General features: G+C 63.4%; 48 protein-coding genes and 2 pseudogenes (1 of these 50 cut by a window edge). 31 read left to right on the top strand and 19 right to left on the bottom strand.

The genetic code is table 11. The annotated features are described in order from the left end of the window. Nucleotides 1-429: pseudogene (locus X743_RS148605) on the top strand (MFS transporter); the annotation flags it as partial. A 127-nt stretch (nt 430-556) separates the two neighbouring features. Here the strand turns inward: X743_RS148605 and X743_RS148610 are convergent. Further along, nucleotides 557-1,033, bottom strand: a complete 477-nt coding sequence (locus X743_RS148610; protein ID WP_023767134.1) for a MarR family winged helix-turn-helix transcriptional regulator — start codon at nt 1,031-1,033, stop codon at nt 557-559. A gap of 215 nt (nt 1,034-1,248) precedes the next feature. Between X743_RS148610 and X743_RS148615 the strand changes: the two genes are divergently transcribed. Further along, nucleotides 1,249-2,043 (top strand): SDR family oxidoreductase, encoded by a 795-nt coding sequence (locus tag X743_RS148615; RefSeq protein WP_023767133.1) that lies wholly within the window; start codon nt 1,249-1,251, stop codon nt 2,041-2,043. Nucleotides 2,044-2,265: 222 nt separating this feature from the next. On the opposite strand, the gene X743_RS148620 is transcribed toward X743_RS148615, so the two are convergent. After that, entirely contained in the window at nt 2,266-2,865 is a 600-nt protein-coding gene (locus X743_RS148620; protein WP_023767132.1) for a LysE family translocator, read from the bottom strand. A 95-nt stretch (nt 2,866-2,960) separates the two neighbouring features. On the opposite strand from X743_RS148620, the gene X743_RS148625 reads away from it, so the two are divergent. Then, entirely contained in the window at nt 2,961-3,830 is an 870-nt protein-coding gene (locus X743_RS148625; protein WP_023767131.1) for a LysR substrate-binding domain-containing protein, read from the top strand. A 54-nt stretch (nt 3,831-3,884) separates the two neighbouring features. Here the strand turns inward: X743_RS148625 and X743_RS148630 are convergent, their stop codons facing one another. From X743_RS148630 to X743_RS148640, 3 genes are all read right to left on the bottom strand, one after another. Beyond that, nucleotides 3,885-4,535, bottom strand: a complete 651-nt coding sequence (locus X743_RS148630; RefSeq protein WP_023767130.1) for a dihydrofolate reductase family protein — start codon at nt 4,533-4,535, stop codon at nt 3,885-3,887. A gap of 111 nt (nt 4,536-4,646) precedes the next feature. Continuing rightward, the gene (locus X743_RS148635; RefSeq protein WP_023767129.1) at nt 4,647-5,504 is read right to left on the bottom strand and encodes a protein-L-isoaspartate O-methyltransferase; all 858 of its coding nucleotides are present in this window, start codon (nt 5,502-5,504) and stop codon (nt 4,647-4,649) included. A gap of 31 nt (nt 5,505-5,535) precedes the next feature. After that, nucleotides 5,536-6,900 carry an Nramp family divalent metal transporter gene (locus X743_RS148640; protein ID WP_023767128.1) on the bottom strand — a complete coding sequence of 455 codons (1,365 nt, stop codon included), beginning with the start codon at nt 6,898-6,900 and terminating at the stop codon, nt 5,536-5,538. A 230-nt stretch (nt 6,901-7,130) separates the two neighbouring features. Between X743_RS148640 and mntR the strand changes: the two genes are divergently transcribed. Both mntR and X743_RS148650 read left to right on the top strand, forming a co-directional pair. Next, nucleotides 7,131-7,580 carry a manganese-binding transcriptional regulator MntR gene (gene mntR / locus X743_RS148645; RefSeq protein WP_013893617.1) on the top strand — a complete coding sequence of 150 codons (450 nt, stop codon included), beginning with the start codon at nt 7,131-7,133 and terminating at the stop codon, nt 7,578-7,580. Nucleotides 7,581-7,674: 94 nt separating this feature from the next. Next, entirely contained in the window at nt 7,675-7,863 is a 189-nt protein-coding gene (locus tag X743_RS148650; protein ID WP_013893618.1) for a hypothetical protein, read from the top strand. Nucleotides 7,864-7,888: 25 nt separating this feature from the next. Here the strand turns inward: X743_RS148650 and X743_RS148655 are convergent, their stop codons facing one another. Next, entirely contained in the window at nt 7,889-9,979 is a 2,091-nt protein-coding gene (locus X743_RS148655) for a hypothetical protein (protein ID WP_031257961.1), read from the bottom strand. Nucleotides 9,980-10,154: 175 nt separating this feature from the next. On the opposite strand from X743_RS148655, the gene X743_RS148660 reads away from it, so the two are divergent. From X743_RS148660 to X743_RS148670, 3 genes are all read left to right on the top strand, one after another. Continuing rightward, the gene (locus X743_RS148660; protein WP_023767126.1) at nt 10,155-11,075 is read left to right on the top strand and encodes a neutral zinc metallopeptidase; all 921 of its coding nucleotides are present in this window, start codon (nt 10,155-10,157) and stop codon (nt 11,073-11,075) included. 156 nt (nt 11,076-11,231) lie between these two features. Further along, a complete protein-coding gene (locus X743_RS148665) occupies nt 11,232-12,497 on the top strand; it encodes a tetracycline resistance MFS efflux pump (protein ID WP_023767125.1) in 1,266 nt (421 codons plus the stop codon). Next, complete coding sequence (locus X743_RS148670; RefSeq protein WP_023767124.1) at nt 12,494-13,411, top strand: aldo/keto reductase; 918 nt, start codon at nt 12,494-12,496, stop codon at nt 13,409-13,411. Before X743_RS148665 ends, X743_RS148670 begins: the two co-directional genes overlap by 4 nt. Nucleotides 13,412-13,637: 226 nt before the next feature. Here the strand turns inward: X743_RS148670 and carA are convergent, their stop codons facing one another. Then, a complete protein-coding gene (gene carA, locus X743_RS148675) occupies nt 13,638-14,867 on the bottom strand; it encodes a glutamine-hydrolyzing carbamoyl-phosphate synthase small subunit (protein ID WP_023767123.1) in 1,230 nt (409 codons plus the stop codon). Nucleotides 14,868-15,145: 278 nt separating this feature from the next. Here carA and X743_RS148680 point away from each other — a divergent pair, with 278 nt between their 5' ends. Together X743_RS148680 and X743_RS148685 are read left to right on the top strand one after the other, a co-directional pair. Further along, nucleotides 15,146-15,595, top strand: coding sequence for a GatB/YqeY domain-containing protein (locus X743_RS148680; protein WP_023767122.1), 450 nt, complete (start codon nt 15,146-15,148; stop codon nt 15,593-15,595). 121 nt (nt 15,596-15,716) lie between these two features. After that, a complete protein-coding gene (locus X743_RS148685; protein WP_023767121.1) occupies nt 15,717-16,031 on the top strand; it encodes a hypothetical protein in 315 nt (104 codons plus the stop codon). A gap of 183 nt (nt 16,032-16,214) precedes the next feature. On the opposite strand, the gene X743_RS148690 is transcribed toward X743_RS148685, so the two are convergent. After that, nucleotides 16,215-17,210 (bottom strand): hypothetical protein, encoded by a 996-nt coding sequence (locus X743_RS148690; protein ID WP_023767120.1) that lies wholly within the window; start codon nt 17,208-17,210, stop codon nt 16,215-16,217. A 225-nt stretch (nt 17,211-17,435) separates the two neighbouring features. Here X743_RS148690 and X743_RS148695 point away from each other — a divergent pair, with 225 nt between their 5' ends. Continuing rightward, the gene (locus X743_RS148695; RefSeq protein ID WP_023767119.1) at nt 17,436-17,993 is read left to right on the top strand and encodes a GNAT family N-acetyltransferase; all 558 of its coding nucleotides are present in this window, start codon (nt 17,436-17,438) and stop codon (nt 17,991-17,993) included. A 73-nt stretch (nt 17,994-18,066) separates the two neighbouring features. Here the strand turns inward: X743_RS148695 and X743_RS148700 are convergent, their stop codons facing one another. Together X743_RS148700 and X743_RS148705 are read right to left on the bottom strand one after the other, a co-directional pair. Then, the gene (locus X743_RS148700; protein WP_023767118.1) at nt 18,067-19,251 is read right to left on the bottom strand and encodes an MFS transporter; all 1,185 of its coding nucleotides are present in this window, start codon (nt 19,249-19,251) and stop codon (nt 18,067-18,069) included. Between the two features lie 316 nt (nt 19,252-19,567). After that, nucleotides 19,568-21,232, bottom strand: a complete 1,665-nt coding sequence (locus X743_RS148705) for a Na/Pi cotransporter family protein (protein WP_023767117.1) — start codon at nt 21,230-21,232, stop codon at nt 19,568-19,570. 403 nt (nt 21,233-21,635) lie between these two features. On the opposite strand from X743_RS148705, the gene X743_RS148715 reads away from it, so the two are divergent. The 8 genes from X743_RS148715 to X743_RS148750 all read left to right on the top strand — a co-directional run bounded on the left by X743_RS148715 (nt 21,636) and on the right by X743_RS148750 (nt 29,814). Beyond that, complete coding sequence (locus X743_RS148715; protein ID WP_023767115.1) at nt 21,636-22,016, top strand: RcnB family protein; 381 nt, start codon at nt 21,636-21,638, stop codon at nt 22,014-22,016. 140 nt (nt 22,017-22,156) lie between these two features. Then, entirely contained in the window at nt 22,157-24,103 is a 1,947-nt protein-coding gene (gene dnaG / locus X743_RS148720; RefSeq protein WP_023767114.1) for a DNA primase, read from the top strand. A 439-nt stretch (nt 24,104-24,542) separates the two neighbouring features. After that, on the top strand, nt 24,543-26,567 hold the full coding sequence (gene rpoD, locus X743_RS148725) for an RNA polymerase sigma factor RpoD (protein WP_023767113.1): 2,025 nt from the start codon (nt 24,543-24,545) through the stop codon (nt 26,565-26,567). Between the two features lie 281 nt (nt 26,568-26,848). Beyond that, nucleotides 26,849-27,142 carry a GYD domain-containing protein gene (locus X743_RS148730; RefSeq protein ID WP_023767112.1) on the top strand — a complete coding sequence of 98 codons (294 nt, stop codon included), beginning with the start codon at nt 26,849-26,851 and terminating at the stop codon, nt 27,140-27,142. Between the two features lie 103 nt (nt 27,143-27,245). Continuing rightward, nucleotides 27,246-27,515, top strand: coding sequence for a DUF333 domain-containing protein (locus X743_RS148735; protein ID WP_023767111.1), 270 nt, complete (start codon nt 27,246-27,248; stop codon nt 27,513-27,515). A gap of 27 nt (nt 27,516-27,542) precedes the next feature. After that, on the top strand, nt 27,543-28,598 hold the full coding sequence (locus tag X743_RS148740; RefSeq protein ID WP_023767110.1) for a DMT family transporter: 1,056 nt from the start codon (nt 27,543-27,545) through the stop codon (nt 28,596-28,598). Then, entirely contained in the window at nt 28,599-28,967 is a 369-nt protein-coding gene (locus X743_RS148745; protein ID WP_023767109.1) for a DCC1-like thiol-disulfide oxidoreductase family protein, read from the top strand. It begins immediately after the preceding gene. 157 nt (nt 28,968-29,124) lie between these two features. After that, nucleotides 29,125-29,814 (top strand): PadR family transcriptional regulator, encoded by a 690-nt coding sequence (locus X743_RS148750; protein WP_023767108.1) that lies wholly within the window; start codon nt 29,125-29,127, stop codon nt 29,812-29,814. Nucleotides 29,815-29,930: 116 nt separating this feature from the next. On the opposite strand, the gene X743_RS148755 is transcribed toward X743_RS148750, so the two are convergent. Continuing rightward, nucleotides 29,931-30,191, bottom strand: coding sequence for a YiaA/YiaB family inner membrane protein (locus X743_RS148755; protein WP_023767107.1), 261 nt, complete (start codon nt 30,189-30,191; stop codon nt 29,931-29,933). Between the two features lie 56 nt (nt 30,192-30,247). Continuing rightward, nucleotides 30,248-30,925, bottom strand: coding sequence for a PspA/IM30 family protein (locus X743_RS148760; protein ID WP_023767106.1), 678 nt, complete (start codon nt 30,923-30,925; stop codon nt 30,248-30,250). A 183-nt stretch (nt 30,926-31,108) separates the two neighbouring features. Here X743_RS148760 and X743_RS148765 point away from each other — a divergent pair, with 183 nt between their 5' ends. The 3 genes from X743_RS148765 to X743_RS148775 all read left to right on the top strand — a co-directional run bounded on the left by X743_RS148765 (nt 31,109) and on the right by X743_RS148775 (nt 32,474). Beyond that, the gene (locus X743_RS148765; protein WP_023767105.1) at nt 31,109-31,750 is read left to right on the top strand and encodes a TetR/AcrR family transcriptional regulator; all 642 of its coding nucleotides are present in this window, start codon (nt 31,109-31,111) and stop codon (nt 31,748-31,750) included. Between the two features lie 47 nt (nt 31,751-31,797). Next, nucleotides 31,798-32,088: an HlyU family transcriptional regulator gene (locus tag X743_RS148770; RefSeq protein WP_023767104.1), complete on the top strand. Its 291-nt coding sequence runs from the start codon at nt 31,798-31,800 to the stop codon at nt 32,086-32,088. Nucleotides 32,089-32,243: 155 nt separating this feature from the next. Continuing rightward, nucleotides 32,244-32,474, top strand: coding sequence for a hypothetical protein (locus X743_RS148775; RefSeq protein ID WP_013893650.1), 231 nt, complete (start codon nt 32,244-32,246; stop codon nt 32,472-32,474). A gap of 138 nt (nt 32,475-32,612) precedes the next feature. Here X743_RS148775 and X743_RS148780 read toward each other — a convergent pair whose 3' ends face one another. Beyond that, complete coding sequence (locus X743_RS148780; protein ID WP_023767103.1) at nt 32,613-33,647, bottom strand: class I SAM-dependent methyltransferase; 1,035 nt, start codon at nt 33,645-33,647, stop codon at nt 32,613-32,615. 228 nt (nt 33,648-33,875) lie between these two features. On the opposite strand from X743_RS148780, the gene X743_RS148785 reads away from it, so the two are divergent. Beyond that, nucleotides 33,876-35,942, top strand: coding sequence for a GGDEF domain-containing protein (locus X743_RS148785; RefSeq protein ID WP_023767102.1), 2,067 nt, complete (start codon nt 33,876-33,878; stop codon nt 35,940-35,942). Nucleotides 35,943-36,000: 58 nt separating this feature from the next. Here X743_RS148785 and X743_RS148790 read toward each other — a convergent pair whose 3' ends face one another. Then, entirely contained in the window at nt 36,001-37,203 is a 1,203-nt protein-coding gene (locus tag X743_RS148790; protein ID WP_023767101.1) for an MFS transporter, read from the bottom strand. 147 nt (nt 37,204-37,350) lie between these two features. Further along, entirely contained in the window at nt 37,351-37,809 is a 459-nt protein-coding gene (locus X743_RS148795) for an Lrp/AsnC family transcriptional regulator (protein ID WP_023767100.1), read from the bottom strand. A 187-nt stretch (nt 37,810-37,996) separates the two neighbouring features. On the opposite strand from X743_RS148795, the pseudogene X743_RS01000000169245 reads away from it, so the two are divergent. Further along, nucleotides 37,997-38,739 (top strand): annotated as a pseudogene (locus X743_RS01000000169245) (AzlC family ABC transporter permease). Beyond that, nucleotides 38,736-39,035: an AzlD family protein gene (locus X743_RS148800; RefSeq protein WP_023767099.1), complete on the top strand. Its 300-nt coding sequence runs from the start codon at nt 38,736-38,738 to the stop codon at nt 39,033-39,035. Before X743_RS01000000169245 ends, X743_RS148800 begins: the two are co-directional and overlap by 4 nt. A gap of 14 nt (nt 39,036-39,049) precedes the next feature. On the opposite strand, the gene X743_RS148805 is transcribed toward X743_RS148800, so the two are convergent. The 3 genes from X743_RS148805 to X743_RS148815 all read right to left on the bottom strand — a co-directional run bounded on the left by X743_RS148805 (nt 39,050) and on the right by X743_RS148815 (nt 40,401). Continuing rightward, nucleotides 39,050-39,343 (bottom strand): type II toxin-antitoxin system RelE/ParE family toxin, encoded by a 294-nt coding sequence (locus X743_RS148805; RefSeq protein ID WP_023767098.1) that lies wholly within the window; start codon nt 39,341-39,343, stop codon nt 39,050-39,052. Nucleotides 39,344-39,345: 2 nt separating this feature from the next. Further along, nucleotides 39,346-39,585 carry a CopG family ribbon-helix-helix protein gene (locus tag X743_RS148810; protein ID WP_023767097.1) on the bottom strand — a complete coding sequence of 80 codons (240 nt, stop codon included), beginning with the start codon at nt 39,583-39,585 and terminating at the stop codon, nt 39,346-39,348. Nucleotides 39,586-39,765: 180 nt separating this feature from the next. Then, nucleotides 39,766-40,401 (bottom strand): FMN-dependent NADH-azoreductase, encoded by a 636-nt coding sequence (locus X743_RS148815; protein ID WP_023767096.1) that lies wholly within the window; start codon nt 40,399-40,401, stop codon nt 39,766-39,768. Nucleotides 40,402-40,509: 108 nt separating this feature from the next. Between X743_RS148815 and X743_RS148820 the strand changes: the two genes are divergently transcribed. The 4 genes from X743_RS148820 to X743_RS148835 all read left to right on the top strand — a co-directional run bounded on the left by X743_RS148820 (nt 40,510) and on the right by X743_RS148835 (nt 44,529). Beyond that, complete coding sequence (locus tag X743_RS148820; protein ID WP_023767095.1) at nt 40,510-41,463, top strand: LysR family transcriptional regulator; 954 nt, start codon at nt 40,510-40,512, stop codon at nt 41,461-41,463. A gap of 152 nt (nt 41,464-41,615) precedes the next feature. Beyond that, the gene (locus X743_RS148825; RefSeq protein WP_023767094.1) at nt 41,616-42,197 is read left to right on the top strand and encodes a TetR/AcrR family transcriptional regulator; all 582 of its coding nucleotides are present in this window, start codon (nt 41,616-41,618) and stop codon (nt 42,195-42,197) included. A 138-nt stretch (nt 42,198-42,335) separates the two neighbouring features. Then, nucleotides 42,336-43,640 (top strand): beta-ketoacyl-ACP synthase II, encoded by a 1,305-nt coding sequence (gene fabF, locus X743_RS148830; RefSeq protein ID WP_023767093.1) that lies wholly within the window; start codon nt 42,336-42,338, stop codon nt 43,638-43,640. A gap of 73 nt (nt 43,641-43,713) precedes the next feature. Continuing rightward, complete coding sequence (locus tag X743_RS148835; RefSeq protein ID WP_023767092.1) at nt 43,714-44,529, top strand: oxidoreductase; 816 nt, start codon at nt 43,714-43,716, stop codon at nt 44,527-44,529. Between the two features lie 45 nt (nt 44,530-44,574). Here the strand turns inward: X743_RS148835 and X743_RS148840 are convergent, their stop codons facing one another. Further along, nucleotides 44,575-45,168, bottom strand: a complete 594-nt coding sequence (locus X743_RS148840; RefSeq protein ID WP_023767091.1) for a TetR/AcrR family transcriptional regulator — start codon at nt 45,166-45,168, stop codon at nt 44,575-44,577. Between the two features lie 66 nt (nt 45,169-45,234). Here X743_RS148840 and X743_RS148845 point away from each other — a divergent pair, with 66 nt between their 5' ends. Next, nucleotides 45,235-45,660 carry a VOC family protein gene (locus X743_RS148845; protein ID WP_023767090.1) on the top strand — a complete coding sequence of 142 codons (426 nt, stop codon included), beginning with the start codon at nt 45,235-45,237 and terminating at the stop codon, nt 45,658-45,660. Between the two features lie 206 nt (nt 45,661-45,866). Further along, nucleotides 45,867-47,390 carry the 5' portion of a patatin-like phospholipase family protein gene (locus tag X743_RS1000000169915; RefSeq protein WP_084555571.1) on the top strand. Its footprint extends 1,317 nt past the window's final position, so the window shows 1,524 of its 2,841 coding nt (coding positions 1-1,524); the start codon lies at nt 45,867-45,869; its stop codon lies off the right edge, out of view.

The raw sequence follows: 47,390 nt of genomic DNA, 5'->3' as shown, positions 1-47,390 counted from the left end.
GTCGTCGCAATGGTCAAGGAATTCGCCGACCGCTTCGGCGCGACGCGCACCGTTGCCTGGTCGTTGGCACTGAGCGCGGCGATGCTGGTCACCTTCTCGCTGATCCCGACCTTCCTGCCGCACAACATAGCCGGACCGGCGCTGATGGGCATGATGGTGCCGTGGGGCATCGTCGGCTGGGCGTTCCCGCCAGCGCAAGCCAGCCGCATCATCAAGCTGGCGCCAGATGCCGCCCCGATCGTGCTGTCGCTCAATGCCTCGGCGCTCTATCTCGGCGTGGCGCTGGGCGCCGTGGTCGGCGGTGGCGTGTTGCGCTATGGCGCGCCGGCCGACCTCGGCCTGGTGGCGGCTGCCTTCCCGATCGTGGGGCTCGGCATCGTGCTGGCCGGCCGGATGTTGGCCAAGCCAGTGGCGATGCCGGCGGAATAAGGTCTGCGAAAAGCCGTCGGCTGCTGGATCGGTCCCACGTTTCCAGGAAACGTGGGACCGATCTATTTTCTTTGTTTTGACGCAATTCCCGAGGGAAAGCGCTACGGGCTTTCCCCGGAAAACCGTTTCACACTTTTCCTGGAATTGCTCGACTGGCCGACGGCAGATCGAAATCCAGCGCGGCGATTCCATCGAGCACCTCGCGCAGCTTCGCCGCCTGTTCCTTGCCGACCAGATCTTCGAATCGCCGCTGGGCGACTTCCCAAAGCTTCACGGCCTCATCGAGCTTGACACGGCCCAACGGCGTCAGCCGGACGCGCTTGATGCGGCGGTCATCCTTGTCGGCGAAGGTTTCGAGGTAGCCGTCGCGGATCAGCGGCTTCAGCGTATGGCCGAGCGCCGACAGATCCATGACAAGGGCAGCGGCAAGGGCGCCCATTGCCGGCTCGTTGCCGACATGGATCTGGTAGAGCAGACCCTGCTGTGTTGCCTTGAGCCCCGAAGGGGCCAGTACATCATCATAGAATTGGCCGAGCTTGCGTGTTGCACGCCGCAGCATGGCGTTGTTGCAAAGGTTAAGGCCGGGCAGGGCGTCTTTCGGCATGATAGGTCCTCGCGGCAGAGACATGATGTCCGTCGCAGCCTGACAAATAATCCCCGTTGAGATCATTGACAAGATAGTGGCATATGCCTACTTCGTTGATAGTGGCATATGCCACTATTGAGGTGAGCGACTTTGGTGAAGGCGAGGGCGATTGCCCACGGAGCCCGGCAACACGGGTCGAAACGAACCAATTGGTCGAAACAAGGAGCAGGATAATGAGTGCAGAAAACAACAAGGGCACGGCGGTCGTCACCGGCGCCTCGTCAGGCATCGGCGCCGTCTATGCCGCCCGGCTCGCCGGCCAGGGCTACGATCTTGTGCTGGTGGCGCGACGCGCCGACCGGCTGGAAGAATTGGCTGAAAAGTTGCGCCATGCCTACGATCGCAAGGTCAGCGTGATCAGCGCCGATCTTGCAAACGACGATGATGTGCGCCGCGTCGAGCAAGCTGTAACAGCCGACGAAAGCATCACACTGCTGGTCAACAATGCCGGCATCGGCGGTCAGGCCGTCGTGGCCACCGCCGACGTCGACGCGGCCGAACGCATGATCAAGGTCAACACCATCGCCTTGACGCGCCTAACCCGCGCCGTGCTGCCGGGGCTTTTGGCACGCAACCGCGGCGGCATCGTCAACATCGCCTCGGTGCTCGCCTTCGACACCTCCTTCGGCGGCATCTACAGTGGCACCAAGGCCTATGTCGTCAACTTCACCGAGGCGCTTCACCGCGAGGTCGCGGGCACCAACGTGAACGTGCAGGTGGTGCTGCCGGGCGCGACCCGGACCGATTTCTGGGAACTTGCCGGCACCGATATCGACAACGTTCCGAAGGAGATCATCATGACCGCCGACGACATGGTCGATGCCGCCCTTGTCGGCCTGGCCAGGGGCGAAGCCGTCACCGTGCCCGCACTTGCCGATACCGCCAAGCTCGACACGTTCCTCGGCGCCCGGCAAGCCTTCTACGGCAGCCTGCACGCCGACAAGCCGGCAGCGCGCTACGGGGTTTGAAGTTTGAGGGGCTGGTTCGCTTTGCGAACCAGGACCCCCACCCCGCTGCTTCGCAGCGACCCTCCCCACAAGGGGGAGGGTGAGGACCGCGCCTTGTTTGCCCAACCAACAACGGTCTTGTGGGGTGCGGAAGAGCTGGACTTCCCACCTCCCCCTTGTGGGGAGGTCGGACCGCAGGTCCGGGTGGGTACTGGCGCTGACCTCCCAGAACGAATCCCTACCTCAAGCCGTCCGCCACATCGGAATTATCGAGGCGGCCAGCACCAGGGCCAGCGCGATGTTGAGCGCGCGCCATTGCCATTCGGTCTTGAGCAGCCGGGCCAATACCATGCCGGCGACGCACCAAACGGACAGCGAGATGGCGGCGGCGAGGCCGAAGGTCGAGCCGAGCAGCAAGGCGAGCTGTCCCGGCCCGTCGGCAAGGGCTGCAAAGGAGGCCGCCGCGCCCAGTCCCATCGCCCAGCCCTTTGGGTTCATCCACTGGATGCCGGCACCGCCAAGAAAGCTGTTCGGCCTGGCCATCGTCACATCGAGATTGGGTGGCCCGGCGCGGCCTATCTTGAGCGCCAGCCACAGGAGATAGAGCGAGCCGATCACCTTCATCGCCAATTGCAGCGAGGGCACCGCAAGCAGCAGGCCGGCAAGGCCGGCGGCCGCGGCTGCTGTCACGGTGGCGAGGCCGGCGGCGCTGCCGATCATCAGGGGAAGCGACCGGCGAAAGCCGAACTGCGCGCCCGAGGCGGTCGACAAGGTCGTGGCGATGCCCGGCGTGGCGGTCGCCACGAAGGCAAACAGGATGAGCGGCAGGATCGGCTGGAGCATGGGGCGTCCTTTGTCGGAGGCTCCATGGTAGGCTTGAACTTATATCAGTAAATGCAATGTTTGCGATGCATGACATTAGCGTTTATAATGCTGGGATGATCCGCAATCTCGATACCGCGCTGGTGCGCACCTTCGTCACCGTGGCCGACAAGGCGAGCATGACGGCGGCCGCCAACGCGCTGCATCTGACGCAGGGCGCCGTCAGCCAGCAGGTCAAGCGGCTGGAGGACACGCTCGGCTGCAGCCTTTTCGAGCGCGACCGGCGCGGCCTGCGCCTGACGCGCTCCGGCGAGCGGCTGTTCGACAAGGCCAAGCGCCTGCTCAACCTCAACGACGAGATCTGGGCCGAGATGGCGGGAAGTGCTGTCGCCGGCCAGGTGCGGCTCGGCGTGCCCTACGATCTCGTCGGCACCTTGCTGGCGCCGGTGCTGAAGGCCTATGCCGAGACCTATCCGCAGGTCGAGATCTCGCTGGTCTGCGCCTCGTCGCCGGAACTGGCCACGGCCCTTGCCGGAGGAACCATCGACCTTGCGGTGATCGAGGAGCGGGTCGGACCGACGGCGGGCGAATGCCTTGCCGTCGACCGGCTGGTCTGGGTCGGCGCTAAGGGTGGCGTTGCCCGCGCCAAGCGGCCGCTGCCGGTTTCGATCGTCGCCGACACCTGCGCCTTCCGCCCGGCGGTGCTTTCGGCGCTCAACGAGCATGGGCTGGAATGGCGCACCGTGTTCGAGAACGGCAATATCGACGCGACGACGGCGACGGTGCGATCCGACCTTGCCGTCACCGCCTGGCTCGCCTCGACCGTGCCTCCGGACCTCGACATCCTGCCGTTCGAGTCGGGCCTGCCGCCGCTACCAAATTTTGCCATCAACCTGCATCTGCCAAGGCATGGCGTCGGCCCGGCGGCGCAGGAGTTTGCACGGTACATCCGCGATGGGTTGGCGCGGCGGCAGGTTGCGGCTTGAGACAAGCAGACCTTGGTCTCCTCAGTGGAGAGGAAAGGTGCCAGGGCCGTCCCGCTACTTCCAGTTCTTCCGCCGCTCGAGCTCCGCTTCGGATGGCTCTCCCGTGACAAACGAGCCGACCTTGATCTCGCCCGCGCGCTCGTAGGTGGCGATGATGACGCCGGTGCTGGTGGCCTGCGACTTGGCAAGCTTGAAGGCGGCCGGCATCGCGTAATCGCCGAACAGGCGCTTGCCCTTGCCCAGCAACAGCGGGAAGGTCATCAGCCGGATCTCGTCGATCAGCCCGTTGGCGAGTAGCGTCTGGATCAGATTGCCAGATCCCTGGATGAGCAGGTCAGGTCCATCCTCCTGGCTGAGGCGGCGCACCGTGGCGACGATATCTTCCCCAAGCCATTGCGTGTTCTGCCAGGTCAAAGTGTCCGGCCGGTGGGTCGCCACATATTTGGTTGCGGGGTTGAAGGCGTCCGCGATCGGATCCTTCTGATACGGCCAGTACGCGGCGAAGATGTCGTAGGTTCTGCGGCCGAGCAGCAGGGCGAAGGGCTTGGAGAAGAGTTCATCCATCGCCGCGCCCCCCACCTCGTCAAAGTAGTGGAAGGTCCAGCCGCCGAACTTGAAGCCGCCGACCGGATCTTCTTGCGGACCGCCGGGCGCCTGCATGACACCGTCGAGGCTGACGAAGGTGGCTGCGATGATCTTTCTCATTCGAATGCTCCCGTTTCTCCAATCCATGCCGTCGTGGCCGGACTCCAGCCCCAAGGACGGGCGATCGGCGGCCAATCCGACAGGGCACGCGAGATTTCTGGCGGCTCTCCGTCATTTCCGGGGTCTGGCGTGCGGTGCCGCATCGAGACCTTTCGACGAGAACCAGACGTCGCTGAAGATCGCGGTGGCGGTGCGGTCCGGTGTCCTGTCGCTGGTCAGCCAGATCGAGCGGCTGCGCGTCGCCTCGTCGCGGGTCGGAATTTTTGCGGCAAGCTCCGCAACCGAGGCACCGAAGCATGGGATGAACCAGGAGCGCATGAATGGATCGCAGGCGAAGCCCCTGTCGGTACGGGTCACCATCACCGCCAGCGGCACGCGCTCGGCCGGGCGCCAGGGAAAGATCATGCGGCCGCCTGGGCGCAACGCCTCCAGCCATCCGGCCGGAGGGGCGACGACGCCGGCGTTGACATAGATGATATCGGATGGCGGCAAGGGCGCGGTCACGGCATCGCCATGGACGACCGTCGCGTTGCCACAGGCTTCGAGATTTTTGCGTGCCAGGTCGGCCAGCCTGTCGTCGAGTTCGAAAGCGGTGACGGTGCCGCCAGGTGAAACCAGCCTGGCCAGCAAGGCGGTGTAGTAGCCGGTACCAGAGCCGATATGAGAAACGGCCTCGCCGGGCTTCGGCGCCAGCTTTCCGATCCACATGGCGTGCAGGAACGGCTCGCCATTGTTGATGCCCTTGTCGGCATCAAGCACCACCAGCACGTTCTGATAGAGGTGCGCCGGGTCGGCGCTCGGCGTCGTGACCTTGCCATTGCCGGCGATGATTGTCCACGGCCCTGGGCCAAGAAAGGCTTCGCGCGGCACCTCGGCGAACACCTCTTCCAGGCGCGGGTCTGGCGAGGCGGCATTGGCCGCCATCAGCCGCGCGTAGATAGCGCGGGCCGGCGATCTGTCGCGGATCATGCTCAGGAACGTGCGAACTGCCGGTGAGACCTCAGCCGCCGCCGAACATCGTGTCGTAGAGCAGCTTGAAGTTCAGCACCAGGATGATCGCCGCGACCACCCAGGCAAGGGCTGCGACGCCGCGCGGAATGGCGAGATTGCCCATCTTCTTCTTGTCGGAAACGAACTGCACCAGCGGCACCACCGCGAAGGGCAGCTGCATCGACAGGATCACCTGGCTGAACACCAGCAACTGGCCGGTGCCCTTTTCACCGTAGAGCGCGGTGACGACCACCACCGGGATGATGGCGAGGCCGCGGGTCAAAAGCCGGCGCGCCCAGTTGGGGATGCGCAGGCGCAGGAACCCTTCCATGATGATCTGGCCGGCGAGCGTCGCCGTCACCGTCGAGTTCAGGCCCGACGCCAGCAACGCCACGGCAAACAGGATGGAGGCGATGCCGAGGCCGAGCAGCGGCGACAGCAGTTCGAAGGCCTGGCCGATCTCCGCGACGTCGTGATGGCCGGTCTCGTGGAAGGCGACCGCCGAGACGATCAGGATCGCGGCATTGACGAACAAAGCCAGCATCAGGGCGATGGTGGAGTCGGTCGTCGCCCATTTGATGGCTTCGCGCTTGCCCTTTTCGGTGCGCTCATAGGCACGTGTCTGCACGATCGAGGAGTGCAAATAGAGATTGTGCGGCATCACCGTGGCGCCGATGATGCCGATGGCGATGTAGAGCATCGCAGGATTGGTGACGATTTCGGAGGACGGCACGAACATCGCATGCAGGATCGTGCCGGCCGGCGGCGCGGCGACGAAGATCTGGATGGCGAAGCAGCTGAAGATGATGATCAGCAGTGCAATGACGAAGGCTTCGAGATAGCGGAAGCCCTTGTTCATCAAAAGCAGCACCAGGAAGGCGTCGAGCGCCGTCAGCATAGCGCCGCCGATCAGCGGAATGCCAAACAGCAGCTGCAGCGCGATCGCGGTGCCGATGACTTCGGCGAGATCGCAGGCGATGATGGCGAGCTCGCAGGCGATCCACAGCACGAAATTGATCGGGCGCGGGTAGTAGGCGCGGCAGGCCTGGGCGAGGTCGCGGCCAGTGGCGATGCCGAGCCGCGCGGCCAGCGCCTGCAGCAGGATCGCCATCAGGTTGGACAGCATGATGATGAACAGAAGCGTGTAGCCGAACTGGGCGCCGCCGGCGAGGTCGGTGGCCCAGTTGCCGGGGTCCATATAGCCGACCGAAACCATGTAGCCGGGGCCCATGAAGGCGAACAGGCGGCGGAACCAGACGCCCGAACTCGGCACGGCGATCGAAGAATTGACCTCGCGCAGGCTGGGCTGGTCGTCCTCGTCGCGTCTGGCGAACCGCCATGCGGAACGGGAGGCTGTGGCTTCTGCTTCTGACATGGACAGGCTTTCCGAGACGTCCGGGAATGTCCATAACCTATGCCATGGCTCAACATTATGCAATATGCTATATTTCATTGTATGTGCTTTTTATCCGATGCGGAAGCGCTGGTGACAGAGGCAATTGGGAACGCCGGTTGCGCCTATAGGGGAATGCAAATAAACGGCCTGAAGAATCAGAGCCCGTGCTATAAAGCAGCAACGGCTAAACTCCCGAGGAGGAGCGCGCATTGGCGCTGAAGAACAGACCGGTCCCGCGCGAGCCACTGCCTGACGCCGACGTCCATTCGGAAGGATTCCGGCAGCAGCGCCAAGCGCGCCGCAGCGCGCTGGTCGAGGATTATGTCGAGCTGATCGCCGATCTGATCGAGGACGGCAACGAGGCGCGCCAGGTCGATATCGCCGCACGGCTCGGCGTCGCCCAGCCGACGGTGGCCAAGATGCTTACGCGGCTGTGCGCCGACGGGCTGGTGTCGAGAAAACCCTATCGCGGCGTGTTCCTGACAGAGGCCGGCCGCAAGGTCGCCGAGGAAAGCCGCATCCGCCACCAGACTGTGGAAGCTTTCCTGCGCTCGCTCGGCGTCAGCGCGGAGACGGCGCGCATCGATGCCGAGGGCATCGAGCACCATGTCAGCGCCGAGACGCTGGAAGCGTTCCGCAAGGCGATGACGGCGCGCTGAGCCGCGCCAGCCGCTCCCCGAGCCGCCGGAACCGTCCGATGTCATGCACGTTGCTCCTGGGACCGCGCGATGTCGCGCGCCAAGGGAGGAAGCGATGGGAATTGAACAGGCACCGACGGCGAAGGGCAAGCAGGCGGCCAGCGGATTAAAGCAGGCGGCTGCGAAGGACGAGCGCAAGACCGAGGCCGAGATCGGTCACCCCCTGAAGAAGGGCGCGGCGCGTTTCGAGGAGCGTTCGAAAAGCTCGGACGGCAAAAGCGCCGGCGCCAAGCAGAAGGGGTAAGTCCGTTGCGCGATGCAGGGTTGGTTCACTCGCGAACATCCTGCACCCAGCTTCTGGGATGGCCGTCGACGCGGAACTGGAAGATGAAATAGGGCGGAATGCAGGTGCCTTCGCCGGGTTTGGCTTCGGCCAGATCGTCATAGCCGGCGGTGCAGATATAGTCCTCGCGGCAGGGATGCGCCTTGTCGCAGGCGCGCAGGCCGGCGGTCTTGGTGAACTCCCTGGTGCAGAATTTGTGATCCTTGCCCGCGGCGATGCAGTCGTTGAAGCCGGTCTTGGCCAGCCGGCCGCAGGTGGCCTCGTCGGGAAGCCTGTCGCAGGTCGCCTTGCGCAGCATGCCGCCGGGAAAGCCGCCGGTCTTCTGCTGCGGGTTGTCGTAGCGCTGACGCGCCGCGCCATAACCGGCGAGCTTCACCACCGGTTTCTTGTCGCGTGCGGGGTCGATGGCGCATGCCTTGGCGGTGGCCGGCGACAGACGGCAATACTGGTCGCTGCCCCATGTCGACATCTTGATCTCGCCGAACTCGACGGGGTCGCCGACCGCGGTGCCCTTCTCGCTGACACAGGTGCCGAAACCCGGGTGGATGGAGCTTTCGTGGACGCCGGCGCAGCGCAGGCCGGCGCCGCAGGTCCAGTCCTCGAAGCTTGCGTCCTTACCGCTATAGCAGATCGAGCCCCAGCCATTGTAGAGGTCGGTGCCCTTCAGCGCCTCGGCATATTTCTGGTCGGGACGGGCGGCGAAACCTCTGGTGAAATCCGGATGACCGCCGGCGGCGAACTGCTCGACAATGGCGCGGCGGCGCGGCAGGTCGGCGAAGAAGACGGCCGAACCAGGCACGAAGACGGCGTTGCGGCGCGGCTCGCTGGCCGGGTCGGCGCCGGTGTAGTGGAAGCCGGCGATGCCATGCGTCTGGTGGCAGCCGGTGCAGCTCATCTCGTTCAGCCGCAGGTCGAAGCCGGCCACGGACTTGATGGTGGCGAGCGTATTGCCCCGGGCGACATAGTCCTTCAGCGCCTTGTCGATATCGGCATCGTCGACCAGCCCATAGGCGATGTTGTTCTGCGAGCGGCTGAGGCCTCCAGGCGCGACCGAAACGGCGCTTTTGGCCAGGAATTTTTCGTCGATGACCAGCCGGCCATGGTCGAGGTCGTAGATGTTGCGGTCGTTGAGCAGCCATTTGGCGAAGGCCGGCTTGTCGGCCAGCACCGTCGCCCGATCGATCTGGTTCTCCATCCTCGATTCGTAGAAGCTCGAGGTCGCCGGATTCCATTTGAAGATCTTCAGGAGGTACTCGGCGTGGCCGCCGAAATCGCGCCGCGTCGAGGCCGACAGTCTGAGCACCTGCATGTTGAGTTCGAGCCGCATGATCTGCGAGGAGTTCAGCATGGCGCCCGACAGCGGGCCTTCGTCGGAGCGCAGCCAGGCGGCGAGCTGGTCGGGCGGCAGATCCTTTTGACCGGCGGCCAGCCAGCGGTTGGCGACGTCGGCGCAGGACACATCGGTGGTATCAGGCAGATCCTTCGAGGCGCGGGCCTGCGCCTGCCTTGGCTTGGCGTTGAACACCAGGCTCATGGTCAACGGCAGGCGTGAGGAAATGCGCTGCGCAGTCTTCCCCCCGATTGGCTTGCCCTTGGCCGACTTTTCCGCGACCGAATAGTGGAAGCGGTAGATCAGCCTGATCTCACCGCATTCGGTGTGGCCGAGATAGCCACGGTCCATGCGGTTGACGATGCCAGTCAGGTCGAGCGTAGAGCCGTCGTCGTCGATGTATCTCGGATTGAATTTCTGGCTGGTGTCCTTCGATTTCGCCATGGCGGCGACATAGGGATCGGGGCTGGTCTTCGGCTCCTCGGCGATCTCGAGCTTGACCGTGTCGCGCACCGTGGCCAGCGCCGGCACCGAAAACAGGCCGCGATTGTCGACCTCGCGGGTAAGGCCGAGTGCCGGCCCGAGCAGGCGGCTGATCGAAAGACCGTCACGCTCCAGCGCCTGCAAGGTGGCGGGATCGGTGACGGCAACGCTGGAATCGAGCGTCACCGCGTCGGCGTCCATGACGCCAAGACAGAGCAGGGTCGCGAGCAGCGACAGGAATCGACCGATCGTCTTCAGTCTCACGCGCCCCTCCCGTTGCGGCGATGCTACAGGCGTTCGCCGGTCACGGCCAGTGCTCTGAAGCAGTCACGCGGGCGCTGAAAAATACTGTGACTTGGTGCAACCATTGGGATAATTGTTTGTTGGGTTGAGCCGGCCTGCCGGAGCAACGGGGACGTTTACATCACGGGGAATTGCCATGCTCTGGAAAGGCCGTCGTCAGAGTGACAATATCGAGGACGACCGCAGCGAGGGCGGCGGCGGCGGGATAGGAGGCGGCGGCCAATTCCGCCTGCCGATCGGCGGTCGCACCGGCGGCGGCGGTAGCATCATCCTCGTCATCCTGGTGGTGCTGGCCGGATGGTATTTCGGCTTCGATCCCTCAGCGATCCTGGGCGGCGGCGACGGTGGCCTGCTGCCCGGCGGCGGTGGCCAGATCACCGACAACAGCGGCGGTCAGGACAGCGGGACCGCCCCCGCCAATGACGAGATGAAGCAGTTCGTGGCGACCGTGCTCGCCGAGACCGAGGATACCTGGACCGGCATCTTCAAGTCGCAGGGGTTGACCTATGAAGACCCGAAGCTGGTGCTGTTTTCCGGCCAGGTCCGCTCCGCCTGCGGCTTTGCCTCTGCGGCTGCCGGACCGTTCTATTGTCCTGGAGACCACAAGGTCTATCTCGACATGACCTTCTTCCAGCAGCTCGACCAGCAGTTCGGCGCTTCCGGCGAGTTCGCCCGTGCCTATGTGATCGCGCATGAGGTCGGTCACCACGTGCAGAATCTCACCGGCATCATGGGCAAGTTCAACCAGATGCGGCAAGGCATGAGCGAAGCCGATTCCAACCAGCTGTCGGTGCGCATCGAGTTGCAGGCCGACTGCTTCGCCGGTGTCTGGGCGCACTACACCGGGCAGAAGGGCATATTGGAGCAGGGCGATTTCGAAAGCGCGCTCAACGCCGCCAAGCAGATCGGCGACGACACGCTGCAGAAGAAGACGCAGGGCTATGTCGTGCCGGAAAGCTTCAACCACGGCACCTCGCAGCAGCGGCAGACCTGGCTGGCGCGCGGCTACAAGAGCGGCAAGCTTTCGGATTGCAACACGATGAGCGGTGCAATCTGAGCACTCGATTCACACCGGCAGCCTGACGGCGAACACGCCGTCAGGGGATGTCAGGATCAAACATTCCTGCCTGTTCCCGCATTGTTCCTTATCGCGGCCTCGCCTATAAGGTTCGTTCGCCCAGGCCCCGGGGCGGACCGAGGAGCTTGACCCGCCATGATCGATCCCAAAACCGCCAGGCGGGGCCTGGCGCTCGTTTTCACCACGCTGCTGCTCGACATCATCGGCTTCGGCATGATCATGCCGGTGCTGCCGGCCTATCTCAGGGAATTGACCGGTGTCAGCATCAGCGGCGCGGCGATCGAAGGCGGCTGGCTGTTCTTCGTCTATGCGGCGATGCAGTTCTTCTTCGCGCCGATCATGGGCGGCTTGAGCGATCGGTTCGGACGGCGGCCGATCCTGCTCGCCTCGGTGCTGACCTTCTCCATCGACAACCTGATCTGCGCGGTCGCGTGGTCATACCCGATGCTGTTCATCGGGCGCGTGCTGGCCGGCATTTCGGGCGCCAGCTATTCGACGACATCGGCCTTCATCGCCGACATCTCGAACGATGAGAACCGGGCGAAGAATTTCGGCCTGTTGGGCATCGCCTTCGGCGTCGGTTTCGTCATCGGGCCGGTGCTGGGCGGATTGCTCGGCACGTTCGGACCGCGGGTGCCGTTCTATTTCGCCGCCGGGCTTGCCTTCGTGAACTTCCTGATCGCGATGTTCTTCCTGCCGGAAACGCTGGATGAAAAGCATCGGCGCCGCTTCGAGTGGAAACGCGCCAACCCGGTCGGCACGCTGCTGCAGATGCGCCAGTATCATGGCATCGGCTGGATCGGGCTGGTCTTCTTCCTGATGACGCTCGGGCACATGATGTACCCGGCGGTCTGGTCGTTCGTCTCCAATTACCGCTATGGCTGGAGCGAGCAGCAGATCGGCTTCTCGCTCGGCGCCTTCGGCCTGTGCGGCGCGATCATCATGGGCACGGTTCTGCCACGCGTCATCCCCAGGCTCGGCGAATGGAGGACGGCGGTTATCGGCCTGACATTCACGGCTGCGAGCGCGTTCGGCTACGCCTTCGCCTCGCAGGGATGGATGGTCTATGCGGTGATCGTCGTCGGCTGCCTGGAAGCGCTGGCCGATCCGCCGCTCCGAAGCCTCGCCGCAGCCAAGGTGCCGCCGTCGGCACAGGGCGAACTGCAGGGCGCGATGACCTCGATCTTCTCGATCACCTCGATCATCACGCCGCTGCTCTATACGGCGATCTTTTCCTGGTTCACCGGCCCAAGCGCGCCGGTGACTTTCGGTGGTGCGCCCTATCTGGTCGGTGCGTGCTTCCTGACGCTGGCGGTCATCGTCTTTGTCACCAAGGTGGCGCGGTCGGCGACGCGTGCAAATGTCACCACCGGCGTCGCCGAAGACGGGGCACAGGTATGAGCCACGACAGCCGCATTGCGCTGACAAAGGACGTGTCGCTGTCGCGGCTGGTCTTCGGTGCCTGGCGCCTGCTCAACGGAGCCGTGCGCCCGGATGCCGATCAAGTCGCAAGGCTGATCGGCAGCGCCGTCGATCTCGGCCTGACCAGTTTCGACCATGCCGACATCTATGGGCACTACGAGGTCGAGGCGGCGTTCGGCGCCGGGCTGGCGCGCTGGAAAGGCAAGCGCGAGCAGATCGAGCTGATCTCGAAGTGCGACATCATGCTGGCGTCCGCCAACAGGCCGCAAAACCGGCTGAAGCACTACGACACCAGTGCGACGCATATCACAGCCTCGGTCGACCGTTCGCTCGCCAATCTCGGCACCGATTATCTCGACCTGTTGCTGCTGCACCGGCCGGATCCTCTGATGGATGCGGACGAGATGGCGGCGGCACTTGCCGCGCTGGTTAAATCAGGCAAGGCGAGGGCGGTCGGCGTGTCCAATTTCACGCCGTCGCAGTTCGACCTGCTGGCATCGCGGCTGCCGTTTCCCTTGGCCACCAACCAGATCGAGATGTCGGTGCTGAAGACGTCTGTTCTGACCGACGGCAGCCTCGATCACGCGCAGCGTCTCGGCTACGCGCCGATGGTCTGGTCGCCGCTCGGCGGCGGCTCGCTGTTCACCGGCAAGGAAGCGCGCGAGGCGCGGGTGCGGGCGGCACTGGCGGCGGTAGCAGCCAAGATTGGCGCCGGCGATCTCGCCGCTGTCGCCATCGCCTGGCTGCTACGCCATCCCGCCCGGCCAGTGCCGGTGCTCGGTTCGATGAAGCCGGAACGTTTGGCGGCGATGGTCAAGGCGCGCGATATCGTGCTCGACCGCCAGCAATGGTTCGCCATACTGGAGGCCAGCGAAGGCCGGCCGGTGGCTTAGGACCGCGTGTTTGGGGAGCGAGGCTGCGAGATGTTTGCGCTGCCCCTCATCCGCCTGCCGGCACCTTCTCCCCGTATAGTGACGGGGAGAAGGGAGATCCGCCGTGACCTCGCCGCCCTTTTTTGCAACGTCGACAATTGGCGAAATCTTGGCGACGGCGTCTTTCTCCCCGTTACTATACGGGGAGAAATGCCCGGCAGGGCAATGAGGGGCGGCGCGACGCCTCTCAAGCCCGCTCGGCCAGCAATTCCTCGCCGCGCTTTTCGCGGATCAGGTTGACGAAGCGACGGAACAGATAGTGCGAGTCCTGCGGGCCGGGCGAGGCCTCGGGGTGGTGCTGGACCGAGAACACCGGGCGGCCGGTCAGCGCTATGCCGCAGTTCGAACCGTCGAACAGCGAGACATGGGTTTCCTCGACGCCCGCTGGCAGCGAGTCGGCGTCGACGGCAAAGCCATGGTTCATCGAGACGATCTCGACCTTGCCGGTGGTGTGGTCCTTGACCGGATGATTGGCGCCGTGGTGACCCTGGTGCATCTTGGCGGTCCTGCCGCCCAGCGCCAGCGCCAGCATCTGGTGGCCCAGGCAGATGCCGAACACCGGAATGTCGGTCTTGAGCAGATCCTGGATGACCGGTACGGCATAGCCGCCGGTGGCTTCCGGATCGCCGGGGCCGTTGGAGAGGAAGATGCCGTCGGGCTGCATGGCCAGGATCTCTTCCGAGCCGGTGCTGGCCGGAACCACGGTGACCTTGGCGCCGAGGCCGGAAAGCAGGCGCAATATGTTGCGCTTGACGCCGTAGTCGATGGCGACGACGTGCATGGAGGGCTCGGCCTGTTCGCCAAAGCCTTCGTTCCACACCCAGGGCGTCTCGCGCCAGACCGAGGACTGACCCGAAGTGACTTCCTTTGCAAGGTCGAGCCCGATCAGGCCCGACCAGGCGGCGGCGCGGCGCTTCAGGTCTTCGAGGTCGAAGACGCCGTCGGGCGCGTGCGCGATGACGGCGTTGGGCATGCCCTTTTCACGGATCAGCGCGGTCAGCGCGCGGGTGTCGATGCCCGAAAGCGCGACGATGCCGCGCTTCTTCAGCCACTGGTCGAGGTGACCGGCGGCGCGGTAGTTGGACGGATTGGTGACGTCGGCCTTGAACACCGCGCCCACGGCGCCGGCGCGTGCGACCGGGTTGAGGTCCTCGATGTCTTCGCCGTTGGTGCCGATGTTGCCGATATGCGGGAAGGTGAAGGTGACGATCTGGCCGGCATAGGACGGGTCGGTGAGGATTTCCTGGTAGCCGGTGAGTGCCGTGTTGAAGCAGACTTCGGCGACGGCCGAGCCGGTGGCGCCAAGGCCGCGACCCTCGATGACAGTACCATCGGCCAGCACCAGCAGGGCGGTCGGCTTTTCGGTCGCCCAGGCGGGGGTCGACGTGGGGGTCAACGCGGGCGTCATCTCGGCCATGTCGGCACTCCTATCAGACCGCGCGCTTGCAACCGGCCCGGTGGGCCATCCGCGCGGCCAACGGCGCGAAGCGGCGATTTCGCGGCTCCCACGCAGTCAGGCTTCAGTTCATGCAAGGCTGAGTACATAGGGGAAGGGAGCAGGGTGGTCAATGATCATGCGAAATGCGACGGCAATTTATTTCATTGAGCAATATCAGAGGCTTGCCGCGTGATATGAGGGTTTGCCTTGGCTTGTCCCCGGCGCTATTGTCCGCGCCGGCCGAAGGAGAAAGCACGATGCGCGGAAAAATCGCCGAATCCCTGAAGAGCGCGATGAAGGCGCAGGACAAGCACCGGCTGCCGACATTGCGGCTGATCCAGGCCGCCATACACGATCGCGACATCGCCAATCGCGGCGCCGGCAAGGAACCGGCCAGCGACGAGGAGATCCTGCAGATCCTGGCCAAGATGGTGAAGCAGCGCGAGGAATCGGCCAAGGCGTTCGAGGACGGCAAGCGGCCGGAACTGGCAGCGCAAGAGCGCGGCGAGATGGAGATCATCCGCGGCTTCCTGCCGACGCAGCTCGACGATGCGGCGATCGCCGCCGCGGCGCGCGAGGCGATCGCCGCGACCGGTGCCACCAGCCAGAAGGACATGGGCAAGGTGATCGCCGCGCTGAAGCAGAAATATGCCGGCCAGATGGATTTCGGCAAGGCAAGCGGCATCGTCAAGGGGCTGCTGCAGTAGGGCGCTGTCCATCATTCAGTTCCGTAGCGATTTCAGCTGACCTGGCGCCGCCGAATCCAGGTCGGGAGTGGAACTTGGATACCTCCGAGATGTTTATCAGTCATGCAACTGGAGAGATGTCATGACTGAGAACGAAACCCGCTATGAAACCGGTGCGAGGAAGTATCCAGCGAAGACCGGTGCCGACGCGTCTGATGAATTCTCCCAGGACGCGGCCGGCAACAAGCAGCCTGCCGGGGGAATGGGGCTCACCCGCGGGAAGGATGAAGTAGAAGACCGTACCCGCCAGTCGGAGGGACAAAACCCGCCAAGGCTAGTCACGCCGAGCCCCGCAACCGAAAAGACGTCCGGTGCCGGCCCCGCTGTCGCGGAGCGTTCAAAGGACGCCAAGGCTCCGAAGAGCGGCCGCCAGCCGGGAGCGTATGTCAAGAAGTGATCGCTGGACGGGACCCGAGAGGTTCTGGCACTACACGGCCCGTCATTAACGACCGGTTTCCGCTAGCGCTTTTCGCGACTGGTTGGTCGGCATCTCTCTGGCGGGCCTCCGAGGCTCAAACGCGCGGCGCAATGCCGGTGCCTCCTGCTGGATATGGTCCCACAGCCGGTTCGCGACCGGGCCTCACGGCTCCTTGCAGATCGGCACTGGTTGCGACGGTGCCGCCGGATGGTCTTTCTTGTATTGCACGATGATCGGCTCGAGGGTTTTTCGCGGCCAGAATTTCGGCGTGCCGATTTCCTTCAGGCATGATGCGTTCCAGTAGAGATCGGTGCCGGACAGCGAATGGCTTTTGGCCGATGCTTGCGCGGCGGCGGCGATGTCGCGCGATTCCGGGTAGATGTAGAGCGTCGTCGGGTTATCCTTGACCATCGCGATGATCTGCCGCGCGTCCGCCGGCGCCCAGCTGGTGCAGCCATTGCTGCGGCCGCCGGCATAGTCCACCAGCTTGCCGAACGGCACCAGACCATCGTGGTCGGCATAGGAGCTGTTCGGGCTTTTGCGCATGCACATGCCGCGCAGCACCTGCGCGGCATGGCCGCCGATCACGCGCTGCCTGGCGTTGGCGGCTTCGCCTTCGCCATCGAACTGGATGAAGGTGCGCTGGAAGGCCACGTCCTGCTTCGCGCCGGTGCGGTAATAGCCCTTGAACGAGGTTTTCGCTTCGTGGGTCATGTAGGCACCGCCGGCGGTCAGTTCCGAATCCATGGCATTGCCGAAGTTCTTCGCGCACCGTCTGCCATTTGAAAAATCGACCGTGCCTTTCAGGTTGCGGCCGCCGCCATGCCCCGACGAGATGGCGCGAAACGACTGGCTGGCTTCGCACACGACGTAATATCGGCGCCCCAGCACGCCGTTGCCCAGATCGCCGGGACGCGTGGCATCCATGGCAAAATAGCAGGGGTTCCTGACCACGTCTTGCGCGACCTTCTCGCGGTAAAGCGCTCGCGCCCGCTCCAGCACCACTTGCGAGATCTGGCCATCGCCGTCGCCGACATGAGCCTGCAGCCAGGCCGGAATATCGGATGGTGCGGCCAACGACCGGGCCGATACCGTCAAGGCGATGACGACAAGCAACAAGCCGGCGACGATACCCAAAGGGACAGATCTCAACCGCACCGGTTCAATTCTCCTGTCGAAGCCTTGCGAATCCGTGCGGTGTTTGCCGCACGCGACTCAATCATAAAATGTCTCGTGGCAATCGGCGAAACACATCTTGTTTAGCGGGCACGCAAGTTCAAACGAACCGAGTCGGGGTGCAAGCCGCCCTTAGACCGGGATGCTGCTCCAAGGTTTGCGAAATGGGTTGAGCGTGCTCCCGGCCACGGCTAGAGAGCATGGATCATGGTCGAGATCGTCAGACCCACGCTTGAACATCTGCCGTCCTACAAGGCGGCGCTCGAGCGCGGCTGGTCGCCGGACAATGTGCGGCTCTTGCAGGCGACGCGCGAACAACTTGCGGCGATAGAGGAGGATCCAGTGGCATTCCTGGCCAGCCTCGACGATCCCGAGGCGAAAGGTGGCCCGATCACCTTGCCCGACGGGACGAAAGTGCCACGCCTGCCGGGTTTCCGTCGCTGGATTTGGGACGGCGAGGCGTCGGGCTCGATCGGCTTGCGTTGGCAGAAGGGCACGGTGGACCTGCCGCCGCATGTGCTTGGCCATATAGGCTATGCGGTGGTGCCGTGGAAGCGGCGGCGCGGCTACGCGACCGAGGCGCTGCGGCTGATGCTGGACGAGGCGAGAGCGGTTGGCCTGGCTCACGTCGAGATCACCGCCAAGCCGGGCAATCCGGCGTCGCACAAGGTGATCCTGGCCAATGGCGGCAGGCTGGTCGAGCGCTTCTTCGAGGATGCCGCCTATGGCGGGGCGGAGAGTTTGCGGTTCCGGATCGGGCTGTAGCCGGCGCCATCCTCACCCGTGCTCGTCGGCACACAGCGTGTTCGGACAGGGCGCCGATGGGTAGGTTGAGGCGCTACTCGGCGGCGGCCGTCAGCGGCGGCGTGGCGTTGCTGCGCGCTTCCCAGAAATACGAGGCGAGTGCCACGAGCACGGCGACCAGCATCGCGAAAGCGCCAAGCAGCGGCAGGCTGCGATAGCCGAAGCCGCTGTTCAGCATGGCGGCGCCCAGCGACGCGGCCAGCGCGATGCCGACATTGAAGCCGGACGGGATCAGCGAGGAGGCGAGGTTCGACGCGTCCGCGGTCCAGGCCAGGATGCGGGTCTGGATCGGCGTGCCGATGGCGAAATTGAGGCCGCCCCAGATGACGATCGCCACGATCATCGGCAGGGGATAGGGGCTGACGGCATAGATCACCGCCAGCGTCACCGTCTGCAGGGCAAGCATGGTGATCAGCGAGGGCATCAGTTTCCAGTCGGAGAGCTTGCCGCCGAGGAAGACGCCGAGCGTGGCGCCGAGGCCGTTGAGCAGCAGCACCCAAGGCACCAGATCCTCGTCCAGCCCGGTGATCTCAAGCAGGGTCGGGGTGATGTAGGTGAACAGGCCGAACTGGCCGATCATCAGCATCAGCATCAGGATCAGCGAGGTCCAGACCTGCTGGCGCGCCAGCACGCGGACCTCGCGGGCAAGGCCGGCATGCTTCGCTTGATATCCCGTGGTGCGCGGCAGAAGGGCCGCCATGGCAAAAGTTGCCGCGACGCCAAGCGCGCACATCACCCAGAAGGTCGCGCGCCAGCCCCAGATGTTGCCGATCGCGGTGCCCGCCGGCACGCCGATGACGTTGGAGACGGTCAGGCCGGACAGGATGACGGCGACCGCCATGCCACGCTGGTCCTCGCGCACCAGGCCGACCGCCACCACCATGGCGACGCCGAAATAGGCGCCATGCGCGACCGCGACGGCAATGCGCAACAAGAGCATCGAGGTGAAGTCCGGCGCCAGTGCGCAGGCCGCCTGGCCGATGGTGAAGGCGATGGCGAGACCGAGCAGCAAGGTCTTGCGCGAGATCGATTTGGTGGCGAGCGCCAGCAGCGGTCCGCCAATGGCGATGCCGCAGGCGTAGCCCGAGACGAGATAACCCGATGTGGGAACCGAGACGCCGAGCCCCTGTGCCACCTGCGGCAGCACGCCGGCGATGACGAACTCGGTGGTGCCGAAGGCGAAAGCGGCGATGAACAGGGCGATGAGTGGAAGCGACATGGGAAAAGCCTTGGCTGGAACGGCCTCAAACCACGGATGGGCCTTGCGGGCAATCCAGAAATTGTGGGCGTCGGTTTAGGTTTTCTTCAGTGAGGGTGCAAGGCGGTGAAGCTGCCAATCTCCCCCCAAGTGGGGGAGATGGCCGACAGGCCAGAGAGGGGCGCTGTCCCGCCACCCTATCAATTTTCTGCCCCTGGGACTGACGCCTGCGGCAGATTAAAAAATCAAAAGGCGATCAAAGGCCGCGCTCTACGGCGCCCCCTCTGTCCTGCCGGACATCTCCCCCACAGGTGGGGAGATTGGCAGCTTCACCGCCTCAGCTGGCCTTCAACCTCGATCCTGTCAGCAGGCCGCGCTCTTCCAGGACGGGATAGGCCATCGACGCCAGCAGCGAGTTGATCTGCTTCAGGTCGCGGATGGTGTCGAGGTGGATCGAGCTGGTTTCGACGCTCTTGGCGGTACCCTCGCGCAGCCGCAGGAAATGGCTGGCGCTGGTTTCCTTCTCGCGGTCACGCAACTGGTCCTTTTCCAGCACCAACTGACGGGCGGTTTCGGGATCGCGCGACACCAGCACGTTGAAGGCAAGCCGGGCGTTGGCCAGCACCGAGCCGTGGAAGGCGCACAATTCGCTCCAGCCTTCGTCGGTGAATTCCAGGCCGCGATCGAACTTCTTCTTCACATGCACCAGCATGTTGCGCACGATGATGTCGCCGACCTGCTCCAGCTTGACGCAGGCGCCGATCAGCTCCTGGCAACGCAGCGCCTCGTCCTCGGTCAGCGGATTCTTGGTGACCTTGGCAAGATAGAGCTTTATGGCCGCGTGCTTGCGGTCGACGCGGTCGTCGAGCGCGGCCAGCGCCTTGATCTTGTCGGTGTCGGCGCTCTCGTAGAGCTCGATGATGCGCTTCAGCATGATCTCGACCGTCTCGCACACCCGCACCACCTCGCGCGTGGCGTTGGCCAGCGCCTGGCTGGGCACGTCGAGCGCGCTTTCGTTGAGCGCGGAAAGCTCGACGATGTCGAGGGAGGCGGCCGGCGCGGCTTTGGTGCCGAGCGCCACGATCTTCTCGGAAACGCGGTAGACGAAACGGGCCAGCGGCAGGCCGGCGAGCAGGATGATCACGTTGAACAGGATGTGAGCGTTGACGATCTGGTCCGACGCCGTCGCGCCGAGGAAGCCGACATGCGGCCTGAAGATCATGAACAGGACCAGCATGACCAGCGAGCCGAGCCCGCGCATCAGGAGATTGCCGATCGGCACGACGCGCACGCCAGGCCCCGCCGAGCGGGTCAGCATCGGCGCGATGATCGAGGAACCGAGATTGACGCCAAGGATGAGGACGACGCCGAGTTCTGGACTGATCAGGCCACGCCCGGCGAGCGTTGCCATCAGCAGCACCGCCGCGATGCTGGACTGGAACAGCCAGGTGATCAGCGCCGCCAGCAGATAGGCGGTGATGGAATCGCTGGAGAAGTAGTTGATGATGACCGGCATGAGCTGGCTGTTGCGCAGCGGCTCCGACGCTTGGCCGATCATTTCCAGCGACAGGATCAGAAGGCCGATGCCGACCAGGATGCGGCCGGTCTGGCGCCAGTCGCGCCGCTCGGTGGCCATGAACATCACCGTGCCGGTGATCAGGCAGAGTGGCACCAGCAGCGTCAGATCGAAGGTCAAAAGCTTGACCACGAGCGCCGAGCCGATCTCGGCGCCGCGCACCGCCAATTGGCCCGCTGCACCCGAGACGATGCCGGAACCAGCGAAGGAACCGACCAGCAGGGTGACCGCGGTCGAGCTTTGCAAAGCGATCGCAAGGCCAGTGCCGGCCAGCACCGCCATGATCGGATTGCGCATGGTGGCGCGCAATTTGTGGCGCAGCACATCGCCATAGGCACGTTCGACGCCGGTCTTGACCATGCGGGTGGCAAACAGCATCAGCGCCACGGCGCCGGCCAGGTGCAGAAGGACGACGGAACCGCTCATCGTGGCACCTGCACGCAGGAACGGGCCGCGACGCGGACAGCACGACGGGCAGGGCGGAAAGCTAGGGTGCGAATCATGGTCATGGCAGTCATCGATGGTAGCAGGGATAATAGCTGGAATATATTTTAGCCGGATAATAAAATTTGTCGATTTCAAAGGCCCACGGGGGCGCGACGGGCCGTGTCGGAAAATGGACGGAGGCGAAATTGGTTGCATTTCCGGGCCACGGGCGGGACGGCAGCTCGGCCAGCTCCGCCGCGCTTTCGGTGCCTGTCTTTGCGGGGCTGTTCAACTCATCGTTCTAAACCAGCGAATTCATTACATAATTGTAATGCTGGTGTTCAGTTTCAGTTCATCGATTGACCGCTACTCCTCGGGACATCGACAACCAAGGAGACTTTCCATGAAACGCATCGTCCTTTCCGCGCTTGCTTTCTCGATGTTGGCCGCCACCTCGCTCACCGGCCACGCCGCGCCGATCGACGCGCCGGTCGCGCCGCGGTCGAATTACACCAAGGTCGACTGGCAGAAGCCGACTCACCGGGATGTCAGGAAGCGCGTCATCCAGAAGCGCGTCTTTCAGAAGAAAGTCATCGTGAAGCGGAACTACTGGCGCAACGGCCAGCGATATTCCGGCTGGAGGCAGCACCGGCCGGTTCGCGACTACGGCCGCTACGGCCTGCGTCGCCCGGGCCCCGGCCAGGAATGGATCCGCGTCGGCAACGACTATGTGCTGGTCGGCATCCTCTCCGGCGTCATCTTCGGCGCGCTTGCCGCACACTAAAGCACCCAGCGCCGGACTTGAAGGAAGGCGGCCCGCAACGGCCGCCTTTCTTTTTGCCCTGTGGAAACCGGGTATGGCCGGTATTGGGGGTCGTCGGATTTCGCCGGCATGATTATATGGTGGCGAAACGAGTTCCCTCAATGCGCTTTCCACCCGCCTTTCTCGATGAGATCCGCGACCGCGTGCCGATTTCACAGGTCATCGGCCAGCGCGTCGCGTGGGATCGCAAGAAAACCAATACGTCACGCGGCGACTATTGGGCCTGCTGCCCGTTCCATGGCGAGAAGAGCCCATCCTTCCACTGCGAGGACAAGAAGGGGCGCTACCACTGTTTCGGCTGCTCGGTCTCGGGCGACCATTTCAAGTTCCTCACCGAACTCGAGGGACTGAGTTTTCCCGAAGCGGTCGAGAAGATCGCCGACATGGCCGGCGTGCCGATGCCGGTCCGCGACGAACGGGAAGAACAGCGCGAGAAGGAACGCGCCAGCCTGACCGACGTCATGGAGATGGCGACAGCTTTCTTCCAGGAGCGGCTGCAGGGACCGGAAGGGGCGAAAGCCCGCGCCTATCTGCGCGACCGCGGGCTGACGCCGGCGACGCAACATTCGTTCCGGCTCGGCTTCGCCCCTGACAGCCGCAATGCGCTGAAGGAGCATCTCGCCGCAAAGGGCGTGCCGAAGGCGGATATCGAGGCCTGCGGGCTGGTCCGCCACGGCGACGACATCCCGGTCTCCTACGACTGGTTCCGCGACCGCATCATGTTCCCGATCCCGGATTCGCGCGGCAAGATCATCGCCTTTGGCGGCCGCGCGCTCGCCGCCGATGCGGTGGCCAAATACATGAACTCACCCGACACCGAACTCTTCCACAAGGGCAATGTGCTCTACAATTTCGCCCGCGCCCGCCAAGCGATGGCAAAGGGGGCGCTCGCCAAGGGCGGCACGGTCATCGCCGTCGAAGGCTATATGGACGTGATCGCGCTGGCGCAGGCCGGCTTCGAGAATGTCGTGGCGCCGCTCGGCACCGCGCTCACCGAAAACCAGCTCGAACTGTTGTGGCGCATGGCGCCGGAACCAATGCTGTGCTTCGACGGCGACAAGGCCGGGCTGAAGGCGGCATGGCGGGCCGCCGATCTCGCGCTGCCATCGGTGCAGGCCGGGCGCTCGGCGCGCTTCGCTCTGCTGCCGGAGGGCAAGGATCCCGATGATCTGGTCAAGGCCGAGGGGCCGGATGCATTCCGCGCGGTGCTGGCCGACGCGCGGCCGCTGGTCGACCTTTTGTGGATGCGCGAGACGGCAGGCGGCGTCTTCGACACGCCGGAGCGGCGGGCCGAACTCGAGAAGACGCTGCGCGAACTGACCAGCCGCATCCGCGACGAAAGCCTGCGCTATCACTACAGCCAAGAGATGCGTGAGCGGGTGCTGAGTTTCTTCGGCTCCCAGCGCGGTGCCCGGCAAAACCGTCAGGACTGGAAACCCGGGCAGGGCAAGGCGGCCGCACCCGGCGGGCAGTTCGCCAAGGCTGGCAGCGGCCGCATGGCGATCACCGAAAGTCTCGGCCAGTCGGCGCTGGTCAAGCGCGGCGAGGGTATGTCGGTACGCGAGGCGACGATCATCGTCGCGCTGGTCAACCATCCGCCGCTGATCGACGAGAATTTCGCCCATGTCGAGTTCCTCGACCTCGCCAATGCCGATCTGCAGCGGCTGCATGGTGCCATCCTCGACGCCATGGCGCACGACATGGCCAATGACCGCCAAGCCGTGGTGGCGACGATCGAGCGTGCCGGCTGCGCCGAGATCTGGGAGCGTGCCGTCGGCCTGATCCGGCGGGCGCGGCAATGGCCGGCGCTGGAGACGGCGGCACTCGACGATGCCCGCGACGCTCTGAACCAGGCGTTGCACTTGCAGCGCAGCGCGCGCACCTTACATAAGGAGCTGAAACAGGCGGAGGCGGCGCTCGAAGCGGATCCCTCGGACGAAAACTTCCGCCATCTGATCGAAATTCAGGCGCAATTCAGGGATGTACAAGCGACGGAAGCGCTGATCGAAGGATTTGGCGTCTCTTCGGGCAGGGCTGGTCGAGCCTAAGTGCATCTGAGTGCGGGAATGAGAGCGCGGCCGTGCCTTCTAAGGGGGCGGGGAGCGCTAAGTCGGGTAATTGATTCGCTTTTTTCATGCGAATCATGCGACAGGCGCTTGACCTTCGGACAGAATGGCGGAATCAGGACGATTCGAAACGTTAACCCGCACCCGCATCGACGGGAATGCAGCGATGTGAGGTACTGGTCACTGGACAGGCAGGCCGCCTGCCACAGATATCAGGGTTAATCTGGACTTAATGCATGTCGCCCAAGAGTGGTCGCCCAAGAGTGGAAACCGGTTTTGGGACAACGGCATGCACCAAACAATAGAGTTGATGCGGTTCGTGGCCCGGTGAAGCGCGTTTAGAAAAACGAGCGTATCCGATTTGACTGGTCCGACAGCTTACGCGGCCCCGATGTCCGGCCGCTAGGAGAAGATAAAAACTATGGCGACTAAGGAAAAGGAAGAGGTCGAGACCGAACGCGAAGGCGCCGCCGATGGCCCTCTGCTCGACCTTTCCGATGATGCTGTCAAGAAGATGATCAAGGCCGCCAAGAAGCGCGGCTATGTCACCATGGACGAGCTGAATTCGGTGCTGCCTTCCGAGGAAGTGACCTCCGAGCAGATCGAGGACACGATGGCGATGCTGTCCGACATGGGCATCAACGTCGTCGAGGATGACGAGCAGGGCGAAGAGGCCGAGGCCGGCGACACCGCGGCCGATGCCGAGGAAGACGCCAACGAACTGGCCGAGCAGACCGGCACGGCGGTCGCCGCCACCACCACCAAGAAAGAGCCGACCGACCGCACCGACGATCCGGTGCGCATGTACCTGCGCGAGATGGGCTCGGTCGAGCTTCTGTCGCGCGAGGGCGAAATCGCCATAGCCAAGCGCATCGAAGCTGGCCGCGAGACGATGATCGCCGGCCTGTGCGAAAGCCCGCTGACCTTCCAGGCCATCATCATCTGGCGTGACGAGCTCAACGAGTCCAAGATCCTGCTGCGCGAGATCATCGACCTCGAAGCCACCTATGCCGGCCCCGAGGCCAAGCAGGCGCCGGTGGTCGAACGCATCGAGGAGGCCCCCAAGGCCGAGGAAAAGCCGCGCCGCGGCCGCGACGAGGAAGAAGACATCACCAATGTCGGCGCCGATACGCGCGGGCTGACGGATGACGACGAGGAAGACGAGGACGAGGCGAGCCTGTCGCTGGCGGCGATGGAAGCCGAACTCCGCCCGCAGGTGATGGAGACGCTCGACGTCATCGCCGACACCTACAAGAAGCTGCGCAAGCTGCAGGACCAGCAGGTCGAGAACCGTCTGGCCGCGGCCGGCACGCTGTCGCCCAGCCAGGACCGCCGGCTGAAGGAGCTGAAGGACCAGCTGATCAAGGCGGTGAAGTCGCTGTCGCTCAACACCGCGCGCATCGAGGCGCTGGTCGAGCAGCTCTACGACATCAACAAGCGGCTGGTGCAGAACGAAGGCAAGCTGTTGCGGCTCGCCGAGAGCTACGGCGTGCGCCGCGAGGAGTTCCTGAAGGAATATCAGGGTTCCGAGCTCGACCCGAACTGGACGCGCGCGATCGGCAATCTGACCTCGCGCGGCTGGAAGGAATTCACCAAGAACGAGAAGGATGCGATCAAGGAGCTGCGCGCCGAGATCCAGCACCTGGCCACCGAAACGGCGATCTCGATCCTGGAATTCCGCAAGATCGTCAACCAGGTGCAGAAGGGTGAGCGCGAGGCCGCGATCGCCAAGAAGGAAATGGTCGAGGCCAATCTGCGTCTCGTCATCTCCATCGCCAAGAAATACACCAATCGCGGCCTGCAGTTCCTCGACCTTATCCAGGAAGGCAATATCGGCCTGATGAAGGCGGTCGACAAATTCGAATACCGCCGCGGTTACAAGTTCTCGACCTACGCGACGTGGTGGATCCGGCAGGCGATCACCCGTTCGATCGCCGACCAGGCGCGCACTATTCGTATCCCGGTGCACATGATCGAGACGATCAACAAGATCGTGCGCACCTCGCGCCAGATGCTGCACGAGATCGGCCGCGAGCCGACGCCGGAGGAACTGGCCGAAAAGCTCGCCATGCCGCTCGAAAAAGTGCGCAAGGTGTTGAAGATCGCCAAGGAGCCGATCTCGCTCGAAACGCCTGTTGGCGACGAGGAGGATTCGCATCTGGGCGATTTCATCGAGGACAAGATGGCGATCCTGCCGATCGACGCGGCGATCCAGGCCAACCTGCGCGAGACCACCACGCGGGTGCTCGCCTCGCTGACGCCGCGCGAGGAGCGTGTGCTCAGAATGCGCTTCGGCATCGGCATGAACACCGACCACACGCTGGAAGAAGTCGGCCAGCAATTTTCGGTCACCCGCGAGCGTATCCGCCAGATCGAAGCCAAGGCGCTGCGCAAGCTCAAGCATCCGAGCAGGTCGCGCAAGCTGCGCAGCTTCCTCGACAGCTGAGTCGGGGATTCATCTCCGCGAAGAATTGAGGGCGCCGACTGGCGCCCTTTTTCGTTTCAGGCGGTTGCTTCTACAACGGCACGTTCAGCCGAGCTCCCTTGACGATGATGCTGCCGCGATCCTGCAAGTGATGGCATGAATACGTGCTGTGAATGAATAGGTGCTTGCGGGACGTTCGTTGCGGGAGGATAATTTCGCGTCGGATGCATTTTCTGGGCGACAACCCGGATGCCCGCCCCGGCGAAGCCGCCGTGCTCCGTGGCCCCGGAGGGAGGTGTGCCATGACGACCTACATCATGCTGATGACCTGGACCGAGCAGGGCGCGAAAAACGTTCGCGACTCGCCCAAGCGGCTCGACGCCGCCAGGAAGCAGCTTGGCGAGATGGGCGGATCGTTCAAATCGTTCTACCTGACCATGGGCGATTACGACATGGTGGCGGTGGTCGAAGCGCCCGACGACGCTGTGCTGGCGCGTTTCGCGCTAATGTTGGCGGCGAGCGGCAATATCCGGACGCGAACGCTCAAGGCTTTCCCTGAATTCGCTTATCGCGAGATCATCACTTCGCTTGGATGAAGCGGCCGGCAGGGTTCCGGAAGTCGACCTGGTGCCGGCTTGACGGCGCTTTGCCACAGGACGGGACGCCTCGCCGTGATAGAATGCGGCGAGGGAGATCGCGATGAGCAATTCTTCGATGTTGGCTATCGGCCTTGCCGCGTTGTCCTTGATGCCGATCCATGCCAGCGCCGCCGTACAAAAACCGGTCGGCATGGCCAATCCGGCATCCGTCCATTGCAAGGAGGTTAGCGGGCGCCTGACAATCAGGAAGGACAAGGCCGGCAACGAATATGGATTCTGCCGCTTGCCCAACGGCCGCCTGTGCGAGGAGTGGGCGCTGTTTCGCGACAACAAATGCGTCGGGCCGAAGCCGGCCATGCGCGGCAAATGACGTGTGCGTATCATAGGGTGAAATGATATGTCTGAAACGCACTCTCATCTTTGGCCCGGTGTGCCGCTAGCCCTTGGCTCGGCCGCTTTGTTTGGCGCGACGCCGCCATTGGCGAAGCTGCTGCTTGATGCGGTCAATCCCTTTATGCTGGCTGGCTTGCTCTATCTCGGCGCCGGTGTCGGGCTGGCTCTCTATCGCCTGCTGCGCGGCAAACAGGCCGCCGCCGGCGAGGCGCAGCTGGCCGCCGGGGATATCCCCTGGCTGGCGCTGGCGATCGGCATGGGCGGCGTCGTCGCGCCGGTGCTGCTGCTGTTCGGCCTCAGCCTCAGCACGGCGTCCAGCTCGGCGCTGCTGCTCAACCTCGAAGGGTTGGCGACAATGGCGATCGCCTGGGTCGTCTACCGTGAGAATGTCGACCGGCGGCTGCTTTTCGGAGCCTTCGCCATTCTGGCGGGTGCGGTTCTGCTGTCATGGGATGGCGGCGGCGTTGCCTTCAACCCAGGTGCCCTGCTGGTGGCCGGGGCCTGCGTGGCCTGGGGATTGGACAACAATTTCACGCGCAAGATCTCGGCCACCGACCCCGTGGTGATCGCCATGCTGAAAGGGCTGGTGGCGGGGGCGGCCAATGTCGGGCTGGCAGTTGCCGCCGGGGCTTCCTTTCCTCCCGCGACCATCGTTGGAGCCACTGCCGCCGTCGGCTTCCTCGGCATCGGAGTCAGCTTGGTGATGTTCATCCTGGCATTGCGCCATCTCGGCACCGCGCGCACGGGCGCCTATTACTCGCTGGCTCCCTTCATAGGCGCGCTGCTGGCCATCGTCATCCTGGGCGACGCCGTCACCTTCAACCTGGCGATCGCGGGGCTCCTGATGGGCGTCGGCCTGTGGCTGCATCTGTCGGAGCGCCATGAGCACGAACACGACCACGAGGCGCTGGAACATGAACACAGCCACGTTCATGACGAACACCACCAGCACCATGACGGGCCGGTGAGCGAGCCACATTCGCACTGGCACAGGCACGCGCCGATGCGTCACCGCCATCCGCATTATCCAGACCTGCATCACCGGCATGACCATGGGTAAATGCTGACCGTCTGGTACAACACGCGCTGTCCGGTCTGCGATGCGGGCATCGTCAGGCAGAAGCGCCGGCTGATCGAAGCGGTCAGGGCCGGCCGGATCGAATTTCGCGACATCAACCTGGAACCGATGGCGCTCACCGGATTTGGGGCCTCGCTGGAGGATATCCGCCGCCGGCTGCACGCCACCGACGCGGATGGCCGCTTGCTGGTCGGCGCCGATGTGGCGATTGCCGTGTGGCAGGTGACGCCGGGCGAGGGCTGGTTGGCAGGATTGTTCGGCAACCGGTTGACCTTGCCGCTGACTCGCTTTGCCTACGACCGCTTCGCCGGCCTGCTCTATGCTTGGAACCGGCGCAACGGCCGCTGGTAGTCAAATTTATCCATCGCATTGGTCTGAGATGACAGGCCCGGATCGGCAAACCCATGCGCTTGGTGTGCGATCAGATACATCGTAAGATATATCTTGACTCTATGGGAGTGCGCGCCTAATTAAGATATATCGTAAGATAGAACTCAAGGAGCAATCAATGCACAAAGACAATCATTTCGGGCGCGGTCATTTCGGCGAACGCATGTTCATGCACATGGCCGGCAAATTTGGTGGCAGAGGGGGCGGCGGCTTTGGCCCGTTCGGCCATGGCGGTCGCGGTGGCGGGCGCGGCGGCCCGGGCGACATGTTCCGCGCCGGGCGCATGCTGGCCGACGGCGACCTTAAGCTGATCACGCTGTCGCTGCTGGCCGAGGCGCCGCGCCACGGCTACGACATCATCAAGGCGCTGGAAGAGCGCACCAGCGGCATCTACAGCCCGAGCCCGGGCGTGGTCTATCCGACCCTGACCTTCCTTGAAGAGGCCGGCTATGCCATCTCGTCGAGCGAAGGCAACAAGAAGGTGTTTTCCATCACCGAGGCCGGGCAGGCGCATCTTGCCGATAATCGCGAGATGATCGACGGCGTGCTCGACCATCTCGAGCGCTTCGGTCGCAAGATGGCCAAGGCGCGCGACTGGTTTGGCTGGAACGATGACAGCGAGGACCGTCGCGGCGGCCGGGGCGGCCGTGGCGAACGCTCGGAAACGCGCGATGAATTCCGTGCCATCCGTCACCGCCTGCGCGCGGCGCTCGGTGAGATCGTCGATGCCCCGGCTGAAAAGCAGGCCGAGGCGATCGCCATTCTCGAAGCCGCCGCGGAAGCGCTGGAGGCGCTGTCGCACAAGTGACGTAATCGGGCGGCATCGGGCGCCGACCGGGCGAGGATTGGGTTCCTCGCCCCCATTATTACATGGGGGCGAGGAAAGCCCGGGTGACCGGGCTTTTTTCGTCAGGTGTGCCGGCATCATTCCTTGCCGACATATTCGCTGATCAGCTTTTCGTTGCGCGCCTTTTCGATCTTGGCGGTCATCTCGGCCGACAGGCGTTCGTCGGTGCGGTACTTGACCAGGTTCACCAGGCTGCCGGTGAGCAGCAGGATGCCCATGGCCCAGTAGCCCTTGGTCGCCAGGTCGACCGGCGCCAGCCACAGCGACAGGCCGAGCATGAAGTAGGCGGCACCGACCGAAGCGGTGTTGAGCATGATGTAGGTCTGATTGGCGTTCATTGGAATTCTCCATTGGTTGGTGATGTCGATGGAAGCAAGGTCTGGAAGGCTGGTTTTCAGTTGATGGTCTTCAGGCGCTCGAGCACCTCCTTGGCACGCACCTTCACCGCCGGGCCGTGGCCGGCGTCGGCAAGGCGGTCGCGGATCGCTTCGTGGCGCAGCTCGCCGTCGATCTCGTCGAGGATGCCGGCCTCCTCGAACGGATCGCTGCCGGCCTTGATGCGGGCCAGAAGCTCCTCGGCGTCGTTGAGGCTCGCCGACTGACCGATCGACCTGACGAGGCGCGACTGCGCCTTGCGCTCGGCATCGATGGCTCGGGCCGAGATCATGCCCTGGTTGAGGTCGATGATGCGGCGATGCGCCCGCTCCACCGAAACACGCATCCGCAAGATCCTTTCGCCAAGGCTCTGCACGGTGGCGCGACGGACCTCGCGTTCATTCTCCAGCTCGGCGACGGCCGCGGCACCGCTTTCCGCCAGCCCGTTGTTGCCGGCGGCGAGCGCGCTGATCGTGCGTGTTTCGAGATCGACGTGGCGGCGGTCGAGCTGGCCGAGACCGGCCTGTTCGGCACGCTGGCGCACGATCAGCGTGGCGAGTGTCTGCTTGGCGGCGGCGAGTCCCGCCTCGGCGTCGCGGATGCGCTGCGCCAGAAGGTCGATGGCGAAGCGATCCTTGAGGCCGTCCTCGGCCCATGCGCTGGCGCCGTCGAGCAATGTCCTGATCAGACTAAGCATGATACTTCTCCCTTCGAATTGTGGCGTGAACATTGTTCACTAAGCCAACGTAGCAGGAAATGAACATTGTTCAAGATACTTTTGAACGCTGTTCACGAAATCCCGAATATGGTAAACAGAGGGAAGGTCGGGGGTTCGAAACAACATGCCGCTTCCGCAAGGCAAGCGCATTCAAGGACTGAAATGGCACTGGACAAGGAAGAGACCGGCGAGCGGGTGCTGGCCATTGCCGAGGCGCTGCTCAACGAAGGTGGCATGGACAATCTGAAGGCGAGGACCGTGGCCGAGCAGGCGGGCATCTCGGTCGGCTCGGTCTACAATCTGTTTTCCGATCTCGACGGTGTGCACCGTGCCGTCAACATGCGGCTGCTCGACCGACTGGGCGCCGCGGGGGCGGCGGCGATGGCCGATCTCGGCAGGCGAGGCATCACCGATGTGCGGCAACGCCTGCTGGCGCTGGCCGGCGCCTATGTGCGCTTTGTCGAGGCGCATCCCGGCAGTTGGCCGGCACTGCTCGCCTTCAACAGGCGCCGTCCGACGCTGAGCGAGCCAGATGCCTATGAAGCGCGGCTCGACCAACTGTTCGAGATCATCGCCGGCGTGCTCGCCGGTGGCGACTTCGACCTCGACGACGACACGCGCCGGATTGCCGCGCGCACACTGTGGTCAAGCGTGCATGGTATCGTCACCAGCGGCTATGCGGCGAGATCCGTCCGCCGGCAGGCCGACGAGATCGACCGGCAGATCGAGCTCCTGGTCTCCGTCTTCATCAGGGGGCTGGAACGCAGCGGCACATTCGCGCATGCTGGGACAACAGCGCCGTGAATCGTGAACAAGCTGCGGTTTGCAGGACGAACAAGGAGATTTGAGCCATGTCTTTTCTGAAACGTCTTTTCGGCGGCGGCGGCGAGGCGGCCGAGCCCGCGAATGCGGCACCGGCCAAGCAGGTCGAGCACAAGGGCTTCCTGATCAGCGCCACGCCCTACAACGCCGAGGGCCAGTACCAGACCTGCGGCGTCGTCTCCAAGGAGGTCGACGGCGTGGTCAAGGAACACAAGTTCATCCGCGCCGACCGCTTTGCCGGGCTCGACGACGCCGTCGACATCTCGATCAAGAAGGGCATCCAACTGGTCGATGAACAGGGCGAGCGGATTTTCGGGTAGGAGCGAAGACCGCGGCGTTGCCGGTCGAGCCAATGTCGGGCCGATCAGGGCGGACCTATCAAAACCCAGGCGCTGTGCGCTGACGGTTCCATCGGTATCGGCGGAGCCGCGAATCTGTGCTAAGCCGCCGCCAAACCAACCAGAGGACGACACCCGTGAGCGAACTGACCGTGGCCGAGGCGACCGAAAATATCTATGCCTCGCTGCGGGCGGACAATGCCGAAATCGACGCGCATATCGCGACGCTCAAGGCAGCGCTGACACGAGAGGGGATAAAAGAGGCGGTGTTCGATCCGACCAAGTTGGCGCAGAGCAACCGCTCGGGCCGCAAGCTGATGCAAGCCTATTTCAGGCAGCGCGGCGTGAGCGTGAGGTTTTCGGAGTAGCCGCGCGGGCAGGGGCGACCGCCACGGACGATGAGGGTCGATGACGGCCAGTCGGCGTGAGCGTCGAACATCATCACGCCCAGCCACAAATACACCGGCCGAGGTCTCATCCCGGCCGGTGCGCAGTCCAGACGGTTGCTATCCGTGCTTTTCGATGACCGCGTAGAGCACGTTGCGGTTCTCGCCGAAGAACACCCGCGCCTCGACCGTGTTGCGATCGACGCTGGCCTTGACGATGTTCCACATGTCGACCTCCGAACGCAGCAGCAGCACCCAGTCCATGAACATTTCCCGGTACCCGGCATCGGGGTTGCCTTCCGCGTAGTTGGCGAACAGGAACGTCCCGTTCGGCTTCAACATCTGAAGGCAGGTCTTGGTGAGTTTCACGGCGACGTTGTGCTGGAGGTAGTCGTAAAGGCCGGAGGCGTAGATGAAGTCGAATTTGCCCATCTTGTGGCCCCTGGTGAGCACGGTCCGCACCGAGCCGTCGACGGCTTCGATCGCGGTGCCCTGGAAGTCGCGTGCTATCAACCCGACGCTCTGGGGATCCTGATCGAGCGCAACCCAGCGCTTGAGGCGGCCCTCTGCCAGTGCGACGGAGCGATTGGCTTCACGCAAATGACCGGCCGCGATTGCCAGGACCTCGGTTTGCGGTCCGCTCTTGGCTGCAATCTCGTCGACATAGCGGGTCAAGAGATCGCGCCGTTCCCGTGCCGCGACGCATGACGGCACGTCCTGGGTATGGGTGTAGAGCGCCTTGCCGATCTCCGAGGCGTTGGCCACGCTCTCGGCCACGTGCGGATCACAATAGATGTAGTCGAGCAACTGCGCGTCGCCGGCATAGCCCCTGGGCTTGTTGAAGGACCACCGCGTCAGCGGGTCCTCGAGAAAATATTCCAGGATCGGATGGTTCTGCGCCACCGGTATCAAGGCTTGCCAGACGTCGGGATGGAGCCTGGAACGCATCGCTTCGAGAAGCGACATCAGACGGCGAATGATCTCGGCAGGATTTTTTCCCTGTTCGATCTGCTGATGCGCCGTGTGGAGAACGAGCGCCAGCTCGACGCGAGCGGTTTCGAACGCTTCGCCATGCTGCTCGGGCCTTCCGCGGCGCAGGCTCCCAGCGATCATTTCGGCAGTAATCAGGCTTTTGCCGTCAAACACAGTTTGCACACCAAGACTCCATAGTTAACAGTCAGTTAACTTATTGCGTAGAATGCTTGGTTTGCCAATGTCGGCTCGCGGGCATTTTATCGTTATGATTAATTTCCCGCTAACCATCTTGGGTCGTTAGGTGCCGTCCAAGTCGAATTTCGGGTTTGAGTTAACCGAAACTTGTGCTGCACGATTGCATGATTTTGTGCATCGCAATCGCTGTCGCGTCTTGAGGAGCCGGCCCGCGTGGGGGCAGAAACGAGAAGAGAGGCCGGAACGCTTGATCCCCTTTCCCTGGGGGGTATCGCGAGCGAACGCGTGTCGCCTGGATTGGCCGACATAGCGCATGCGGAGCCGTTCGAACCGCGCTACGAACTGGGACCCTACGAACTCCGAACCCTCTACCGAACCGAAGCCCAGGCGAAGCGAAGAAAGGAAGCCAGACCGGGGCTTTGGATCGCTGTTGCCATCTACGTCCTGTTCTCCGTATCGGATCTGCTGCTGATCCCGGATGTGGCTGCCCGTACGATCGCGGCTCGCTTCGCGGTTGGCTTGACGGCGCTCTTGATCCTGGAAGGACAACTTCGCCGGCGAGCCGCGACGGGATGGCTGGACGTGACTTGCGCCGCGGCCATCATCTTTGGCTATGTTGGCTGGTTGGGCCCGGCGGTCATGAGCGCAGACAAAGAAAGCGTCTCTTATTACATGGTCTTCGGCACCATATTCATGATGAGTGCCAATCTATTTTTTACATTCAGATTCAAGATCTCCATCATAACCTCTACTATAATTCTATGTATATTGTATATTGTAAACTATTACATGCCCACTACACCTGTTTACAAAATGGTATTCGCGACTTTCTACATCTCGTGTTTCACCTTCACGTCATATGTGAACTGGAAACTGAATGAGGAGCGCTACAACGTCTTCCTGAACGCGTTGGAAGCCAGAATTCAGCACAAGGAAGCCACCGAACGCGGCAAGGCCCTGCTGAGACTGTCGCGGACCGATCCGCTTACAGGCCTGGAGAACCGGCGGGCGATCGACGAGAAGCTGCGCGACTACTGGAACGACTGGCAAAAGCTTGGCGCCGGTTTTGTGGCGATCCTGATCGATGTGGACTTCTTCAAGAAATTCAACGACTGCTACGGCCATCAGGAGGGTGACCGCTGCCTGATCCAGGTCGCCAACGCCCTCAGCGACATGATCAAGCAATACAATGGTTCGATCGGCCGCTATGGCGGCGAAGAATTCATCGTGCTTGCCCGCATGGAGAAGAAAGACCAGGTCGCGGATCTTGCGGAAGCCATCTGCCGCACGGTGGAGAACCTGGCGATTGCCCATGAGCTGCGGCGAGACGGCATCTCGATCGTGACCGCGAGCGTTGGCGCCGCCTTCACCAGGAAGCAGACCGGCGCCAAGCTGGAGAAGATCATCCACGAGGCCGACCGCGCGCTCTATCTGGCAAAGGCCGGCGGTCGAAATTGTGCCCGGCTGTTCGATCCAACGGACCCCCAGAGCAGCGACGAGAGCGAGAACCTTGCGGCCTTGCTGAAGATCGCGATCGGGCAGGATCTCGTTTCACTCGTCTATCAACCGATCAAGGACGTCGCCTCAGGCCGGCTTGAAGCCGTGGAGGCGCTGATGCGCCTCAAGATGCTCGACGGCACATTGGTTCCGCCGAGCCTGTTCATTCCCGTCGCGGAACGGACCGGGTCGATCCTGGAACTCGGACGCTGGGCCATAAGGACGGTATGCGCCGAGCTCCTGGCGGGCGATCACGTCCGTCTCGTCAGTGTCAACGTCTCTCCGATCCAGCTCAAGACACCTGGCTTCGCCGCGTCCGTTGCGACCATTCTGGGCGAGACCGGCGTGACCGGAAACAGGCTGGCCTTCGAAATCACCGAAGGGCTCGAGATGGAGATGCACTCGGATATCCTTCGCTGCATCAGCGACCTGAAGCTGCTGGGGATCAAGATCTGGCTCGATGACTTCGGCACCGGCTTCGCCGGCCTTTCGTGGCTTCGCCTGATCGATTTCGACACTGTGAAGATCGACCGCTCGTTCCTTCACGACTGCGCCACGCCGAACGGCAAGGCGATGCTGCAGGACATTATCGCCCTGGTGCGAAATCGCGGCCACAAGATCCTGGTCGAGGGCGTGGAAACCGAGGAGCAGATGGCCCTCATGCGTGAATTCGGCATAGACAAGGTCCAGGGCTTCCATGTCGGCCGCCCCGTCCCCGCAGCGAATCTCCAGGCAAAGCGGGCAGTCCAAAGACGGCCATTCACGGTCCTCAAGTCGGCATAACAATGCCATGGGCCTTGGCGAAGACCGGCTTCGCCAAGCGCCCCCAAACGGTTGATGTCTATGCTGTCCGGAACTGCCTTTGCGGCAGCGGCGGGAAGGCGATCGCTATGCCCGCGGCACCGAGGCCGATAAGGGCCGAGCCGATGAACAGCCAGTGGTAGTTGGCATAGGCGTCGAACACCATGCCGCCGGCGAGCGGCCCCAGCGCCATGCCAAGGCTGGACAGCATGGTGGCGGCGCCGAACACGGTGCCGAGGATGCGCTGGCCGAAATATTCGCGCGCCAGCACGGCGTAGAGCGGCATGACCCCGCCATAGGTGGCGCCGAAGATGACCGCCAGCATGTAGAACTGGTCGAGTTGGCTGATCGAGAGATAGGCGGCAATGACGATCGCCTGGATCACGAGGCCCGCGATCAGCACCGGCTTGACGCCGAGCCTGTCGGCCAGCACGCCGTAGAGAAGCCGGCCGCCAAGCCCCGCGAGGCCCTCGACGCTGTAGATCGAGACCGCCGCCATCGGAGCGACGCCGCACAACATGGCATAGCTCACCATGTGGAAGATCGGGCCGGAGTGGGCGGCACAGCAGGCAAAGAAGGTCAGCCCCAGCACGATGAATTGCGGTGAGCGCAGCGCCTGGCCGACCGTCAGGCCGGCGCCTTCGGCAACCGGCGTGGAGCTGGCAGCGGCCGGGGCGGGTTTTGGCGGCTGGCGCACCAAAAGCACCGCCGGCAACAGCAGCACCCAGGCCATGATGCCGATGTCGAACATGGCGGTGCGCCATTCATACGCCGAGATCAGCCAGCGGGCGAAGGGCGAGATCGTCATCGGTGCGACGCCCATGCCGGCCGAGACCAGCGAAACCGCAAGGCCGCGATTGGTCTCGAACCAACCTGTGGTCAGCGCGATCATCGGCGCGAAGAAGGCGCTCGCCGCGAGACCGACGAGCACGCCATAGGTGATCTGAAAGGCCAGCAGCGAGCCGGCGCGGCTGGCAAGCACCAGCGCCAGTCCGAGCAGCACGGCGCCGATCGCCACGACGATACGGGCGCCGAAGCGGTCGGAGATGGCGCCCCAGGCGAAACCACCCAGACCCATCACGAGAAAGTTCAGTGTCATGGCGCTCGAAATGCCGGCACGCGACCACTGTGTGTCGATCGCCATCGGCTCGAGGAAGATCGCCAGCGAAAACATCGTACCGATGGCGACACAGGACATCAGCGCGCCAGCCGCGACGATGACCCAACGATAGGAAAGGCTCATTCAAATCTCCCATGCCAGAGGGCAGCGCCGTGCGCTGCTTGCGTCCGAAGGACGCTTCCGCCGGAGCCGATCCTACAATCTGGTTGCATTTTCTATCCAGTCTGGAATGGCGTTGTTTCTGGCAGCCCTGCCGCCTTGCGGGGCACCTCAGATCGGCAGTTCCAGTGTGTATTTGATGGTCTGGCTGGGGACGTCGGTCTTGACGTTCTGGACGCCCTTGATGCGGCTCAGATGCTCCGACTGGAAGCGGCGATAGTCGTCGATGCTGTCCGCCACGATGCGCACCATGGCGTCGCAGTCGCCGAGCATCAGGTAGCATTCCATGACCTGGGGCAGCTTGGCCACTTCGGTGGCGAAATGCTCGATCGTGTCCTCGTCCTGCGCCTTCAGCCAGATGCGGGTGAAGAAGGTGAGGCCCTTGCCGATGCTTGCCGGGTTGAGCACGGCGACATAGCGGTCGATGACTCCGGCCTCCTCCAGGAGCTTCACGCGCCGCAGGCAAGGCGAGGGCGACAGGCCGACCTGATTGCCCAGATCGTTGTTGGCCATGCGGCCGTCGCGCTGCAAAGCCCGCAGGATGCGCTTGTCGATGTCATCGAGCCGCATGGCTTTGGATTCCATTTTTCTGATGATCTGTGATATCAAATGCCAAAAATCGACCAAAAGCAACCATCTTCGCAAGCAAATTGCGGGAAGGTGTGGGTATGTTTGCGGCCGACATCACGAGAGTTCGAAGGCAGGGAAGCGGCGGCCGCGAGGCCGGCCGACGGTAAGGCATGGGCATTTCCGGGGCATGACCATTTCACAGGCAGTCGAGGCGGCGGGCGACGGTTCGGGATCGGAGTTCCGCCGGGGCGTGGCGTCCTGCGCGCCGGTGCTGCTCGGCACCATTCCCTATGCGCTGGTGCTCGGCGCGCAGGCCACGCAGAAAGGGCTGAGTGCGGTCGAATTGTCCATGATGACGGGGCTGAACTTCGCCGGCGGCTCGGAATTCGCGGCGATCCAGTTGTGGACGTCGCCGCCGCATATCCTGCTCATCGTCGCCATCACCTTCCTGGTCAACAGCCGTCATCNCGTCATCTGCTGATGGGAGCGGCGCTGGCGCCGTTCCTGCGCGACCTGCCGCGGCGCAAGGTGTTTCCGGCGCTGTTCTTCCTATGCGATGAAAGCTGGGCGCTGGGGCTTTCAGACGCCAAGCAGCGTGCAGGGGCGGGCATCACGCCGGCCTTCAGCCCGCGCTATTATATGGGCGCGGCACTGGCGATGTATCTGACCTGGGTGGCCTTCACCACGCTGGGCGCCTTGCTCGGCCCGATGCTTGGCCATGTCGAGACCTACGGTTTCGACATGGCGTTTCCAGCCGTCTTCCTGGTGCTGATGCGCGGCATGTGGAAGGGAGTGGCGGCGGCACGGCCTTGGCTGGTCAGCCTCGTTGTCGCCGCACTCGTCTATCTCTTCGTTCCCGGCGCCTGGTACGTCGCGGCGGGTGCGGTGTCGGGGCTGGTCGCGGCTTGGCTGATGGCAGGTGACGCATGATCGATGCGGCGACCCTTTTCACCATCGTGCTGATGGCCGGCGTCACCTATCTGACGCGCATAGGCGGCTATTTCGTGCTGCGCAACCGCACGCTTGGCGCGCGTGCCACGGCGGTGATGGAGGCGGCACCCGGTTGCGTGCTGATCTCGGTCATCGCGCCGGCCTTCGTGTCGCGGAACCCGGCCGATCTCCTGGCGCTGGCCATCACCTTTGTCGCCGCGACGCGGCTATCCATGCTGCCGACCGTGCTGATCGGGGTCGCCGCGGCGGGTCTGCTCAGGCATTTCATCGGCTAGAAAAAGCGGCGGGCTCACAGGGTTCGCGGCCACTGTTGGGCGGCGTGTATGACGGTCAGTATTTCGACGGCATCTCGGCTTACGCGATAGGGAACGATATAGGGAATATCGACCAAAACGAGTTCTCGCGTCGCCTTGATCCGCCCAACGCGGCCCATGGCCGGCTGTTCGATGAGCAACTCCGCCGCGGACAAGATGCGCGCAATCACACGAGCAGCGGCTTCGGGGTTGTCTTTCTCGATGTGCGCGCCGATTGTGTCAAGCCGACGCAATGCCCGCTTGGTCCAACGGATTGTCTTGCCGCTCATAATCAGCGCGCGGGCTTGACGTATTTCCCAATCACGGCAGCGAGTTCTTGATCATTGGCGAATTCACCGCGCTCGGCCTCGGCCAATCCGGCCTCTATCTCCGCGAGCTGCCACTCCTGTCGGGCTACAAAGTCTTCGATGGCCTGGGCTGCCATATAAGAGCGCGAGCGATCGAGCTTTTCGGCGAGCTGATCCAGCCTATTTGCCGTGTCATCGGGGAGGCGTACGGTAAAAGCTGTCATGATAACGATCCACCTTGGTTTACGTTGATTGTCAGCGAACCAAGGCGGTTCGTCAAGCCGCGCGCCAACGATCGGGCGCTCCGCCCTGTCTAAATCCGAAAAGCGAGCGAGAAGGGCTGCCATTGGACAGCGAGAAAGGGCAGGCGCCAAAAGCGTCTGCCCTTCAATTCGAGCCTTCCCTTAGGCGGCTGTCGCGACATCCCGGCTTGCCGCCACCACGGCATCGACCTTGGCGGTCGCCTTGGCCAAAGCGGCCGCGACCGCGTCGGGACCCATGCTGACGCCTTCGATGCGGATGACATCGACATCGGTCATGCCGAGGAAGCCGAGCACGCCGCGCAGATAGGGAATCGCGTGATCGAACTGCACGGCCGCACCTTCGGAATAGACGCCGCCCGAAGCCAATACGACATAGACCTTCTTGCCGGTGACGAGGCCCTTGGGGCCATTCTCGCCATAGGCAAAGCTCCTGCCGGAGCGGGAAATATGGTCGACCCAGGACTTCAGCGTCGAGGAGATGTTGAAGTTGATGAAGCCGGTGGCCAGGATCACCGTGTCGGCGGCGAACAGCTCATCGAGCACGACGTCGGAGACGCCGACGACCTCGGCCTGGCGCTGGGTGCGGGCTTCAATGGGCGTGTAGATGCCGGTTGCATAGTCCGCATCGATGTGCGGCAGCGGGTTGGCGACGAGGTCGCGCACGACGAGCGTGTTCGATGGATCGGCGGCGACGAGCTTTTCAGCGAATTCGGTGGCGATGCGGGTCGAGTGCGAGGCAGCGCCGCGCGGGCTCGAAGTGACGAGAAGAATGGACATAGCGGGTCTCTCCAGTGGAATGAATTGTCCCGCCACATATGGAGCTATCGATCCATCGGATAAACTGGTATATTTTCTATACGATCCATCCACAAAATAGATATAGAGATGCAACCCAATCCGACACTCGACCAGCTGCAGATCCTTGTCGCCGTTGCCGACACCGGGAGTTTCTCGGCCGCCGGCCGCAAGCTCAACCGGGCTCAATCCGTCATCAGCTATGGCATCGCCAATCTCGAGGCGCAGCTTGGGCTCAAGCTGTTCGAGCGCGAGGGCACGCGCGAGCCGCAGTTGACCGAGATCGGCCGGGCGATGCTGGAGGATGCAAGGCGCATGATCGGCGTGCTGCAGCGCATGCGTTCGCGCGTCGACGGCCATCATCACGGGCTGGAAGCCGAGGTGGCGCTATCGGTCGATGCGTCGTTGCCCTCATCGGTACTGGTGCGGGTGCTGAAGGCGTTCGAGACGCAGTTTCCAACCGTGATGCTGCGCCTGCATATCGGCACGCTCGGCCTGATCCCCGATCATGTGGTCAGCGGCCAGGCCGACCTCGGCATTGGTGGCCTGCTGGGCGATGTCGACGTGCATCTCGTGCGCATCGGCTTCATGTCGATCGTGCTGGCCGCAGCCCCCAGCCACCCGCTGGCGCTGCTGCCGAAACCGCTGGCGCTCGAGGATGTGCGTGAACACACCCAGCTTGTCGTGACCGATCAGTCCGAACGCACCAAGGGACGCGATTTCGGGGTCTTCGCCTACCGGACCTGGCGTCTCACGGATATGCGCACCAAACACATGCTGATGCGCGAGGGCCTCGGCTGGGGCGGCCTGCCGCGCTGGCTGATATCAGACGATCTGGCAAGCGGCCGGCTGGTGGAACTCGACCTTGAACCCTTCAGCGAGGTGCGCTCGCCGCTGTTTGCCATGCATCGCAATGACACCAGCCCGAAGCCGGCGGCAGCCTGGCTGATCGAGCGGTTCAAGCGCGGGCTCGGCTGCTTCAACGAGTTCGAGCCGGGTGAGGTGCCCGAGGAAGAGCCGGAAACGTCCAACGCGCAAGGGTGATCTCGGCGATGGCCGAACGAGGACGTCAGGCCGCAACAAGGCGTTGCCGTTCCCTTGTTGGCAGCCGGCTTGGCACCCGGCGCCTCAAATAGATTGCGGTCGAACTCTATCTCTGATATAAATGTCGAACGAAATCTAAATCAGAGGTCGACATGAGAGTGAGCCGTGCGCAGGCAGAAGCAAATCGCGAAGCGGTGATCGACGCCGCGAGCCGGCTTTTTCGAGAGCATGGCTTCGATGGCATCGGGCTGAAGGATCTGATGAAGGGCGCCGGTCTTACTCAGGGTGGATTCTATAAGCAGTTCGAATCCAAGGACGATCTGGCCGCACAAGCATCGAGGCGGGCGATGGAGCACGCGACCCGGAGATGGTCGGCCGCTGTCGCCGCAAGCCCTGACCCGCTCGAGGCCGTGATCGGTTTCTACCTTTCACCCGGACATCGCGAAACGAAGGGCGAGGGTTGTCCATTGGTGGCGCTGGGCTCGGACGCGGCGCGTCAAAGCGAGGAGGTGAGAGAGCCATTCCAGGATGGGATCGCAGCTCACCTCGAGATTCTCGACCAATTGATGCCTGGGTCCGAAGGGCCGGGAGACCATCGCAAAGCCATGGCGGTGCTGTCGCTCATGGTGGGTGCCGTAACGATCTCCCGTATCCTGAAAGACGAGGAGATGTCGCGGCGTTTTCTCAGTGCTGCCGCTGGCGAGGTCAGGCAAATTGCGGCTCTGCGGGAATAGCTGCGTACCGGTACGCACTGCGCATCTTTGACGACCTCGCGGCATGCCATTTGCCGAAATGAACGAGCGGTGATCGCGATGTGGTCGCCACGACGCCGTCGCGCGAAGGAATCCAACAGAATGACAACCGGAGTACACATGCGTCGTATCGTTATCACAGGCATGGGAGCAGTTAGCCCGCTCGGAGCCAACGTGCCGACTTCCTGGTCCCGCCTCTTGGCTGGCCGCTCGGGCATCCGGAGGCTTGCGGAAGATGTCGTGGGAGACTTGCCGGCAAAGATCGGCGCAACGGTTCCTTCCCTGCAGGAAGACCCCGAAGCCGGCTTCGATCCAGACACCGTCCTGGCCCCGAAGGAACAGCGCAGGGCAGACCGCTTCATCCTCTTCGCACTGGCGGCGGCGGAAGAGGCGCTGTCCCAGGCGAAGTGGAAACCAGTCTCGAACGATGACAAGGCCCGTACCGCGACGATCATCGCTTCGGGTGTCGGAGGATTTCCGGCGATAACCGAAGCTGTGAGAACCGTCGATCAGCGCGGTGTTCGGCGTCTGTCGCCATTCACCGTGCCATCCTTCCTGGTGAACATGGCAGCGGGACAGATTTCCATCCGATACGGCTTCAAGGGACCGCTTGGCGCTCCGGTGACGGCGTGCGCGGCCGGCATTCAGGCGATCGGCGACGCGGCGCGTCTTATCCGCGCCAATGAAGCCGATATCGCGGTGTGCGGCGGAACCGAAGCCTGCATGAACGCGGTCAGTCTCGGCGGTTTCGCCGCGGCACGCTCCCTCTCGACATCCTTCAATCACCGTCCCGATCAGGCCTCCCGTCCGTTCGACATGTTGCGTGACGGCTTCGTCATGGGTGAGGGGGCCGGTGTGCTGGTCGTCGAGGCATTGAGCCACGCGCTCGCGCGTGGCGCCAAGCCGCTCGCCGAGCTCGTCGGCTACGGCACGACGGCGGACGCTTATCACATCACATCGGGTCCCGAGGATGGCGACGGTGCGCGCCGAGCCATGGAGATCGCGATCAGTCAGGCCGGCATTTCGGCACGGGACGTCCGCCATCTCAATGCGCACGCGACCTCCACGCCGGTCGGCGATGCCGGGGAGATCGAGGCGATCAAAAGGGTCTTTGGCACGGATTTCAGCATAGCTGTCAGCGGGACAAAGGCGGCGACCGGACATCTGCTGGGAGCGGCCGGCGGGCTTGGCGCCATCTTCACGATCCTTGCGCTCAGGGATCAGGTCGCGCCGCCGACACTCAACCTGACGACCCCCGATCCGGCCGGCAACGGGATCGATTTCGTCGCAAACCAGGCCCGGCCATTGAAGATGGACTACGCGATCTCCAATGGCTTCGGCTTTGGAGGGGTCAATGCCAGTGCGTTGTTCCGGCGCTGGACGGACACGTCATCGAGCGCGAGCGCGGAAGGATACTCCGGCTGAGTTGCCCGTGACCGCGCCCGCGCACGCCGCATTTCAAGAACACAAAGCCGGCTCAAAGAAAGAAGCGAATTCCATGAACAAGATCAATCCCGGCGTCGCCCTCGTGACAGGCGCATCTTCCGGCATCGGCCGCGCTACGGCTGATGCCTTGCTAAGCGCGGGCTATCGCGTATTCGGAACCAGCCGTCGCACGGTCTCCAAGCAATCCGGCGGCGTTACCATGCTGACCTGCGACGTGACCGATGATGCGTCTGTCGCGAAACTGGTCGATGACGTCCTGGCCAAGGCCGGACGCATCGACCTGCTCGTCAACAATGCCGGCATGGGTCTCTTTGGCGGTGCGGAGGAGTCCTCGACCGCCCAGGCCCAGGCGCTGTTCGACGTGAACGTCTTCGGCGTCTTCCGCGTGACCAACGCGGTGTTGCCGGCAATGCGGCGCCAAGGGAAGGGCAGAATCGTCAATTTGAGTTCGGTACAGGGGTTCATCCCCGCCCCCTATTTCGCGCTCTACGCGTCGACCAAACATGCCATCGAGGGGTATTCCGAATCGCTCGATCACGAATTGCGCCCGTTCGGCATTCGCGTTTCGGTGGTGGAGCCGGCCTACACCCGTACTTCATTCGAGGACAATCTCGCCGCCCCCGATCAGTTGCTCGATATCTATGACTCCGCGCGCTCCGGCATGACCGTGGCCGTGCGGAAATCGATGGAAAAAGGCGATGCGCCCGAAGTGGTAGCGGCGACGGTTCTGGCCGCTGCGGTCGATCCCGCTCCGAAGAAGCGCTATGCGGCGGGAAAGATGGCGCGCCAGGTCAGTTTGCTGCGCCGCTTCGTCCCCGCATTCGCATTCGACAAAAGCCTGCGAAGACAACTCGGGCTGCCGGTCTGAGACGGGCTTGGTTTACCGCTGTTTGGGGGGAAACGATGAATCGCGTCAGGCGCGGGACAGTCCGTCGATCAGCGCCATGAGAACTGCGCGATAGTCCTCGGCCGGGGCGCCTGCCTCGATCGCAAGTGCCGCGCGGTCGAACGCAGCAGCAAGCAGCGCGGTCAGTGCTTCCGCCGGCAGTCGTGTCATCGCGTTGGCGCGCATCGCCGCGACCAGGCCCTCGCGCAGAGAGCGGTTGCCGTGGCGGTTGTCGATCGCGTCCATGGCGGCGCGGCCGAGCACGGCAGGGCCATCAAGCAGCAGCAACCGCGTGCGGCCGGGCGCGCGCATGGCGGCGAGATAGGCGTCCGAGCCGGCGATCAACGCATTGCGGGCTTCGAGCGAGGACGGGGAGGCGCGATCGATCTCGTCGGCCACTGCCTGCGCCTCCTGCTCGACGACGGCGGCAAACAGCGCCTGCTTGTCGGCGAAGTGGTGATAGAGCGCCCCACGCGTCACGCCGGCGGCGGCTGCGATTTCCGGCGTGCCCGTCTCGGCATAGGATTTTTCCGTGAACAGTCTTCGCGACGCCGCGATCAGGTCGGCGCGCGTGGCCTCGGTACGGTCGCGGTTGGAGCGGCGCGCGGATTCTCGTTGCATACATACAGCCTGTATGTTAATTCAATTTACATGCAGACTGTATGTTGGTTGACGGGAGAAGGAAAGATGAAGACCACGAGCTATTATCCGGTGCTGATGACCGGCGATGTCGCCGGCACGGCGGGCTTCTATGTCGAGCATTTCAGCTTCAAGCCGCTGTTTGAAAGCGACTGGTACGTGCACCTCCAATCGGTGGAGAGCAGCAGGGTCAATCTCGGCATCGTCCGGGGCGACCATGAGACGATCCCGGAAGAGGGACGCGGACGCACATCGGGCCTGCTGATCAATTTCGAAGTGCGCGATCCCGATGCGGTCTACGAAAGGATTCTTGCCGCCGGGGTGCCGATACTGCGAACGCTCCGCGACGAACCTTTCGGCCAGCGCCATTTCATCACCAAAGACCCCAATGGCGTGCTGATCGACGTGATCAAGCCGATCCCGCCCAGCGAAGAATTCCTGGCACAGTACGCGCAGGGCGCGGCGGGAGCATAGCGCTGCCTGGCAGTACTTCTCGGGAGGCGGGACGCAGGAGCCGTGGCCATCCGCGAAGCAAAGCGCCGGATGCCATAAGATCGTTCGTGATTTTCAAGGCACGGATGATGTTGCCGCCGCCTCGACTTCTCCAGCGGCAATAATCCTTGCAGAGAACCTTCTTTGCCTGTTGTATTGTTCCAATAATGGCGGCGTCGGGGGAGGCCATGGCCAAGGACTTCGAGACGGTTCTGCAGTTGGAGCATCGTTCGATCATCCGTCGCCGCAAGGCGCTTGGTGTAAATGTCGTTCCAAGAGATGTAACCGGGAGCAAGCCTGATTCCGTCGCCACGGGGAATCCGGCGTGGCTGTTCGGTGTCGCACTTTCGGGTGGCGGGATAAGATCGGCTTCGTTCTGCCTCGGCGCACTTCAAGCACTCGACCAATACAAGCTCACGCCCCGGATCGACTATCTGTCGACGGTCTCGGGGGGTGGCTATATCGGATCGGCAATGGTCGCCGATATGACACGTCAGGAGATCGAGCAGGCGAAAACGGGCAAGGACGAGCCGCTCGATTTCCCCTTCGCGTCGGGCGACGATGTGCACGACAATCCGCTCGTCGGCCATATCCGCGACAACAGCCGTTTCCTGGCGCCGCGCGGCTTTCGCGACATCACGCTGTCGATCGGCATCCTGATGCGCGGCTGGATGGTGAATTTCCTCCTGCTTCTGACACTGATCCTGCCCTTGGCGACGTTCGTCATCCTGACCAACCCGACCACCGACCACCTCGGGCACAGCATCGTTCTCGATGTCGCCAACTGGATGTTCGGAGACGATTGGGGCGGGACGGGATGGACCGCCAGCCTGCGATCCATCGTGGCCAATCCTTTCGTGCTGTCGCGCTCGGCCCTGGTCGTTTTTGCCGTCTGGCTGGTTGCCTGGGGGCTGCGGCGCTCCTACTCCGATAGCTACGCCGCCGCGCGCAAAGGCGAGCATCTCGAACAGGACAGCCTCTGGGCCAAGGATGGCCGTACTCTGCTGCTGGTCACAGGCGGTCTCTTCCTGATCGAAGTTCAACCCAAAATCATCCTCTGGCTGATCGAGGTGACCTCACCGAAATTCGGCCATCGGCAGACGACATTGGAAACGCTCAAGGCTCTGATCACGGCTGCCGCGGCGGTGGTCACAGCCACGGCGGCCTTCAGGGGTATGCTGATTTCCTGGGTGCAGAAAGCCCTCAACTCGCCGAAGATCGGCCACCAGATCCGTGGTTATCTGGCGCGCGCGGCATTCCTGGCGCTCGGCCTTGCCTTGCCTTTGCTCATCTATGGTTTCTTTCTGCTCATTACCCTTTGGGGCATCAAGATATCTCCGATCACATTTCATGGGTTCCATGTATCGTGGATATTTGGCCGTGCCACCGGCTATGCCTATGGCCCCGACTGGCTAACGGCCAACAACCATATCTTGTTTACCGTGCTTGCCCTTTGCATGGCGCTGTTTCTTGCGGGGCGAACCTTTGCGGTTCGCTATCTCGTCGACGACCTGGAGCCTGGCCGGCTCAGCAGCTTCTTTGCCGCGATGGTTCATGACTATAGCGGGTCGATGGTCGCCAAAATATTGGCGGTCGTGGCGGGTTCCGTCGTTTTCGCGGTGGCCGCGAGAATGATTAAAGATGTCTGGCAGGCGGACGAATTCACGGTGCTGCTCAACTATCTGGCCATCACCGTTATCGTCATAATGGTG

This window comes from Mesorhizobium sp. LNHC232B00 (assembly GCF_000502435.1).
Taxonomy (GTDB): domain Bacteria; phylum Pseudomonadota; class Alphaproteobacteria; order Rhizobiales; family Rhizobiaceae; genus Mesorhizobium; species Mesorhizobium opportunistum.
This window is presented reverse-complemented; position numbering and strand designations above follow the sequence as displayed.

What these genes read in the sequence shown, in the direction of transcription:
- X743_RS148760 (WP_023767106.1), bottom strand. Translation starts at nt 30,925, where the DNA reads ATGCTTAGTCTGATCAGGACATTGCTCGACGGCGCCAGCGCATGGGCC.
- X743_RS148770 (WP_023767104.1), top strand. Translation starts at nt 31,798, where the DNA reads ATGTCTTTTCTGAAACGTCTTTTCGGCGGCGGCGGCGAGGCGGCCGAG.
- X743_RS148705 (WP_023767117.1), bottom strand. Translation starts at nt 21,232, where the DNA reads ATGAGCGGTTCCGTCGTCCTTCTGCACCTGGCCGGCGCCGTGGCGCTG.
- X743_RS148700 (WP_023767118.1), bottom strand. Translation starts at nt 19,251, where the DNA reads ATGTCGCTTCCACTCATCGCCCTGTTCATCGCCGCTTTCGCCTTCGGC.
- X743_RS148620 (WP_023767132.1), bottom strand. Translation starts at nt 2,865, where the DNA reads ATGCTCCAGCCGATCCTGCCGCTCATCCTGTTTGCCTTCGTGGCGACC.
- X743_RS148670 (WP_023767124.1), top strand. Translation starts at nt 12,494, where the DNA reads ATGAGCCACGACAGCCGCATTGCGCTGACAAAGGACGTGTCGCTGTCG.
- X743_RS148730 (WP_023767112.1), top strand. Translation starts at nt 26,849, where the DNA reads ATGACGACCTACATCATGCTGATGACCTGGACCGAGCAGGGCGCGAAA.
- X743_RS148805 (WP_023767098.1), bottom strand. Translation starts at nt 39,343, where the DNA reads ATGAGCGGCAAGACAATCCGTTGGACCAAGCGGGCATTGCGTCGGCTT.
- carA (WP_023767123.1), bottom strand. Translation starts at nt 14,867, where the DNA reads ATGGCCGAGATGACGCCCGCGTTGACCCCCACGTCGACCCCCGCCTGG.
- X743_RS148825 (WP_023767094.1), top strand. Translation starts at nt 41,616, where the DNA reads ATGAGAGTGAGCCGTGCGCAGGCAGAAGCAAATCGCGAAGCGGTGATC.
- X743_RS148815 (WP_023767096.1), bottom strand. Translation starts at nt 40,401, where the DNA reads ATGTCCATTCTTCTCGTCACTTCGAGCCCGCGCGGCGCTGCCTCGCAC.
- X743_RS148635 (WP_023767129.1), bottom strand. Translation starts at nt 5,504, where the DNA reads ATGATCCGCGACAGATCGCCGGCCCGCGCTATCTACGCGCGGCTGATG.
- X743_RS148640 (WP_023767128.1), bottom strand. Translation starts at nt 6,900, where the DNA reads ATGTCAGAAGCAGAAGCCACAGCCTCCCGTTCCGCATGGCGGTTCGCC.
- X743_RS148755 (WP_023767107.1), bottom strand. Translation starts at nt 30,191, where the DNA reads ATGAACGCCAATCAGACCTACATCATGCTCAACACCGCTTCGGTCGGT.
- X743_RS148840 (WP_023767091.1), bottom strand. Translation starts at nt 45,168, where the DNA reads ATGCAACGAGAATCCGCGCGCCGCTCCAACCGCGACCGTACCGAGGCC.
- X743_RS148650 (WP_013893618.1), top strand. Translation starts at nt 7,675, where the DNA reads ATGGGAATTGAACAGGCACCGACGGCGAAGGGCAAGCAGGCGGCCAGC.
- X743_RS148715 (WP_023767115.1), top strand. Translation starts at nt 21,636, where the DNA reads ATGAAACGCATCGTCCTTTCCGCGCTTGCTTTCTCGATGTTGGCCGCC.
- X743_RS148665 (WP_023767125.1), top strand. Translation starts at nt 11,232, where the DNA reads ATGATCGATCCCAAAACCGCCAGGCGGGGCCTGGCGCTCGTTTTCACC.
- X743_RS148790 (WP_023767101.1), bottom strand. Translation starts at nt 37,203, where the DNA reads ATGAGCCTTTCCTATCGTTGGGTCATCGTCGCGGCTGGCGCGCTGATG.
- X743_RS148625 (WP_023767131.1), top strand. Translation starts at nt 2,961, where the DNA reads ATGATCCGCAATCTCGATACCGCGCTGGTGCGCACCTTCGTCACCGTG.
- dnaG (WP_023767114.1), top strand. Translation starts at nt 22,157, where the DNA reads ATGCGCTTTCCACCCGCCTTTCTCGATGAGATCCGCGACCGCGTGCCG.
- X743_RS148610 (WP_023767134.1), bottom strand. Translation starts at nt 1,033, where the DNA reads ATGCCGAAAGACGCCCTGCCCGGCCTTAACCTTTGCAACAACGCCATG.
- X743_RS148750 (WP_023767108.1), top strand. Translation starts at nt 29,125, where the DNA reads ATGCACAAAGACAATCATTTCGGGCGCGGTCATTTCGGCGAACGCATG.
- X743_RS148735 (WP_023767111.1), top strand. Translation starts at nt 27,246, where the DNA reads ATGAGCAATTCTTCGATGTTGGCTATCGGCCTTGCCGCGTTGTCCTTG.
- X743_RS148660 (WP_023767126.1), top strand. Translation starts at nt 10,155, where the DNA reads ATGCTCTGGAAAGGCCGTCGTCAGAGTGACAATATCGAGGACGACCGC.
- rpoD (WP_023767113.1), top strand. Translation starts at nt 24,543, where the DNA reads ATGGCGACTAAGGAAAAGGAAGAGGTCGAGACCGAACGCGAAGGCGCC.
- fabF (WP_023767093.1), top strand. Translation starts at nt 42,336, where the DNA reads ATGCGTCGTATCGTTATCACAGGCATGGGAGCAGTTAGCCCGCTCGGA.
- X743_RS148695 (WP_023767119.1), top strand. Translation starts at nt 17,436, where the DNA reads ATGGTCGAGATCGTCAGACCCACGCTTGAACATCTGCCGTCCTACAAG.
- X743_RS148765 (WP_023767105.1), top strand. Translation starts at nt 31,109, where the DNA reads ATGGCACTGGACAAGGAAGAGACCGGCGAGCGGGTGCTGGCCATTGCC.
- X743_RS148795 (WP_023767100.1), bottom strand. Translation starts at nt 37,809, where the DNA reads ATGCGGCTCGATGACATCGACAAGCGCATCCTGCGGGCTTTGCAGCGC.
- X743_RS148630 (WP_023767130.1), bottom strand. Translation starts at nt 4,535, where the DNA reads ATGAGAAAGATCATCGCAGCCACCTTCGTCAGCCTCGACGGTGTCATG.
- X743_RS148845 (WP_023767090.1), top strand. Translation starts at nt 45,235, where the DNA reads ATGAAGACCACGAGCTATTATCCGGTGCTGATGACCGGCGATGTCGCC.
- X743_RS148835 (WP_023767092.1), top strand. Translation starts at nt 43,714, where the DNA reads ATGAACAAGATCAATCCCGGCGTCGCCCTCGTGACAGGCGCATCTTCC.
- X743_RS148810 (WP_023767097.1), bottom strand. Translation starts at nt 39,585, where the DNA reads ATGACAGCTTTTACCGTACGCCTCCCCGATGACACGGCAAATAGGCTG.
- X743_RS148615 (WP_023767133.1), top strand. Translation starts at nt 1,249, where the DNA reads ATGAGTGCAGAAAACAACAAGGGCACGGCGGTCGTCACCGGCGCCTCG.
- X743_RS148800 (WP_023767099.1), top strand. Translation starts at nt 38,736, where the DNA reads ATGATCGATGCGGCGACCCTTTTCACCATCGTGCTGATGGCCGGCGTC.
- X743_RS148680 (WP_023767122.1), top strand. Translation starts at nt 15,146, where the DNA reads ATGCGCGGAAAAATCGCCGAATCCCTGAAGAGCGCGATGAAGGCGCAG.
- X743_RS148820 (WP_023767095.1), top strand. Translation starts at nt 40,510, where the DNA reads ATGCAACCCAATCCGACACTCGACCAGCTGCAGATCCTTGTCGCCGTT.
- X743_RS148685 (WP_023767121.1), top strand. Translation starts at nt 15,717, where the DNA reads ATGACTGAGAACGAAACCCGCTATGAAACCGGTGCGAGGAAGTATCCA.
- X743_RS148745 (WP_023767109.1), top strand. Translation starts at nt 28,599, where the DNA reads ATGCTGACCGTCTGGTACAACACGCGCTGTCCGGTCTGCGATGCGGGC.
- X743_RS148740 (WP_023767110.1), top strand. Translation starts at nt 27,543, where the DNA reads ATGTCTGAAACGCACTCTCATCTTTGGCCCGGTGTGCCGCTAGCCCTT.